Raw genomic sequence first — 43,012 nt, 5'->3', positions numbered from 1 at the left:
GCAGCATCTCAAGGTAGACTACGATACGTTTATCCATTCGGCCTATCTGCGGCAGGGGCGGGCGGATGAGTTTATGCTGAAACGTCCTGGCGAGCGCAAGCAGATTTTGGCAGATCTGCTAAAGCTTAGTCAATATGATCGTTTGGTGGAGAAGGCTCGGGAGCGGGGACGGGACTATCAGGCTGAGATGAAGGTGCTGACAGCTTCCCTGCTCCAGGCAGAGGAGCAGCTGGCGGAGCGGAGTGCGATCGCAACCCACTATCAAACGCTCCAGCAGCAGACTACCCACGATCAGCAGCAGCAACAAACACTCCAACAGCAGCGAGATCAGCTACAGCAACAACAGCAGCAGCGGCAGCAACAGCAACAGTCACTCCAAACAGCCAGACAACGCCTTGAGCATTTGCACCAGAGTCAGCAGCAGCGCCACTCAGAGCTACAGCATCTCAAGCAACAGTGCCAAACGCTGCAAGCGGAGTTAGCGGCGGCCTCTGAAATCGAAACCGGCTATGCCCAGCTGCAACAGCTGCAGCGCTCAGAGGAAGACTGTGCCCAAAAATTTCGGCAGTATCAGCAAATTAAAACTCAATATGTTGCCCTACAAGCCCAGGAACAGCAAAGGCGAACTACGTTGCAAACTAGTATTGGTCGGTTGGAGCTAAAGCTATCCTCAATCGAGGAAACCATAGCAGAACTTCACCATGTTCTGAGTCAGCAGGCAACGGTGACAGCTAGCATCAACCAGCTGCAGACTGCCCGCCGCCAGCTGCAGACCCTAGACCAGCGGCAGATGGAAGTCACCCCGCTCCAGCAGCGGCATCAGCAAATACACACGCGGTTAAAACAAGCATCAGCCCGTTTGGAAGCCCGCTTAGAAGCCATTAGTCAAACCCAAGCCACCCTTACTATCCAACAGCGACCGGAGTTATCCCAAAACCTGACAGAGGTACAGCATCAGCTCTCCTATCTAGAGCAGCGCCGGGCTTATCAGGTCCAGGTTCGTCAAAAAGGACAGGAACGGCGAGACTTTATGGCCCAACTCCAGACTGAACAGCGGCAGACTGAACAACAGCTAATCCAGCTGGATCAGCGGCTGGCGCTCCTAGCTCAGCCGGAGGCCCCCTGTCCACTGTGTGAGCGTCCGTTGGCAGACCATGGGCCTCAGGTTGTGGCCCAGCTGCAACAGGAGCGAGAGATACTACAGCAGCGTCTGTGGGTGATTCGTGAACAGTTGACCACTTCTCAGCGTGAAATTCAGGTGCTGCGGCGGGAGTATCGACAGCTGGAGACAGAACTAGAGCACTATGGAGTCATACTACAGGAACAAGGGGCTCTACAGGCACACCTCTCCTCATCCGCAGAGGCCCAGACTCAGCTGGAAGCCTTAGAACAAGAACGACAACATTTAGAACAGTGTTTAGATTCGGGCAACTATGCAACCGAGCTACAGCAGGAATATCAGCAGCTAGAACAGCAGCTAACGACGCTGGGATATGACGAGAGGGACCATGCCCTGGTGCGTAACCAGGTGGAAAAGTTACGCTGGGCAGAATTTAAACAGGCTGAACTCAGTCAGGCAAAGCAGCGGTTAGAGAGACTATCTGCAGAAAAGCCTGAGGTTGAAAAGACCCTAGGGGAATTGCGATCGCAGCTAAACCGGCCCTCCTCACCTGACCTGTTGCACCTGGAGAAAACCCTAGCAGATTTAGATTACTGTCCTGATCAACACCAGCAGCTCCGCAGCCAGCTGCACACAATGCAGCCCTGGCAGCTACGATATCAGGCACTACAGCAGGCCCGGACCACACTGCCTGACCTGGAGCAGCGCCAGCATGAGCTAACCACCGCCCAAACTGAACAACAGCAGCAATACGACCGCCTCCAGCAGCAGATTGCCGAAACAGAAGCCACCGTACTCCCCGATGTTACCGACGAGATCCAACAGCTGGAGGTCACTATCGGTCAACATCAGACCCAGCGAGAACAGCAGCTCTCTCAGCTAGGTCGTTTAGAACAGCAGCTCCAGCAGTTAGACGACCTGCAGCAGCAGACGGACCAACAGCGGCAGCAGCTCCACAGCTATCAGCATCAGCTGCGGGTCCATCAGGAACTGCAGCAGGCCTTTGGCAAAAACGGTATTCAGGCCCTGATGATTGAAAATCTGCTACCCCAGCTAGAGGCAGAAACAAACCAACTTCTCGGTCGTCTGAGTGCCCACCAGCTCCATGTCCAGTTTGTCACCCAGCGTTCGGGGCGCAAAAAGCTGATCGACACCCTGGATATTTTGATTGCGGATACCCAGGGAACGCGCCCCTATGAAACCTACTCCGGAGGGGAAGCATTTCGAGTAAATTTTGCGATTCGGCTGGCCCTGGCTCGACTGTTGGCGCAGTGGTCGGGTCTAGCACTGCAGATGTTGATTATTGATGAGGGGTTTGGTACCCAGGATCAGGCAGGCTGCGATCGGTTGATTGCGGCGATCAATGCGATCGCACCAGATTTTGCCTGCATCCTAACGGTCACCCATATGCCCCATTTTCGCGAAGCGTTTCAGACTCGCATTGATGTCATCAAAACGGAAAACGGCTCCGAGATCCGACTATCTGGCTAGGTAGGGAGCATTGTTGACTGAGTCAAACGGATCCCCACTTCATCTAGAATAATCATCCCTACAGAGACGCGGTCAAATCGAAAGCGGATCGCCTTAATCTGGCTAGGGTTAAATTGTCCATTAACCTCTAGGAAATCAAACATTGGGATTTCAATAGTCTGCAGGACAGACTCACTGGAGAAGCCATATCTCTTTTCCCAGGGTCTATATCGTGTAAACTTCGCTTTGAGTGGGGGTAGTAAACTTGCAATTTTACTGAGAGGAAGAGCTGCGGTTTGCTCGTTTAGATCTTCCACTTCAATGGTGAAATCGATAGGTATTTTGGTTCTTTTTTCTATCTCTTCCGGTCGATTCTCAGATTCGTCTGTCTCTATACCTTTTGTCTCTATACTTTTATAAGTCTGCTTATCTTTTTTTGAGTCAAGTATTGTAGCTGACTCCACATCTGCAGCATCTGAACCGTAGAACAGAGCAGATTTTTTATTCACATCAGCAAGGGAGAACGTCAGCGATGAACTTGAGTTTATCGGCCATTGAGTCCTGAAATTGCTAGGAAGAGTAATGGTATAGCTGGCTGGCTGAATATCTCTCATGGCGCCAATGCTAGGACTTGAACTATCTGTTCTAATCCAATCTCTATCTGCCTCATTATATTCCCAGCCAAGATAAACAGCCTGGTTTTGGCGTTTGGTATTACTTATGCGGAACCCAAGATCTTTTTCCGTCCAAACTCTAAGATTTTCACCCACTTGGCTACCGCCGTTTATACTTGTAGTTGTAAGATCGATATCTTCATCAAAATCGCTAACAATGTGTGTACGTGAGTCTTCAAAGCGACTAATGTAATGTGTTTTTGGCAACCAGTCGGCGGCTAGCCTATAGTCGTGAAAGATTGGCAGATAAACCTCTTCATCTTTAAGGGTAGTATCAAGAAATGCACTGATGTAGACTTTTGCGATTTGTCGTTGTTCTTCTCCCGTGAGCAGAGGTTTGGTATTCAAGGAGTAACCATAGGGCAGTATCCGATCTCGATTACCCCAGACAGTGTTAAATTGCCCATGATTTGCCCGATAAATATAGATCGAGGACTTGAACCTATAGTTTTTTTTAGTAAACTTGACCCGTTTGTACTGTCGGTCTCCTAAAAAGCGAAAAACATCGGCATCATGGGTTCCTTGTAGCACAAGATAGTTGATATCTTCTAGTGGGGCAGATTGGTAGAAGGATTGGAAGTCAACCGGGGCAATAGCTACGATAGATCTGATATTAAAACCGTAGTCAAACTTTACGTTTGCATCGTTGGGATAGTATTGAAGATGATTAAACGCTACTGCAAAATTAATAGCTTCACCCCCCCGTGAATGCCCCATTAAGGAGATTCTATCCAAGTCTACCTTTTGATAAAAAGGATTGCCAATTTCTGTATTCCATGATCGCCATACGTTGAGGTGTTCGAGCATTAGCCATCCGCGGGCTTCATTCTCTTTTTTATAGTCGTTTGACCAATCACTATTTAGAAAATTCTCATCTATTGAAATAAAAATGTATCCACGACTAGCTAACAGTTCTCCTAGGTAAGCATAACCAGGATCTGAGTACTCACGCATAAGATGGTTTCCGTGGACAACCAAGACTAAAGGAAATTTCCCTTCGCCTTCTGGATACCAAACTCGACCGTTGAGGGGAAGATTGCTGCGATCGAATCCCCAATAGCGTTGCCGAACCAATTGGAACCATCCATCAAACAGATGTAAACCGGTTAGATTTCCAATCCACCCTTGAGGTGAATTCAAAAAAGCGCTGCCATCAACTGGTTGCGTTCTGAGTTGCGCACCATGACCAAACTCTGTACGCCAGTCCTCACCACTACCATAGGTGAGTGTCTTCACCTTGTAGGAACCTAATTTGGCTGGATTGGGAGCCTCAAGTGCCTGCAGTACTGGGTGATACCCCATGTCCATTGGCAACAGTTCTTGGGCGGTACCCGGAGCTATAAGCCAGATAAAGCAGCCTAATGAGGTCGCAGCTGTAGTAGATAAGACAACACCTAGTAATATCTTTTGAGAAAGGCGAATTGTTATAAAATTTGGAGATGTAACCATCGCGATAGCGCCGCCCAACAAGGCCAGGGCTAATACTATCGCTGTGGCTAGAGGAAGATTAGCCACAGGTGAATCATTGAGAAGCAATAGCAGGGCCAGCCATGCACTAGCCAAATAACTGCTGAAAAGACGAGGTAGCTTCGTAAGGAAAACAATTATAAGTGCAATAGTGCCACTGAGAAGAGCAACTGCAATAGCGCTAATAAGGACGCTGATCACGGCATCAAAAAAGATTCCCCACCGTGTCCTCAAAAGTAGAGTACCGCAGTATCCCATGAGCATGAGTACAGGTACAAAAACGCCAACAACAGCACCTATTCTTGCCCTGTGTCCAGGGCTAATAGTAAGATTCATGATCTATACTTACTGTAATCATAGGTTTGTTTGCCAAATACTTGCCTTAAAGAGCTGCGTCAGTACAATCTTGATTTCCACTGGAAGCTTGCTACTTTGTTACGTCTAAATCGGAGAGTGCGAGGCAAGGTTGACTGTAGATTTCAGTTTCTTGCTCAATATTTACCAAGGGTACATGTTGATAAGCAATTATGGTGATTAGCATAGTCATTACGCCTAGCATAATGTACATTAAGCCAATGCCTCGACCTGGTCCAGTACCAATAATTTGGCCAATTCCGTTGGCCCAGGGTCCTTCAAAAATCATCATTGGTTCTAGAAGCTGATCCACCACGGAGCTAAAGACAATTGCAGCAATAGTTGCGATCGCAACAAACGCATTACTCAGGGCAAAAATACGTCCCTGCAGTTCAGGGGATACCTGCCTCTGAAAAATAACCTGAATAGACCCTGTAATTAGAGGAAAATTCAAGAGGAAGAAAAATGCTGCAGCTATAATGAGCCCCAAAGATGGGCGTAATCCACTTGCGATCGCCGCCAAACTGGTAAAAAACATACAGCCAAATACTAATGGCATGAGTTGTTCTTGACGATTAGCCCAAGTCCCCATCAAAACTCCTCCAACTACGCCCCCCAGACCCACAACAAACATAGAACTCCCCAAAGCCACAGGCGTGGTCAACTTTAGCAGCATAGGAACAAATAACAGAATTCCAGCTGTAGAGACAAATGTATAAACTGCTCGTAGCGTCATTAAGCTAAACAGTCCTGATTGACTAGTTAAATACGTCCACCCCTGATTGAGCTGCGCTCCTAGAGAAATATGTTCTTTATCACCCTCGAGCAACGCTATATCTACTTCTGGTAATCGGAACAAAAGCAAGGGGATTAGACCCATAAAAAAACTAGCGCAATCAATTAGTAAAATACCCTGTATCTGAATAATGACTATTAAAGCTCCAGCTAAAACAGGAGCTAGCAGTCGAGCAATAGCCGAACCCAAGAGAGTAAACCCACTTGCACGAGGTAACTCTTCTGACGGCACAATCAAACTAACAGCAGACTGAAACGCCAGCGTATCCACTTCTATAAAAGCAGCATTGAGCCCTGTCAAAACGAATAAATGCCAGAGCTTTAAGGAGTCCATAATAAACAAAAGGGCAAGGGCCAAAATACATAGGCCAGACCCAATCTCAGAAATGATCATTACCCACCGCCGTGGCCAGCGATCGACTAAGCTACCGAAAAAAGGAGCTAAAAAAAGAGCCGGTAATGTTGTAATCAAAACTCCCAGTGTGTAGAAATTGATCGAGTCCGTCGTTTGGAGAATCCAAATATTCAAAGCAAAGCTAGTTAAGCGCTTACCCATTAACGAGACAAATGACCCCAGCCAAATGGATATAAATACACCCATGCCCTTGGCAATTGGCTTTTCTGTGGCTGTTAATAGTTTCTCTGTCATCGTTGATAATAGTCAGACATATTCTTTTACTGTAAATCAGCTACGTTGTTGATTTGCTGATCTTTATTAGGGTTAAAAACCAGAATCATTGTCGCAATCAAATCGCCGTCCATTTTGAGCAGCTTGTTTCAGGTCTCATCGGTTTAATCTAAATATTTCTTGAAGTATTGCCCCAGCACTTTGACATGGGGTTCTCGCATCATAGATAAATGATTTCCAGGAACCCAGTGAAGCGTTGTCTTCTGAGCTAAAGCCTGCCAGCCAAGCGTAGGATCATCAGCCCGTGCGGCAACTCCCCCCTCAGCTTGTAGTAGGACTACCTCACCCGGATAAGGCTTAGGCACATAGCTCTGTGCAGCCTGAATGTGCCCCCGCCTAATTTGCACAATACTGTCCAATTGCGCCATCCCAAACCCTGGACTGAGCGGAAAATTTCGATGTTCTGCCTCTGAGATAACATAGGCAAGCTGATCCTCCCAATTCATAGACTGCAAATGTTTAGTCAGCACCTCTAGATCAACTGCAGATAAGTCTAAAGCTTGACCAACCATACCCGCCAGTAAATCGGTCGGCTCAGGAATTTGATCACCCGCCATTGACGAATTAACATCAATAAAGATGAGACGAGAAACGTGTTGCCCCTGGATCATCAGTTGCTGTGCAACCTCCCAGGCAATCATTCCTCCCAAACACCAGCCAGCCAAGTGATAAGGCCCGGTAGGCTGTAACACTTGGATAGATTGAATGTAGTCTGTGGCCATCGCTTCAATACTCGTGCGTGGGGACTGCCCTGGAATGAACCCCCTTGTTTCTAGCCCATAAAGTGCTCTTTGCTGACCTAAATATGGCATCAGTCTCTGGTAACACAGCACACTTCCACCGCCAGGATGAATCAAGAATAAGGGAGGGTGACTACCCTGGGGTTGTAGAGGTGTCAAAGGAGTCCATGCCTGCGGATCAACGTTTTGCTCCAAAAGCATAGCTTGCTGTTCAATGGTTGCTTCTTGAAACAGAGTATTGAACGGTAGTGTGTAGCCTAACATTTCCTTAATGCGTGCCATCAGAGCCAGCGCTATCAGAGAATGACCTCCCAATTCAAAGAAATCATCCTCCATCCCGATCTGATCTACCTTGAGCACGTCTGACCAAATGCGGGCCAGTTTTAATTCCATCTGATTGCGAGGCGGAGTCGATACACGGGATGGTCCCGACAGGCTTTCCGGTGAGGGCAAGGCATTTCGATCGACTTTACCATTAGGAGTCAGGGGTAAAGCGTCCAGTTGCATAAAAGTATTAGGCAACATGTAATCAGGCAGCTGAGCCTTGAGAAAGTCACGTAGCTCTATTGAGGAGAGCTGTATATGTTGGTTCACCACATAGGCGACTAGCCGCTTGTCCTCTGGGTGATCTTCTCGAACAATTACGCTGACTTGTTGGATATGAGGATGGGCAGACAGAACCGCTTCAATCTCTCCTAATTCAATCCGAAAACCCCGAAGCTTCACGCTATTGTCAATACGTCCGAGGAATTCAACATTTCCATCAGGCAAATAGCGAGCTAGATCTCCCGTCCTGTAAAGACGACCTAACCCAAAGGGGTTAGCCATAAACTTCTCAGCACTTAGTTCTGGCAACCCCCGATACCCTCGGGCTACCCCGTCTCCACCTATGTATAATTCTCCCACAGCCCCAATAGGTAAAGGGTGTAGCCGAGAATCTAAAATATAGAGTTGAGTATTGGCAATAGGACGACCGATAGGAATCAGATCTGCTAAAGCTTTATGGGCATTAGCCTCGTAAATACAGCATCCAACCACAGTTTCAGTTGGCCCATATTCATTGATCAGTCTTGTATTTGGAGCATGGGTCAACCAGGGAGAAATCATGTCTTTCATCAAGGCTTCTCCGCCAATCACAAAAACGTGTGCCTGTTGAGCTAGTTTTTCCGCTGGAATAAGAGAACTAAGAAGCTTTAGATGAGCGGGTGTCAACTTAACTAAACTAAAATTATTTCCCTGCTGTAAAGCGCCTGCCAAGGCGCTGATCCCCTGATCCTCTGGGAGTAAAAATACTGTTCGACCCACCAAAAGAGGAGAAAAGAGTCCCGTAATAGTTGCATCGAATCCAAGCGGAGTATGAACTAGTGCCCCAGATCCCCTGGCAATATCATAGTGTTGAACACACCAGCATAGATAGTTAGTCAAACCTTGATGGATAACCTCAACTCCTTTCGGTTTTCCTGTGGAGCCGGAGGTATAAATAACATAGGCCAAGTTGTTGGAGTTAATAGTACTCTCAACATTGCCACTCCCATGGTCAGCAATTTTAGGCCAGTCTAAATCGAGGCAGATTGTATGAACACCTGACTGAGAGAAACTCTCTTGTATTTTTTGTTGAGTCAACAAAACTGATGCTGCAGAATCTTGCAACATGTAGATCAGACGTTTCTTAGGATAGCTAGGATCCATGGGAACATAGCCCCCCCCTGCCTTGAGAATTCCTAACAAGCCCACTATCATATCAAGGGATCTTTCAACACAAATCCCTACTAAGATCTCCGGCCCAACTCCCACAGTTTGCAGATAACGTGCCAGTTGATTAGCCCGCTGATTCAATACCTCGTAAGTCAGCTGCTGAGTATTAAATTCAACAGCAACTGCCTTTGGAGTTTTCTCTACCTGGGCTTCAAAAAGCTGGTGGATACAACGCTCTTTGGGATAATCAACAGCCGTATCGTTCCACTCTTTTAATAACTTCTGAGACTCTGGTTTTGGCAACAGTGGTAGCTGATCCAGCAGTTCTTGAGGATTATCAACAATGCCTTCTAGGAGCGTATGAAAGTGAACGATCATACGACGAATAGTCTCTGCTTCAAATAGATCGGTACTGTATTCCCATTGCCCCTGCAGCCCCGCAGCTGTTTCTTGCACTGACAGGGTAAGATCAAATCTGGCTCTTGTTTCTTCAAACTCAAGGGAAGATAGCGTTAGCCCTGGCAATTCTAACTGCTCACTAGAAGCATTCTGCAGTAGAAACATAACCTGAACTAGAGGACTATGGCTCAGCGATCGCTCCAAATCAAGTGCTTCAACCACATGGGCAAAGGGTAAATCCTGATGTTCATAAGCACCCAAACTTACTTGACGCACCTGATCTAAGAGATCTTGAAATGTTGAAATCTCTTGAAACTGGAGTCTTAAAGCTAACGTATTCACAAAAAAGCCGATTAATGGCTCAAATTCTGGCCGGGTACGATTGGCAATCGACGTACCAATCACCATATCTTGCTGCTCACTATAACGAAACAACAGGGTGCCAAATGCAGCCAACAGTAACATAAACAAAGTCACCTGCTGCCGTTGAGCTAATGTTTTGAGCTGCAGAGCTAAAGTTGGATCAACAACAAACTTTTCGGTACGACCTTGAGCCGTTCGGATTGCCGGGTACGTGCGATCGCTAGGCAATTCTAGTAATGTAGGTACGCCAGCTAATTGACTAGTCCAATAGGTGAGCAGTTTCTGAAGAACGGGGCCTGACAACCAATCACGCTGCCAATCTGAAAAATCTCCATATTGAATCGGCAGTTCAGGTAGCGCAGGTGGCTTGCCCTGGAAATATGCTGAATACAATGTAGAAGTCTCTTGAATAATTATACCAATAGACCAGCCATCTGCAATAATATGGTGTAGCGTTAGCAACAGTACATGATCAGTGTCCGCCAATCGTAACAGCTGAACTCGGATTAGGACCTCTTGAGCTAGATTAAAGCAGGTTGTTTCTTGATCAATGGCTAACCGCTTTACCTCGCCCATAGCATCAGTTGAGGAAAGGGTGCTCAGATCGATAAAAGGAAGAGACATAGCAACAGCTGGAGAAATGACCTGCATGGCAAAGCCATCGACCATTTCAATACTGGTGCGCAGGGTTTCATGACGTGTGTAGATAGTTTGAATAGCACACTCTAATGCTGACACATTCAGATTGCCTTGCAGGCGGAGCGCGTAAGTCATATTGTAGGCTACGCTCTCTGGGTTTGCCTGTTGCAAAAACCAGAGATGCTCTTGAGCAAAAGATAACGGATAAATGTAAACGTCTTCCGAAACTGCTGAAAGTGTCATAACGCTAAACTAAAAGTACTTAGACTAAAGGAATGGCTAAACAACAAGTACTGAACTAGAGAATAAACTAATCACGGGATAAATTCAGGTTTTTAAGGCGCATTGTCTTGAGCAGTAGTACAATGATCATATTGAAACGTTTTCCCCATCGTCACTAAGAGCTTTCTTTCTCCAACAAACGGATTACGAGCGTGGGCCATAAGGATATTATCTAGCATCAAGATATCTTCTTTCTGCCAGGAGAAACTGATCTCCAGCTTCTGATATACCTTTTCGACAGCTTCCATAACAGCATCTGGAATAGGCGATCCATCACCATAGCAACAGTTACGTGGTAGCTCATCTTCAGAAAAAGACGACGAAAAAACCTCACGGGTAATTGGATCTAGAAAGTATAAATGCCAATGTTGTGCCTGATTAAACCACGACTTTTCACCTGTCCTTGGATGTTTCACCACCGATGGACGAATGCAGGTTGTCTGCAGACGATCCCCTTCTTTCCATTCAAACGACATTAGATTATCTTTGCATTTTTCTTCAACTTCTTTTTTATCAGTTGTTTGAAAAATCTTTTGCCAAGAAAGTCCTAGTTGCGGATTGTAATTGCGGATATACTTTATTTGTTTTTGCTCAAATTCTGATCTAATTTCAGGATCGATTAGGTTATAGACTTCACGGCTATCAACAATAGGAGTCTCTCCTCCTTGCTCTGATGGTTGTAGACAGCAAAACCAAATTCTCATGGGCGAACGCCGATTAAACGAGTTCTCGTTGTGCCAGAAAATCTTCTTGTCGTTGGGATAAAAAACAGGAGTATAAACTTTACTACCTAAGGCTTCACGGGGATGCTCGCCATTGTCGTCAAATAGATCTGAACAATTTGTCAGTGCGAATTGTTCTAACATAGTGGTTGGAGAAGGTAGCTTAAAGCCTCGAAATAGAAGAGCACCATAGGTGTCAAGCTGGCTTTCTATAAGCCCCTGGTTATCATTGGCCCAGGATACTAAATCCAGATCGTCACTAGTCGGCTCTATGACTAAAGGGGGCTGTTGATCTACTTGTAGATATCCCAACTTAACTTTTTCAACATTGATGGAGGCTATAGATGGCTTAGATTTTTTCATTTGTTAGAGGTCACGACGCAAGGCTTTGAGCAATATGCACTAAAGGATCGAAAAAGGTAATCTGAATATCTTGTTTTGCTTGAAACTCACCCCCATTTATAGAAAACTTACTTAATAAATGTAGTTCTGTACAGCCAGCAATGACCGAATCAGCATTGTATTTCATGGCTAAACACTCTGCATGCTGATACGCGACCGGTATTGATATACCGTTAGTTTTAATTTGGTATATCATGTTATGTACAGTCTGTTGATCCGAATCATCTGGCAGTATAATGTACTCCTTAGCCTGGCCCCATAGGGGATGCTGTGAAAATATCTTGAGCCGACGGGTACCTGTTGTACAGAGTAAAAGATGCTTTTTTTTTTGCTCAATAATATTACTGAGAATAATGTCTACCAGACAAATAATGCGTTCTTGCAAGTCAGCAGGAAGTTTGGCAAGTAGATAGTGAGACGTAACGCAACAGATGATTATTCTTCTTGCTTTGAGTTCACTCAGCTGATGTAATGCTTCGATAAGCTTACTCAGTAATGGTTCACTTTCGCCACTCAAAAGTATTTGAGTTCTATCAGGTAATGTGGGATCAGAATATACTACAACCCTGGGTGATTCCTGCTCAGACTCCCCCGTCAGACTGTATTCATAAATAGTCTTGAGAAATTCAGCAGAGGCTAACGGACCCATACCCCCCAGAATGCCTAGGAAATCCAGTCTTGATAGGGAGTGGAAATAACTCAAACTAGCCCTCCTTACCTATAGCTTTAAAATTGATGCTGTAATCCAGTGGCATACTCAATTATCCTGTAGCTCTTGCTTGAGCTGAGCCGGTATAATCAGCGTTCCTTCGGCTGAGCGTTTTACTCGTCGTCGTGACCGTTTAGGAATTGGCGTAGTTGATGCCGCATTTGTGTTTCCTTTTTCTTGATAGATGTCTATCATTTTGGCAAGCGCTGCAACTGTCGGCTCTTCAAAAAGTGAGCGCAGGGGTAGCTTTATTCCAAAGGTTTGCTGGATATAGGCAATCACCTGACTCGCTTGCAAAGAATGTCCCCCTAGAGCAAAGAAGTTATCGTAAATACCTACAGTGTCAAGCCTGAGAATGTTAGCAACAATTTCAACCAAACTAATCTCTGTTGGCGTACGTGGGGGAATCTGAGTAGAGAGAGTACTGATACTGAGGTCCGGAATCGGGAGAGCGCTACGATCAACCTTTCCACTGGGTGTTAGAGGAAGTGTGTCCAAAATTACATAGGTAGTAGGAATTAAATAGACAGGCAAGCGTTGAAATAGAGAGTTGTGCAGCTGGTGCCGATCGATGTCAGTCTGATGGCGAGGAACCAGATAAGCTATCAGGACATTCTCTCCTTTAGCATCAGGACGGGCAACGACTACACTTTGATCAATGTCTGAATCTTGATTCAGAATTGCCTCAATTTCTCCAGGTTGAATGCGCACACCTCGGATTTTGAGTTGACTATCTAAACGACCTAATACCTCCAGGCTGCCATCTGGTAAAAATCGTCCTCGATCGCCTGTGTCGTAGACTAAGTCATCAGGATCGTAGCGGAAAGGATTTGGTCTAAAGCAAGGTGGTTGACCAGAATCTGCATTGATATATCCCAAGGTACGAAACGGTGTGCGTACGACAATTTGGCCAACTTCTCCAATGCCACAGGGTTGATCGTTATCACGTAATACCCAAGTTTGGGTTTGGGGCAGAGGCCAACCTGCTGGCTGGCTGCCTGGACGTAGATGCTGAGGCACTAGATAGTAGGTTTTAACCATGGTGGTCTCTGTAGCACCATAAAGATTAATAAGATTATGGGCTGGGGTAAACGTTTGCCGCCATTGGCTAATGAAATTTGCGGTTAGGGGCTCGCCGGAGAAAAAGGCGAGTCGCAGAGCGGGTAACTTGATGATATTCGGAGCATTGGCTATCCAGAACTGGGCGACTGTAGGTACTGTGTGAAGAATAGAAATATTCTCTTGTTCTAGCCAATGTAAGATGCGATCGCGACTCAACTCATCCTCAGTCGGCAGACATAAAGTCGCACCGCTTGTCAACGGTAAGAAAATATCTCGCAGTAGTGCATCAAAAGATAAACGGATCAGCTGAGCAACCCGATCCTCACTGCCAACCTCAAAGGTATCTCGCTGCCAATTGACGAAGTGAGAAATACCCTTATGTAGACCTAGCACTCCTTTGGGAATACCCGTACTACCCGAGGTGAAGAATATATAGGCTGGATCATCGCCCTTAACCTGAGGTAAAGAAGACATCTGCACAGAAACCATAGCCGCAGACTTGACAGCGGTCTGCTGAGATTTTACTGTGGGCTTCTCCATTAACAGGTGAACCGGATCGGGAACCCATTGTCTGGGCAGATCATTATCTAGTATCACCAAATAGCGAACCTTAGCCTGCTCTACCATCAGTCGCAGCCGTTGTTCTGGTAAATTGGAATCTAGAGTAAGCAGTACAGTTCCACTCAGGAATATGCCAAGGATACTGGAAATGAATTCAAAGTTTCGCTCTCCATATACAGCCACCACATCGCCTGACTGTGCGCCAGTGTCGATCAGTCGATCGGCAACGCGAGTCGCCTCAGCCATTAGATCTTGGTACGTCCAGCACTGTCCAGCCTGAGTAATGGCAGTCTTGTCAGGGTGCTTTCGCACTTGAGCCATGACTAAAGCTGAAACGGGCTCAAACGGGGATTCGACCAAGGGAACACTCGGATCTGGCAGTTTCCACGGAGGGTTAGCAACCAGAAGTGAATACCGATGTACGGCCTGATTAGGCATCGATACAATCTGCTCTAACAGTGTTTCAAACTGAGCTAGAAAAATTTCCATCCGCTCTGCTGAAAACAGTGATTGGCGATATGCTAGTTCTAACTGAAGACAATTTTCTTGTTCTCTTACATGTAACGTCAGCCAAAATTTAGAAGCCATATCCGGCATTTCTAAAGGAGTTAGCTCCAAACCACTCACCTTGGGAGGGGCCATGGAAGTCTGGAGAAAATTTAGCATGACATCAAAAACAGGATGACGATTTAGAGCACGTTCTGGTTGTAAAACCTCCACCAGCTTTTCAAAGGGGACATCCTGATTGCTGTAAGCTGCCAACGTTACGTCACGCACATGAGCCAGTAACTCTCGAAATGTAATGATCTCTGATAAATCAATACGTAGGGGTAATAGATTGACAAAGAAACCAATCAAGTTTTCAGTGCCTGGATGTTGGCGTCCAGCAATTGGCGCTCCTATGATGATGTCTGTCTGATCGGTATGGCGAGCTAGCAACAGGTTTAGTGCGGCTAGTAGGGCCATAAATAGCGTGACGTCTTCTTCTCGACATAAGGTTTTCAGTGCCGTGCTTAATGAGACTGATAGCTGTCGAGAACATCGGGCTCCTTGATATTCGGGTTGGGCTGACTGAGGATAGTCTGTGGGGAAATTTAAAGCTGGCAAAGTGCCCGACAGATGCTGTTGCCAGTACTTGAGTTGAGGCTCTAAGACAACGTTCAGATGCTGGCGTTGCCAGTAGGCATAGTCACCATACTGATGAGTCAGGGGGGGAAAGGGAGAAACCTTCGCTGGCTGTGACTGATAGACTTGATAAAATGTCGTTAATTCTCGAACAAACACCTCACCTGACCAGGCATCAAAGATGCTGTGGTGAAAAACTAATAGTAAAACGTAGGATTTTTCGAATAGATGCAACAGGCTTATACGCAACAGAGGCCCCTCGGTCAGATTAAAGGGAGTTGTTGCTGCTTGATGAATGCGTTGGTGCACCCTATCCTGTTGCTGTTCCATTGGAACTGTTGTGAAGTCTTCCAATGGAATTGAGCATGCAGCAGTTGGAGAAACGATCTGTATCGGCTGCCCATCTGGATTGTGAAAGGTAGTGCGCAGAATCTCGTGACGTTCAGCTACGCTCTGCATTGCCCATGCCAACGCATCTAGATTAAGAGAGCCCTCAACTTTCAGCACTATGGGAATGTTGTAAGCCCTGCTGGCTCCTTCTAACTGATTTAGAAACCACAGTCTTTCTTGAGACCAGCTAAGTGGAAATGGAAAGCTCTTCTCTCGGGAAATAGCTGTAATGGGAACAAGCTTATGTTGCGATTGCTCACAGGTCAGGGCTTGATGAATACGCTGATCCAACTCAGCCACTGTCGGTGCTTCAAACAAATCTCTCAAGGGTAGTTCCACCTGAAATGCCCCGCGCAACTTTGATATTGCTTGCGTTGCTAAGAGAGAATGACCGCCAAATTCAAAGAAATTGCTGTGAATACCGATAGTCTCTAGTCCCAATACAGCTGCAAAAATATCGGCGGTAATTTCTTCTGTTGGTGTGCGAGGAGCAACAAAATTAGCAGCCTCTCTCAAGTCAGTGTCTGGCATTGGCAGTGCCCGTCGATCAAGTTTGCCGTTAGGGGTTAGAGGCAAAGCCTCTAGTTCGACAAAAGCACTGGGAATCATATGACTTGGCAGCTGCGCTTTCAGAAATTCGGACCAATTTGTGGAGCAAGCAGGCAAGGGAGCTTCACACACCATATAGGCAACCAGTCGTTTGTCACCAAGATTGTCTTCGCGATCAATAACAACAGCTTGCTGCACATGGGAATGACTTAATAAAGCGGCTTCGATTTCGCCCAGTTCAATACGAAATCCTCGCACCTTGACCTGGTGATCGATACGCCCGAGAAATTCAATGGTGCCGTTAGGCAGATAGCGGGCTCGATCGCCCGTCTTGTAAAGACGACTATGGTTTAAATCATTTATAGTCGAAAATGGATTGGGGATAAATCGTTCATCTGTTAGCCCTGAACGATTGAGATAACCTCGACCCACACCTACACCCGCCACATATAGTTCGCCTTCGATACCCACAGGAACAAGATTGAGATAGGTATCAAGGATGTAGATCTGGGTGTTGATAACCGGTCGTCCAACAGGAACAGTTCTAAATTTCATGGAATTGGCTTGGCAATTATTTATGATGAACAGAAAGCATTTGTGAGTTAGCGGTTAGGTAGGAAAAAATCATGTAGGAGAGGACTAGTATAGGGGCAGCCAAGTGCCAATACCAGCTGCGATCGCCTTTTGGTAGATGGCTTGGGCGCAGGCGATATCTTCAATGGCTATGCCCATAGGATTCAGGACAATAATTTCGTCACTGGATTCTCGTCCTGGCCGTCGCTGGGTCAAAATTTCGCCTAATTCTGCATGGAGCTGCTCGCGAGAGAAGCTTCCTTCAAGTACTAACTGATTGATAATCTTCTTTTGGCGGTTAGACTGTTCCCAATCGTCTACAACTACCTTATCTGCCTTAAGAAAGACTTCCTTGTGCAAGTCCATGATGGAAACATTACTGACAAACGTACCGGGTTGCAACCAGCTATAGGGAACGTAGGGTTTATCAGTGACGGTGCAGAAAATGACCACCTCACCTTTACCTACAGCCGCTTCGGCATTCGCTGCGATTTTGAACTCGGTTTTTGGGAACTGCTGTTGGAGACGCTCTGCTAAGCGTTTAGCCGCTAAGCTATTTAAGTCAAATAAGTGGATAGTTGTAATTGACGGAAACTGTTCTAGCAATGTGGATAACTGCATCCGGCCAATGACTCCACAGCCAACACAGGCAACGTGGCTAAAATCGCTCTTGGCTAGATGGCGGGTTGCGATCGCACTCACCGCCGCTGTCCGCATACCACTCACCAGACTACCTTCCATCACAGCAATGGGATAATGGGATTCAGGGTCGTTCAGCGTGATCAGGGCACTGGCCCGCTCCAGTCCTCGACTAGTTGGATTATCGTGTTTACTACCGATCCACTTCAGTCCTGCCACCGGATCACGGCCACCGATATAAGCTGGCATAGCAATGATCCGATCAGCAATGTGTCCAGCGTCCCCGCGCCAGCGCAAATATGGCTTTAAAGGTTGAACAACATCTTGCTGGGCATGTAAAATTAAGGCCTGACTAACGGCCTCAACATAAAGAGGAGAAAATGCACCGCCTAATTGCTTAATATCAGATTGGCTAAGGTAGAGAATCCGTTCCATAGAAAAACCTAATATAGTTAGACTTGAGATAACAACGTAAGGCTATATAACTAAGCTAATAAACTCCCTTTATCATTATTTCTGTTTCGTGTTATCTATATTGTCCTCAACCCAGCGTTTGTTATAAAAGGTATCTAAATATCGTTCGCCTCGATCTGGCAAAATAACTAGGACATTACTTTTTAATGGAATTCTAGGCAACAGTTTTTTCAAAGAAGCAATCACGGCTCCGCCAGACCCACCTGCCATAACTCCTTCACACTTCAACAGCTGGTTACAGGCTTCAATACCTTCAGAGGCCTTCACGCGAATAATCTGATCGACGCTTTGTTGCCGGTGAGTTTCTTCTGCCAACTCTGGAATCGGATAGCCCGCGCCCATACCATTTAAAAATCTGGGACCTGATTGACCGCCAAATAATGCAGATCCCTCTTCGTCAATACCAATCACCTGGAGCTGTGGATAAACTTCCTTGAGACGGCGACTAATCCCTGATATAGTGCCTGTCGTACTCACTGAAGCTAAAAAATAATCTAAAGGATGGCCATTCAGCTGGCTGATGATTTCCTGACCAGTATCATAATAATGAGCGTTAGGGTTATCCGGTGAACGATACTGACAGGGCCAAAAGCTATCAGGTATTTCTTTGCGAAGTTCTTGTATACGCTGAATGCGTCGTGATAAATAGTTACCTGTTTCATCAGGCTCACGCACCATATCAATTTCAGCCCCCCGTAGCTCCAACAATCTCAAATTTATTCTAGAAATTTTAGGATCAACAACAGCAATAAACCTTAACCCATAGAACTGACAGGCTGCTGCCATGCCAAGCCCAAAGTTACCTGATGTACTTTCGATAATAACGGTGTCAGAACTAATAAAACCTCGTTCTGTAGCACGTTTAAGCATATAAAAAGCAACCCGGTCTTTGATAGAGCTAATTGGATTATATCCCTCTAATTTTGCTAATATGTTGTATCCACAAAACATTTGACCTAACCGAACGATAGGAGTATTGCCAATCAACTCGGTAATATTATTGTAAATTCTGGGTTCGCAACGGCGATGTTGAATAGTAATCTTGTCTGGTGCGAGCCGTGATGTAATGCTGTCAGGCATATTTTTCATTTTTGCAAGGCTCCAAATATAAAAACTGAGTTACAACGTAAATTTTCTAGAAAACAGAAATATTTGATTTTGTTTAGAAGCGTTATTGTCGCGCCTCTATAGTTGATAGAAACTTGGCTGTGGCTAATGCTTTTTCAAGTTATGAGTAGGGCCTCAAAAAAATGAGCACGTTAATGATGGTAAATCAATTGATGAGTGACATCATCAGAGCATTCAGCAGGACCGTAGGCATTGACAAGAGGAATATCGGGATAATAAGTAAACCACCAATCACGTAATTCTGTTGGAAAAGCTTCGCCAGTCACCACTAGCCAACGAAGATTTTTTAGCTGTGGTGGACCGGAGCGATCGCAAATTTCCAGCATCATTCTCAACAGAGAGGGTACAACTTGGAGAATTGATATTTCTCGCACCTGCACTTCTGCAAAAAGCCGTTCTGGATCTCTAACCGTATCGGTTTGAATAATTTCAACCTTGCCACCAATTAGTAACATTGTCAGAGTTTGCCAAACAGAGATATCAAAACCAATGGGAGCGGTCTGGGCAATAATATCCGTATGAGTCAAAGAGAGATCGTGCCATTTGGCATAGCAGTGATTGATACATCCGAGATGTTCAACCATGGCTCCTTTGGGTTTACCCGTTGACCCTGACGTGTAGATAACATAGGCCAAGTTTCTGGGCTGTGCTAAACAATCTAAATACGATGAAATATCAGATGATGGTGTTAATAGTGCGGTATCATCATCCAGGTAAATAATCTTGGCTTGGCTTGTAGGTAAGCGCTCGGTTAAAGAACGCTGAGTGAGCAAAATGTCCACAGACGTGTCGTTAAGCATGTAGCTCAGACGCTCACTGGGATAGGTTGAATCCAGTGGCACATAGACACCTCCCGCTTTGAGAATGCCTAACATACCCACAACTAGATGGATAGAACGTTCGACACAAAGTCCAACTAATACCTCAGGCTCTACTCCAAGTTCTCGTAAGCGATGGGCTAGCTGATTGGCTCGAGCCTCTAGCTGGCCATAGCTAAGCTGTTCATCCTCAAATGCCACAGCAATGGCGCTGGGGGTTTTCCTTGCTTGAGCCTCAAATAGTTGGTGGATGCACTTGTCTTGGGGAATGTCAAACGTTGTATCGTTCCACTGCACTAAGAGCTGATGACGCTCCGCCGCCGTGAGCAGTGGAATCTCGCCGAGAGACTGATGAGGATTGGCTGCGATCGCAGCCAACATCACCTGCCAATGCCCCAGCAACCGTTCCATCGCCTCCTTACTAAATCGGCTCGTATCATAGCTTACCGTTAGCTGCAGGCGCTCTCCCGGAATGGCCGTTAACGTCAACGGATAACTTGTCTGCTCATAATTTCTTAACCCTGTGAACGATAGTCCTAACGCAGCTGCCTGTTCCTGTACAGCTGCTTCTACCGGGTAATTCTCAAAGACAAATATGCTCTCAAATAACGGCATCTCCGCTTCAATATCACTCAACTTTTGCACATCCGCCAAAGCACTATAGGCATAGTTCTGTAGCTCTAGCTGACGCCGATGTAATCGTTGTAACCAAGGCAACAGTTTCTCATCATGGGACATTGACACCCTTAACGGCAGGGTATTGATAAATAAACCCACCATCGTTTCTACCCCGGTTAGCTCTCCAGAACGGCCTGAAACCGTCACCCCGAATACCACATCCAAGTCACCACTATAGCGACCGAGCAACAGCCCCCAGACTGCCTGAATAAAGCTAGCCAAGGTCATTTCCTGAGCTTGGACCAACGTTTGCAGTGCCTGGGTTAACGCTGGAGAAAACTCTATCTGCTGCTCATCAAAACCCGCAGTAGACTGATGGTGCAGCCCTAACTGCTCAAACGGCAACGGTGTAGGAGCCTCCACTCCCTGCAACATTTCTCTCCAGAAAGTATCCGCTGCCGCCATATCTTGACGCTGCAACCACTGAATATAGTCCTGATAAGGCCGAGGGAGCTTTAAAGAGCAGACGTGTCCACCGCGATAGGCTTGATAAAACGTCAGCATCTCCTGGAACAAAACCGGCAAACACCAGCCATCCATCAAAATATGGTGATGGCTCCAAACTAAGTGATACCGCTGATCGGCCACCTGGATTAGATGTAATGCAATCGCCGGAGCCTGAGTAAGATCCACGCCCTGTTCTCGCTGTTGCTCCAGCAAACTATTTAACTGCTGTTCCTGCAATTTCGCGGTTAAATTGCGCCAATCTAACTCAGTCCAAGGCAATTCAAACGTTGGACAAACAATCTGCAGAGGTTGATCTAAAGTCTCCCATGCAAAGACAGTGCGTAAGCAGCCATGGCGGTTCATTAACGCCTGCCATGTTTGCCTTAGTGCTATCACATCCACGGCTCCCTCAATGGTCACCACCGTTTGAGTTAGGTAAACGCCAGAGTTAGGGGTATAAAGAGCATGGAATAATAATCCTTGTTGGGTGCCAGACAGGGGATAAATACTCTCTACAGTAGGTTGCCCTACTGTAGCTAACAGTTTATCCAACTTCTCTTGACTCAACTCGGTGCCGGGAAAGTCCGAAGGTGTATACCCTCCTGTAGCTGGAGATAGACAATGGTAAATCAGCCCCTGTAAAGCCTCTTGATAACGGTGGGCCAATCTCTCCACCGTAGCCTGCTCATAGATCTCGCGGCTGTAGATCCAGCTCACCTGTAACCGCTCCTTGACCACCAAAGCACTGACATCTAGCAAATGAGAGCGAGGAGCTTGAGGACTGCGTACTCCACCACTCGCCTCCAAAGCTGGCTGTCCCAACGCTGGAATAGCAACGTCTCCATGGGCTATGCTTGCTTGACTACCTCCGTCAAATTGCTCATCAAACTGGCCCAGGTAGTTAAAACTGATTTGTCCTTCAGGTAACGCCGTCAATTGTTCACGAAGGGCCGAATCTTCACTCAAATAGCGCGCGATACCATACCCAATACCCGCATTGGGTATTTGTCGCAGCTGCTCCTTAATCGATTTGATAGCAGTAGCCACATCTGCTTGAGGTTGCAATTGCAGAACAACTGGGAACAAGCTAGTGAACCAACCAACCGTACGAGAAATTTCGAGGTTTTCAAATAATTCAACCTGACGACCATGCCCCTCCAGATTAATCAGCACCACAGAATTGTCCATCCAACTCTGAAGACACTGAACCAGAGCAGTCAACAAAATATCATTAATCTGAGTATTGTAAGCCGCTGGAACATCACGCAGCAGCTGACGAGTTTCCGTCTGACTTAACGTAAAATCGACTGTTACTTGACTAGCCACCTGGTTCAGATGCAAATTTTGGTCATAATCGACTGGCATTGACTGCACCCGAGCCCAAGGCTGGTTTAACCAGTGTTCCATCTGACGACGCAACTCATCGGACTGGGCGTAGGACTGCAGGTGTTGTGACCATATTTGGAATGAGCTGGTCTTAGCCGGTAGCTGCACAGACTGTCCCTGCTCAATTTGGTGATAGGCCAACGCCAGATCACTCAGCAAAATACGCCAAGATACGCCATCTACTACTAAATGGTGGACAATCAATAGCAGACGTGCTTCAGGAGTCCCTTGCGTGTCTCCTAGCTGGAATAACATCCCCTGCATCAAACAGCTATCATTTAAATTAAGGCTAGCTTGATACTTGTCTGCTAAGCTTGCCAGTACTTTCAACTGATATTCTCGATTACGATGGTGGCTTAGATCAACAACTTCTAACGGTAATGGACTTGGCGCATCACCATAGATTTGCTGCCATTCTTGCTCCTCAAATATATACCTCAGACGCAGAGCATCGTGGTGCTCAAATAGAGTAGCTAAAGCCGCCTCTAAGTATTGCAGATTAAGATGACGGGATACAGACAACAGAACAGCCTGATTAAAATGATGGGGCTCTGACCAATTCTGAGCGAAAAACCGAGTCTGAATCGGCGTGAGAGGAACATGGCCACTAGCACGTGTTTGTGGAATCTCTAGACCTTGCTTGAAGTCAACGACCCTAGCCAGTTCAGCAATCGTTTGATACTGAAAAATTTGCTTAGCCTTAAGATCAATCCCAGCCTGTCTAGAACGAGAGACTACTTGGATACTGAGAATAGAGTCTCCACCAATGGTAAAGAAATTATCATGTAAACCAACCTGATCAATCCTAAGAACCTGTTTCCAGATATCTGCGAGGCGACATTGGAGCACTGTTTGGGGAGGAGCAAAAGCGTTGCCTTTTGGTCTATTTAAATCAGGAGTAGGCAGAGCTTGTCGGTCAACTTTTCCATTCTTTGTCAGAGGCAATGTCTCCAACTGAATACAAGCAGCAGGAACCATATGATCCGGAAGTTTTGCCTGTAACCAGCTACGCAAATTGCCAGGTGTTAAAGTCGGATCCTGACTCACCCAGTAGGCGATCAGACGTTTGTTACCAGGAACCTCTTCCCAAATATCCACAACCGCCTGTTGCACAGCAGCATGGCCTAGTAAAATCGATTCCACTTCGCCCAGTTCAATTCGAAAACCCCGAACCTTTACCTGATGATCGATACGACCCAGAAATTCAATCGTGCCATCTGGCAGGTAACGAGCCAGGTCACCTGTTTTATAAAGACGAGCTAACCCAGAATCGATCAAGGGATTAGCAATAAACTTTTGGGCCGTTAGTTCTGGGCGATTAAGATAGCCCTGGGCCAAGCCTGCTCCACCGATGCATAGCTCCCCAGCTACACCGATAGGAACAGACTGTAAATGAGTGTCCAAAATGTAAATCTGTGTATTCGCCAGAGGTCGGCCAATGGGTAGGCTGGCTTGATCAGTAGTAGCCGTTTCTGTCTGAAAGCGATGGGTCAGCACTCCCACCGTCGTTTCTGTCGGGCCATAGTGATTAACAATCCAACAACCAGGTGCTAACCGTTGCAGCTGTTGCACCCAGGCAACTCGCGTAATGTCTCCTCCCAAAATCAAACGCTTGCGGGGTAGGACTCTATGCTGAACGTTGGTGGCTGCCTGCAAAGCGGCCAAGTGAGTAGGTACAATTTTGACCACATCTATGGCATGGTCGGTTAGATAATTGGCAAATAGGGCTCCATCAACCGCTTTCTCCTCAGCTAGCAAATGCAAGCACTTGCCTCCACATAACGCTGGCCACAATACCGTATTCCCCAGATCTGCAGCTAGGGTGGACGACAGTAGAAAATTCTGGCAATCTTCTAGGGCTAGCTCAGCCGTAATACTCGTCGTGTAATTATAGACCGAGGCATGGGAAATCATAATTCCCTTCGGCGTGCCAGTAGACCCAGAGGTGTAGATCACATAAGCTAAATCATCCGTTTGTACTGGGCCCTCAATAGAATGCACACTATGTTTAGCAATTTTGGGCCAGTCTGCATCTAAACAAATCACTGAAGCCGCTTGAGCCGGCACTACGCTCCTCAGACTCTCTTGAGTCAGTAACACAGAGACTGCGGCGTCCTGTAGCATATAAGTCAGCCGCTCTTGAGGATAGCCCGGATCAAGCGGCACATAAGCTCCACCCGCTTTAAGAATCCCCAACAACCCCACCACCATGTCTAGGGAGCGTTCCAAGCAAATACCCACAAGTGTGCCTGGTTCTACTCCCCGTGCCCGAAGATAGTGAGCGACCTGATTAGATCGTTGATCTAATTCTTGGTAGGTTAACTGCTGCCCTTCATAAATTACTGCGATCGCAGTTGGCACCCTAGCAACCTGAGTCGTAAAGAGCTGATGAATACACTGCGGCTGAAAAGGCTCAACCGCCGTATCATTCCATTGCTGTAACAGCTGATACTGTTCCGTATCCTGCAATAGTGGCAAGCGAGACAGTGATTGGTCTGGCATGGTTACCGCCGACTCTAGCAATCGCTGTAGATGAACTGACATCCGCTCTATTGTTTCTGACTTAAACAAATCAGTGGAGTATTGCCAGCTGCATTCTAGACCAGCGTCTGTTACAGTCATCGCCAGGGTCAAGTCAACCTTTGTGGTTGGCGTATCAGATGCTAACGAGGTTAAGATTAGCCCGGGCATTTCAGGCTCCGTATGGGGAGCAGTACGCAACAAAAACATGACCTGGAATAAAGGCGCGTGACTTAATGAACGCTTCGGTTGTAATGCCTCTACCAGCTGCTCAAATGGCACATCTTGATGGACATAGCTGTCCAGAGTCATTTCCCGTACCCGTTGTAGAAACTGAGTAAAACTGAGGTCATCTTCAGGCTGTAAACGCAGTACTAGGGTATTGGAGAAATAGCCAATTAAAGGTTCAATTCCAGCTTGGTTTCGATTAGCGATGGGAGAACCGATAGATAGATCAGATTGACCACTGTAGCGAGAAAGCAATACGCCAAATCCTGCTAACAGAGTCATAAATAACGTTACCCCCGACCTCTGACTAAACTGTTCTAGTTGCCGGGTCAAGTCTAGACTCAGGTGAAAACTGTGATGAGCCCCTCGATAGCTCTGTACCGCAGGTCGAGGATAGTCCGTTGGTAGCTGTAAGAGAGTGGGCATATCAGCCAGCTGTTCTAGCCAATAGTCCAACTGTTTTTCCAAAACTGTTCCCTGCAACCAGCGTCGCTGCCACAGGGCATAGTCTCCATACTGAATAGCCATCGGAGCAAGAGACGGCTCCCGGCCCTTGATATAAGCACGATAGAGTTCAGCCATCTCTTGAACAAAAATACCGACGGACCAGCGATCAGCAATAATATGATGCATTGTAATCAGTAACACAGACTCTGTGTCAGAATATTGCTGAAGACCAGTTCGCAACAAGGGTCCTGTCGCCAAGTCAAACGGGGTTCGTGCCTCTTTTTGAATAGTTTTCTCTATTCGAGCTTGCCAGTCGTCTAGGCTCAAGTCATTCCCCTGACGCTGTATCATCAGAGTTATAGCCATGTCTGGAACAACTTCTTGAACCGGTGAACCATCTACTATGGGATAGCGGGTTCTTAAAATTTCATGGCGCTGGACAATGTAATTAAATGCCTGCTCTAGAGCAGTTATGTTTAGATGACCAGATAGATGCACCGCAGCGGGTACGTTATAAGTAGCTGAGGGTCCCTCCAATTGATCTAAAAAACATAAACGTTCCTGTCCCCAGGATAGTGGTAATTGTTGGCCATCTCTTGGAACTACTGGCGTAATGGGAGGCAGTGTTAACCTCAAGTCTTCTTGGCGTATCTGCTGTATCTGCTGCTCCAGCTCAAATACTGTCGGAAATTCAAACAAGTTTCGTAGAGGAATCTCTAAGTCAAAGGCAGCACGTAGTCTAACAATGAGCTGGGTTGCTAACAGAGAATCACCACCCAGTTCAAAGAAGTTATCGCGGAGGCCAATGGGACCAACTCTCAGTACTGATTCAATCAAATTTGCAATAATTTCCTGGGTAGGCGTTTTTAAGGAACTATACTCTAGCTGAGCACCGGTTTCTAAAACAGGAACAGGGAGGGCTTGGCGATTAACTTTCCCATTAGCGGTTAAAGGGATTGCCTCGATAGACATAAAGATGGCAGGGACCATATAAGCGGGTAATCGTTCTTGTAAGAACTGGCGCAGCTGTTCTGCCGCCGTCACTACCGTCGGTTTAGTTGAAAAAGCTAGCCACTGCTGCCGATCTGTTACCTCAATACCACCGCCCAAAAAACTATGAACAACGTGCTGATGACGCTCTAGTTGAAGTGAATGGACAATCTCTTTTTCAGGCAGATAGCCAATAGGACACAGCCCCAGTTGATGGTGGGGGGCTGCAAGCATCAATGTTTGTCCCCACATACCTGCTTTTAGCAGTTCTTTTGTCCGAGAAGAACTGCCCAGGGACTCTGGAATGTGTGTATTTGCAGACGGGGCTACCAAAAAGAGACTAAAGCTAGCTTGATCGAAAATAGGCTGATTACCACCGTAGATAGTCCCGCTCAGCTGTGCGTCGCTAGATAACGCCGTCAGGGCTTGTGAGTCAGGATCATACCGATACATTCCGCCTTTTAGGTCATCCCAGTGATCTGGCTTCAAGTAGAGGTATAGCTGTAATGGGTCCGACTCCTCAAACCATGATTTAAGAGCTAATCCAGAGGACATGACCGCTGAACTGTCTTGAGACGATAGGACACACTGCAGCAAGGGTAAATGCTGCTGAGGATCGAGCCCTAGTGCCTGGATTAGCTCTGGAGTAGAGCGGGAGGGGATCGTAAAACTGAGGTTTTGCTCTGTAGCAGTGTGTCGGAGTACCTCCAGCATATATCCTGCTTCTAGAGCACAAAAAGTATCTGCTAGCCGACCGTATAGAGGTTTAATCGCAGGGAGTTGTCCGATCAGAAATAGCTCAACGCCAGGGTTAGTCAACTTTTTCGGCAGAGATACAGCTGAATCAATACGTCCTTCCTTTTGCTTGATTAGAGTATGGTTGAGAGGATGATAATAATAGACTCCAGCAGCAACATCGGCAATGGCGCCATCAGTAACACGTAAATACAGCTGAACGGGATAAAGGTTTCCGGCTGAGGGATAGAGATATTTGGGTAGAGGAGCACCCTCAATCAAAAATCCCATCAGGCTGCTAAGGGTTTTGGATAAGCTTTCTAGAGACAGGGGAAGAGACGTTGTTGTTGTGTCAGATAGTGTAGATGGTTTGGAAACAGAGGCAGAACGAGTCAGCGCCACTAGCATCTGCTCAAGTGAAGCTCGAGAGCGCGAATCTGAGGCAAATTGGCGATAACTCTGACGGACTAAATAGCGCTGTTCTAAGTCTCCATCGAAGACAGGTTTTAATAATTGAATGACCTGACTGCTGGGCACAGAATTCTTTAATCCAGGCTGACTCAGCTTGAACTCAATCCGCTCCACAGGATCGAGAATCACATCAGCTAATTGACTTGGATCGTGAGCTTCAGCCAGATTAACTGCAGCTGACTCTGATTCAGCCACAACGTAGGCTACTAATTGCCGGTTCAGAGACTCTCCAACAGTATTAGCCACCGTTTGCTTAACAGCAGGATGTTGATTGAGTGTGGCTTCAATCTCTCCCAGTTCGACACGAAAGCCTCTGATTTTAACTTGAAAGTCTTTGCGTCCCAAAAACTCAATGTTGCCATCAGGAAAATAACGGCCTAGATCTCCAGTTTTGTAGAGCCGCTCGCCTGTGACCGGATGGTTAATGAAACTAGCTGCTGTACGGGCTTGGTCCTGCCAGTAACCAATCGCTAGACCAATGCCACCAATGTATAAGTCGCCAGGAACCCAGACTGGACAGGGATCGAATTGATCATTTAAAACCGCAAATGTCTGATTTGCCAGAGGTTTTCCATAGGGAATACTCTTCCAATCGGGATTTACAACATCAATTGGATAGGTAATAGACCAGATAGAGGCCTCTGTGGCTCCTCCCAAACTGTTGATCTGGATATCTGTCCACAGCTGCTGTAGCTTACCCGGCAAATCCAACGGCAACCAGTCTCCACTTAACAACGCTAAGCGTAAACTGCTCGGCAGGGGAGCCTTTTCATGACTGAGATAATCTGCCAGCATTTGAGCTAGAGCCGGTACTGTATTCCAAAGCGTAATTCGATGTTGGCGGATCAGAGTCAGCCAGTGAGCAGGTTCTTTCACATGCTGCGGTTCAGGCATCACGATTGTGCCACCGGCTGCTAGTATCCCAAAGATGTCATATACGGATAGGTCAAAGTTGAGAGCTGATAGAGCTAAAACTCGGTCTTGAGAAGTCACTGAAAAGCGACGATTGATGTCGAGCAGAGTATTAACTGCTCCACGATGATCGATCGCAACTCCTTTGGGTTTACCGGTGGACCCGGAGGTGAAAATCACATAGGCTAGATCGTCAGGTTTTTGAACCCAGTCCCAGGCGGACAGAGGTTCTGCTTGACCTAGGGTGACTAGCTGATCTAAAGCCCATATTTGATGGCTGGCTTCCACACCAATCTGGTCTATCAAGCTGCTATGGGTGATAATCAGTTCTGCCTGACTTTGTTCTAAAATCTGCTGTTGGCGTTGACGCGGTTGCTGCGGGTCAATTGGCACATAGGCGGCACCTGATATTAAACTACCTAGCACAGCAACCACCTGAAGCCAGCTCTTCTCTAGAACAATAGCTACTAGGGTATTGCTCTGAACACCCTGTTGCTGAAGCTTTTGGCCTAAGCATTGGGCCATTTGGGCCAGCTGTCCATAGGTTATAGAACAGTCTGGCGCGATGACCGCTGGTTGTTCAAATCGCTGGGGTAGCTGATCTGTAAACAGCTCTTGGAGTAGAGTCGGTCTTATGGGAATTGTAGTGTTATTGCTCTCAGCTCGCTGCTTCTGTTGCGCTTTTGGCAATAGCTGATGCCGTCTTGTTTGGTGCCAAGCCGTCTCGTCCGTAGCCAGTTGCTCTAGCCATCTGCAATAGGTGGCAAACATTGCATCTATCATGCCTGCTGGAAATAAGGCTTCAAGCGTATCCCAGCTAAAGACAAGAGCGCCTTGGTCTTCAGATACCTGATGGTCTAGCCATACTTGAGGTGTTTGAGAAACACTATAGGCGACCTCTCCGAGATCAGTAATATCATGACGATTGCTGGTTTCACTGGCTGAGCGAAGTCCAAGAATACTAGTGAAGACCACTGGCATAGCCACTTGTTTCTGAGTGCTATGGTGACGTGTCAGTTCTCTTAAAACACGGATACCGTTACATTGCAAATGATCTAAGTCTTCAAATAGTTGCTTTTGTAATCTCCGAGCTCGTTCTTCAAAGGTTAACTGTTGACGAAAATCGACTTCTAAGAGTGTCAATGAGGTGAAATCACCTACGATATCGTTGACTTCGGGATGCAGAGGTAAACGCTTAAATGTAGTTAGATTTAGCGTAAAGTGAGCTTGACGGCTCCATAGACTTAGGACTTCAGAAAAAGCTGCCAATAAGATTCCGGAAGGTGTCAGATCGGCTTGCTTTCCACGAACTTGCAAGATTTGCCAGTGCTCTGGATTCAGCCGATAGCTACGCCGCTGAAAACGAGGATTCTCAATCTGATTGGGCTGAACTGCTAAGGGTAGTTCAGGGGCTGGTGGCAGACTATCGAGGCGAGAAAACCAATAGTGCTCGTCTTGTTGATATTTTTCACTGGTTTGTAGCTGCTGTTCAGCTAGCACATAATCTCGAAACGATAGCTTTAAGGTAGAAAACTCCATTTCGGGAGTATTATATAGCTGTATCCATTGGTGCCCTAAAAGCTGCAGACTGGCTGCATCAGCAAGGAGAGCATCAAAATTAAGATGAAGCCGAGTCTTCTTTGCTCCTAAGCGGGTAGCTTTGATGCCAAATAGTGGCCACTGATTGGCTGGGAGCATGCGATGGGAGAGGTTTTGTCGAATTGTGGCAAGCTGACGAGTCTGGCGCTCAGTACCTAGATCGGATAGATCGGTGATGGCAATTTTATAGGTTGGAACCTCTGGCAAAATCTGCTGACTACCGGCTGGTAAAATCACCGCCCTTAGCATCGCATGGTGCTGAATTAGGCGTTGTAGCGACTTGTCTAAGCGATCTAGGTCAAGATCCTGACAGTCAAGTTCAATGTAAATCTGTGTGGCAACATTCCCAAGATCAAAACTTGCATCGCGCCCTAGCCAATAGGCTTGCTGAATATCATTGAGGGGAAAGGGACGGTTGATGTGTTCAGGTTCAGGCTGGATCTGAGGTAGATTTTTAGAATGGGATGTTAGCTGGCTTTGAGCTGCGATCGCACTCGCCAAGCCTTCTACCGTAGACGCTTCAAATAAAAGCTTCAGGGAAATATCTACATCAAAAGCCTCTCGCAACCGCACAATCAGCTGAGTTGCCAGTAAAGAATGCCCCCCCAGTTCAAAAAACGACTGATGAAGTCCCACAGGACTAACCTTGAGAACATCACTGAAAATAGTTGCAATCAGTTTTTGCTCAGATGTTTGGGGAGCAGCAAAAGTATCGTCAACATCTGTCAATAGTCTCTCCGGTGCAGGAAGAGCTTTGCGATCAACTTTTCCATTAGCGGTCAGGGGCAAATCTGGCAGTTGCACAAACACATCTGGCACCATATATTCTGGCAACTGTGCCTTCAAAAAATCTCGTAGCTCCTCCGGAATAAGAGAAGATGTGCTGACCACATAAGCTACCAGCTGTTTATCTCCAGTGTGATCTTCTCGAGCAATGACCACTGCCTGCTGAAGCTGAGCATGATCGTTGAGGATAGCCTCAATTTCGCCCAATTCAATCCGAAATCCCCGAATCTTTACCTGATGATCAATTCGACCCAGATATTCAACATTGCCATCCGGGCGATAGCGGGCTAGATCCCCCGTCTTATAGAGACGCCCTGAGCCAAAAGGATTGCTAATAAATTTCTCAGCACTCAACTCTGGTCGGTTTCTATAGCCGCGAGCTACACCCTCTCCACCGATGCATAATTCTCCTGGAACACCTGTTGGCAGTGGCTGTAGTTGAGAATCTAAGATATAGAGTTTGGTATTGGCAATGGGGCGACCAATGGGAATAGGCTCTGTGAGACTCTCATAGGAGTCAACTTCATAAATGCAGCAGCCCACCACTGTTTCCGTCGGTCCATATTCATTAATTAATCGGGTATTTGGAGCATGGATCAACCAGGGAGCAATCACATCCTTTACTAAGGCTTCTCCCCCAATCACTAAGGCCCTCGTCTGTTGAGTTAGGCGTTTTACCGGAATGAGAGAGCCAAGCGCCTTAAGGTGGGCTGGTGTTAATTTCACCAAACTAAAATTGTTGTCTGTCTGTAACGCTGCGGCCAGCCCCTCAATCCCCTCATCCTCTGGCAGTAAAAAGACCGTTTTTCCAACCAGCAACGGTGAAAATAGGCCGGTAATGGTCGCATCAAACCCGATAGAGGAATGAACTAATGCACCCGCCCCCTCGGAAACACGATAGGTTTGAGTACACCAGCACAGGTAGTTCATTAACCCTTGATGCAGGATCTCAACCCCCTTAGGCTGGCCTGTAGAACCCGAAGTGTAGATGACATAGGCCAAATTAGCGGGCTGTGCATCACCTTTAACATTTTTATCACTGCCGTCAGCAATTTTGGCCCAGTCCGTGTCAAGACAAATAACTTGAGCACTAACATCGGGTAAATCTGCCACCAATGTTTGCTGAGTCAGCACCACAGAGGCTGCAGAGTCCTGAAGCATGTATGTTATTCGCTCTTTTGGGTAGCCGGGATCGAGAGGAACATAGGCTCCCCCAGTCTTAAGAATCCCCAACAATCCCACCATCATATTGGGGGAGCGCTCTACGTAAATACCCACCAGAACTTCTGGACCTACTCCCAATGTCTGTAAATAATGAGCTAGCTGATTAGCCCGCTGGTTTAATGTTTGGTAGGTAAGCTGCTGCGTATTGAAATTTACAGCTACTGCAGTTGGGGTTCTCTCCACCTGAGCTTCAAACAACTGGTGGATACATTGCGCTGTTGGATAGGATGTAACCGTATTATTCCATTCAATCAGCTGCTGCTGATATTCTGACTTTGGCAGCAAGGAAAGCTGCCTTAGCCTCTGTTCAGGGTTGGCAACAATTGAAGCTAATAATGTTTGGAAATGAGTCACCATCCGTTCAATTGACTCTCGGTTGAAGAGATCGGTGCTATATTCAATCCCTCCAACCAAAGAGACATCTACCTCCGACATTTCTAAGTGCAAGTCAAACTGACTCCTGTTTCGAGGCAGCTCAAAGGGCTCAAATCCCAGCTCACCCCAATCAATTTCCCCCTTAGCATCCTGCAGTGGCACCAAATAGGTAAAACAGGCTTGAAAAATAGGTGAGTAACTTGGATCTCGACGGGGCTGCAGCTGTTCTACCTGCAGAGCAAACGGATAATCTTGATGGGCTAAACCATCTAAAACTGTCTGACGCACCTGAGTTAAAAATGAGCTAAACGTGGGGTTGCCCGACAGATCCGCCCTGAGAACCATGGGATCGACAAAGTAGCCCACAATTTCAGAAAATTTCAGCTGACTGCGTCCAAGGGAGGGCGATCCTATTAGAATATCTTCTTGACCAGAATACCGGTGTAGCAGTATCTGGAAAGCAGCCATCAGAAGCACATAAAGAGTCACTCCCGAGGTTTTTGCTAATTCTTTCAGGTGTTGAGTGAGAGACTCCGCTAGCTGAAAGGACTGCATCGCCCCCCGATAGGTTTTTACAGGAGGGCGCGGGTGGTCAGTAGGTAGATTTAAGATCGGTAAATCACCCGCTAGCTGCTGTTGCCAGTACTGCCATAGCTGCTCTCCTTTATCACTCTCTAGGAGATATTTTTGCCACTCTACATAGTCTTGATAGGTATGCTCGAGCGGAGCAAGCGCTGTAGCAATATTGTTATTAATTCTATGACCATTGGTGCTAAAGCCATTGGTGCCATGACCATTACTAGAATAGTGCGCGCTAGTATGATGGTCATTGTTATTCCCCGTCAGGGAAGCTCTATAGAGAGTTGCAAGTTCTTTGAAAAGAATAGACTGCGACCAACCATCAAAGACAATATGGTGGGCCACAATTAGCAACACATGCTCTTGGGCCGAGCGAGTAATCCATTTTACTCGCATAGCAGATTCTGTTTCCAGGTCAAACGGAGCTTCGCTGATGGCAATCAGATTTTGATTGAGTTGTCCATTGCTCCACGTTGATGCATCAATAGTAGCGAAATCTACGGCCTGCTTTAGATGAATGTGCTGAAAAGGCTCGCCATCACGATTGGGGAATGTAGATCGCAGAATCGAATGGCGCTCAACTAATATTTGAAAAAGAGAGCGCCACGTATCCGCATCTATTGCGGTATGGATACGTGCTGTAAACGAAAAATTATACGCAGAACTTTCTGGGGCTAGCTGCCACAAAAACCAAAGCGCCCGTTGACCATGGGACAATGGATGAACGTTGAGGACATTTGGATGCTCGTGGAGCAGCTGCAAGATAGCGCTTTTGTGTTGCTTGAGCTGTTCAACCACATTAGAGGTCAACACTGTCTGAGAACCAGCCGTGCGAAGACGATCACCATCTGCCCATAACTTGACACCCTGGAGTGATAGATCTTGCAAAAAATCAGCTAATTTCATAGTTCTACTTCAATCCAGTTACTAGCCTTCTCATTCATTGATTGTTGAGCGTTTATCTCTTGGTCTTGAGGATAGCCTGCATCTATTAGCTGTCGCAGTTGTTGATTCACCTCAATCAGAAGATCGCTCAGACTGCCGCCTTGCATAAATTTGACAATAGGGATGTGGATACCTAGCTCTCTTTGGCACCAATTTTGCAGTTCAACCACCATCAAAGAATCCATGCCTAATTTGATCAGATCTTTATCAGGATCGGGATATTGAGAGGAGCGTAAACCGAGCACCGTTGCAACTTTTGACTGCAAGTGACGCATTAAAATATCCGATCTTTCGGGCTCTTCTACTGTCTGAAGCCTGGCTAAAATCTGCTCGCCCTGTTGATTGTTTTTTGGGATAACCGTTTGCTGATTTGCTACTGACGAGGCTAATCCTAAATTCTCTAGAGCCTCTAAAAGCGATCGCTGTTTGCCAAAGTCGTATAGCGGTTTAAATAAACTCCAATCAACATCAGTAACAGTTATCTGAGTCCTGTCAGAGGCAAGTATCTGGTCTAGAGCCGCCAAATTCTGTACCGGTTGTAACGGTTTAACCCCTCGTTTTTGTAACTCGACAGATACTACCTTATCGGACATGCCACCATCGGACCAGGGTCCCCAGTTGACACTAAAACTCTTTAATCCTAACGCCTGACGATAATGGGCTAACCCATCTAAAAAATGATTGGCAGCACTGTAGTGAGCCTGGCCATAGGAACCCCATACTGCTGCAATAGACGAGAAACTAATAAAAAAGTCTAGCTCCTGCTCCTGAGTCAGCTGGTGTAGCAACCATGCTCCCAAAACTTTGGGGCGCATTATCGCTTTCAGTTGGTCAAGTTCCATCTGTTGTAATGGTTTAATCTCTACTGTTCCAGCAGCATGAATAATTCCTGCTAGAGACGGAAGAGTCGCCTTAATGTGTTGCAATACTTTGTTCAAATCAGCCTGAACAGACACGTCCGCTGCCATAGCAAGCACTTGAGTTCCCTGCTGCTGCAGGTGAGCAATAGCGGCCTGGGCGGATTCATTTGGAGGACGACGACTGACTAATACTAGATATTTTGCTCCCTTATCTATTAACCACTGAGCCGTGTGAAGACCCAGGGCTCCTAGTCCTCCTGTAATTAGATATGTGCCATCGGCGCGCAAACATACGGATGAAGATACTGGCAAGGGACTTGGCACTAATCGGGCACCATAGACAGCCCCGGCACGTATCGCTAAGTGCTCTTCTGGCAGATGAGATTCAATTTGCTCAAGCATTAACCTGACTTCATCTTGAGTCTCCTGAGGGTCCAAATCTATCAGCCCCCCCCATAGCTGAGGATGTTCTAGCGAGACGACGCGACCCAATCCCCACAGTGGAGTTTGGGCAATGGTAAGTGCTTTGGTTGGGGATGGTGCGGTCGGGGACGACAGAACAGACTGGCTCCCACGAGTTACAAGCCATAGTTGAACGGGCGTTATGTCAGCATTGTTAGTTAAAGCCTGCACCAGGTGTAGAACGCTGCCACAGCCTGGAACTTGGGACTTTTCTAAAGTCTCGATGGTCAGGTCTGCGCTGGATGGAGCATCTAAACTCCAGAGATGAATGATATGGCTTAAGGGGAGTTGGCTGGTTGCGATCGCAGCCCGACAGAGACTCTCAAACGATTGGGAATTGGCTGGATTAAGCTGATAAGTCCCAGGGGCCAGCTGCTGATAATCCTCTGCCTGGTAGACTAGGGTGCACTGATGGCCCCGTTGTCGTAGCTGAGTAGCCAAGACGGGTGCCACCCCCGTTGAGTCTGCAAACACTAACCAATGGCTGGGCTCAGCAGTAGACTGTAGCCGGGCTGGAGATAACAATTGCCATTGCACTTGATACAGCCAATCGTGAACATTGGCTGCGGTTAATTGATGTTGATGCTGTTGAGCTACCAGGTCTAGAAGTTTGGGCATTAAAGCCATTTCGGCTTGGGATAGAGCGCCAGTATGCTGCAACTGTTGAGCCAGCTGCTGAGTTTTCCCCTGAGTTAGCTGGTGCACAATGGACGTACTTTGACTGGGTGAGGCCATGGGGTTTGTTATAGACCCCCTATCAGACGTTTGAATCCAGTATCGTTGCCTCTGGAAAGGATACGTGGGCAACATCACCTTATGACGAGTGTAATGCTGGTTAAACCCGACCCAATCAACGTTTGCACCTCTCACGTATAACTCACCCAGACTAGTGAGCAGTTGCTGCCAATCATCTTTTCTTGATCTCAGGCTAGGCAGCCAGACTCCCATATCCTCCGATAAACACTGCCGCCCCATGCCTAACAACATTGGCTGAGGTCCACATTCTACAAAGCACTCCACACCTTGCTGCTGCAGAGTGCTCATACCAGCGATAAAGTTTACCGGGGCAAGAATATGACGACACCAATAGTCAGGGGTTGCAACCTCAGCAGTGGCCAGTTCTCCAGTGACGTTGGAAACCAGGGGTAGTTGAGGAGGGGCATAGGTAATTTGCTGAGCAATCTGAGCAAACTCCGCGATCATAGGTTCCATCAAGGGAGAGTGAAACCCGTGAGAAACCTGAAGAAAGCGACTTTTGATTCCCTGGCTGTTAAAGTAATCGGCCAAGGACTGTACGGCGGTAGCATTACCAGAAACAACCGTACTTTTGGGACCATTAATGGCAGCAATAGCCACCGCTGCTGTCGAAGACGTGGATGAGATAGCTGCTCTAGCCTGCTCTGGCGATGCCATTAGGGAAACCATCTTTCCAACAGCTGGTAGCTGCTGCATTAACCTACTTCGGGCTACAATCAGCTTTAACCCGGCTTCTAGACTAAAGACCCCTGCTACACAAGCAGCTACATATTCACCGACGCTGTGCCCCATCACAACATCGGCTTCAATCCCCCACGAACGCCACAGTTGATATAGGGCATACTCTAAGGCAAACAGAGCAGGCTGTGCGTAGGCGGTCTGATGAATCAGATCCGCCGCCGCTGACGGGCCGCTATGGGATTGCTGAGGGTACAAAACGTTCAACAAGGGGATATCCAGCCAGGGATCTAAAATCTCGGCACACTGATCTAGAACTTGGCGAAAAACAGGCTGGGTGGTGTAAAGCTGTTGTCCCATACCCACATACTGAGACCCTTGACCGGTAAATAGAAAGCCAATTTTGAACAGATTTTTAAGGTTTTTTTGAGCTTTTCTCTCACCAATACTGTTTAGACAGCCAGGGGTCTCTTCTCCACAAACAAATGCTTCTAGCTGCTGCCCTAAGTGCTCAGATGAGTCATGCACAATCGCCAGACGATGAACCAGGTGAGATCGTCCCGTCTGGGCACTAAAACAGATATCAGCTACTGATACCTCAGGATGATGACGAAACACATACTCACGATATCGTTGAGCTAAAGCACGTAGTGCACTATTGTCTTTAGCAGATAGTGTCAGCAGATAGTGGGATGGTTCTGGCGGGGAACTCTCTTGATTACCGTTCTCTTGATTGCCAGGCACCATCAAGTTAGGGAAATCTGACAATATAATATGGGCATTGGTGCCGCCAAAGCCAAAGGAACTGACCCCGGCAATGCGCCCAGTCTCGCTCGGCCAGTCTGTCAAGACTGTGGGGATGGTGAGAGGAGTCTCCTCTAAACTGATGTAGGGATTTAGCTGCTTGAGGTGCAAATGGGGTGGAATCTTCTCATGGTGTAGGGAAAGCACCCCTTTAATCAAGCCTGCGATACCTGCAGCGGCTTCTAAATGTCCGATGTTGGTCTTAAGTGATGCAATCCAACAAGGAGCGTTTAGATCTCGTCCCTGCATCAGCACTGCTTTGAGGGCACCCATCTCAATGGGATCTCCCAGAGCAGTACCGGTGCCATGCGCCTCTACATAACTCACCTGAGCTGGTTGCACTCCAGCGTTTGCCATCGCTTGAGCGATCACAGCTTGTTGGGCTAACCCATTGGGAGCTGTCAGGCCATTACTGCAGCCATCCTGATTAATGGCGGAGCCTAAAATCACGGACAGTATAGTGTCTTGGTCTGCGATCGCATCCTCCAACCGCTTCAGCACAACCACCCCACATCCTTCACCCCGCCCGTAGCCATCAGCGTCGGCATCAAATGTCTTACAACGACCATCTGCTGCCATCATCTGAGCCCGCGAAAACGCTGTTGTCAAATCGGGGGTCAGCATTAAATTCACACCCCCCACCAGGGCGAGAGAGCATTCTTGCTGTCGAAGACTTTGGCAGGCTTGATGAACCGCTACCAGAGAGGAGGAACAGGCGGTATCAACCGCCAGACTGGGGCCCCGCAAATCTAAACTATAAGAGAGCCGATTAGCGGCCATACTCAGCGCACTTCCGGTCCCCACATAGGCATCTAATTGGTCCGTGTCATGGCGCTGTAAATGACCATAATCTGAAGTGCTGATCCCCACAAATACGCCTGTCTGAGTGCCTGCTAGCGCCTCTGCAGCCAGGCCAGCGTTTTCCAATGCCTCCCAACTCACCTCCAGTAAAAACCGCTGTTGAGGGTCCAAACGGGTGGCCTCACGGGGCGAAATAGAAAAGAATTCAGCGTCAAACTGATCTACCCCATTTAAGAAACCTCCCCAATAGTTAGCTGCACCTCCATCTCCCATCGTCCAACGATGATGGGGGACCGGAGCAATAGCATCCTGACCAGTGCGCAATAATTCCCAGAACGCATCTGGACTAGGCGCACCTGGAAAACGACAGCCTACACCAATGACGGCAACGGCATTTGACTGAGCGGACATAGATTGCGCATCAGATCTGGAGTGAGCCTGAGCTAGCCGTGGTGGCACTGCCACTGCATCACTGACTAAATACTGAACCAAACTGGCAATGGTGGGATAATCGTACAACAGTGCTGGAGAAACCGTCCGACCCAGCCAATCCTGTAGCTGCCCCGATAGACCAACAGCGATCGCTGAACTTAAGCCATAGTGTGCCAGGGGTTCATGAATATCAATCTCGTCGGCAGCGACATGCAGCTGGCTAGCCACCTGTTCAATCAACCAATCGCGAATAGTTGCAGCATTGAGAATACCAGGAGTAACCACCGTCTGCACCTCACGCTTTCGACTTGGGGCCTGAGGAACTGAACCTAAGCACCAGGTAGCAACAGAGTTTAACCCATCCCGTCCAAACTCAGCTTTACAAGTACGCCGCTTCACCTTGCCACTCGATGTTTTTGGCAAACTGCCGGGCCTGAGTAGTTGAACCGCATACAGCGGTAAATCATGATGCTCAGAAACGCCTTGTCGTATCGTCTGAAAAATTTCATCCGATGGCAGCTGGCGTAAATAGCGACGCTCAACCTCATGAACTACGACTAACTGTTCTTGACCATTAACTTCAATGCCAAAGGCTGCTCCCCCAGAGACACGCAAGGCTGGATGACTTCGTTCTACGGTTAGCTCAATATCCTGGGGGTAGTGATTGCGGCCTTGAATGATCACTAGATCCTTGATCCGTCCCGTGACAAACAGTTCACCATTTTGAAAAAAGCCCAAATCTCCTGTCCGCAGAAAGGGGCCTTCCCCAGTGTCAGACGTGTAGGCATAAAACGTGTCTGCGGTTTCTTGGGGACATTGCCAATAGCCCTGGGCAACATGAGGACCCGCAACCCAAATCTCACCTACTTGATCGCGCGGGCAGCGGGTTAACTGCTCAGGATCGACAATAATAATCTGCTGCTCTAACCAAGTTTGGCCACACCCCACAATCGTTTGGCAATTAGACCTTTGATGATTAGGTGAACTCTCATTAGCTATGACTACCTGGTTTTGAGCTAACGCTTCTCCTTCTGCAGGAAACACTACTGGAGGCTGGGTTTTTACGCCCCCCGACACCAACAAACCAGTTTCTGCCATGCCATAGCACGGATACAATGATGGCCAACGGAACCCGCAAGCTGCAAACCCCTCAGCAAACCGTCGTAGGGTACCATAGCGCACTGGCTCCGCCCCACTGTAGGCGACATCCCAGCTGCTTAAATCTAAGTTTGCTCGCTGCTCAGCTGAAATGCGACTTAGGCAAAGTTCATAGGCAAAATTAGGAGCGCCACTGGTCGTTGCCCGATAGCGAGAAATTGCCTGTAACCACCGCACTGGCCTTTGCAAGAAGGCCACAGGTGGCATCAGAGTACAGGGGATACCTAAGTATAGGGGCTGTAGCACATTGCCAATCAGGCCCATATCATGATGCAGCGGCAACCAACTAACCATAACAGTCTGATCGGTATGGCCAAAGGCTACCTCAATCATGCGCTCGTTATATATTAGATTCCCATGACTCAGCATCACTCCTTTGGGGGCACCGGTCGATCCAGAAGTGTATTGCAAAAAGGCTAGCGTCGTTGCCGTAGTATCAGGAGCCTGCCAAACAGGGGGAGGCTTTGCAGGACTGCCATCGGTCGCCAGCCAATGAAGCGATAAAACTGATGCGTAGTCCTCTTCAAGGCGTGACTGGAGCTGGGGTTGAAGTTTTGTTGTCGTCAAAACGACACTCGCGCCTGCATCACCTAACATTGCCTGCAGACGATTCGCATTTTGGTTTGCCCGAGGCGGATAGGCAGGCACCGCCACTAAACCGGCATACAGACAGCCAAAGAAGGCGGCAATAAACTCAAGGCTAGAAGGATATACCAAGAGAGCACAAGCACCAGGAGCACAGATCGCCTGAAGCTGAGCAGCAATATGACGTGCCTGGCAGTCCAAGGCCGAATAGGTCAAGCGACCCGATTCACTCTCACCATCTTGGAGAAAAATATATGCCGTTTTCTCAGGCTGCCGAGCAGCTTGAGACCGCAACAACTCTACCAAAGTTTGGCAACGAGCCCGCTCTCTAACGCTCTCACTCAGACCGTTCTTGCTGGAGTTCAGCCCCATTGATATTTTCATCAATCTACTAATAAAAATCGTTTACGTAAAATTCGCATAAACGCAATAAATGTCTGTGAGCGAAACAGTCAGCTTTCCCTAAGCGCGTCCATAAATAACCCTATCCTCTATGTTGAGATCCAAAACTAGAACTAAATAAACGAATGTCCAAAAGTGAAGACACCAAAACAATATAAGTTAAAGCTTAAATGAACTCACCCGGGAAATTACGTAGAAACTACATTTAGGAAGTTACAATGTCAGCCAGCCTCTGAACATCAACAAAAAACGCCTACCAGGTATAGCTAAAGAATTTAAATCCACGCTAAAAAATGACCAAGCGTTACTTAGCAGCTTTCAAATAGACTGCAAATAATACATATTGAACCCAGGTAAAAACGTTAGAAGAATCAGTTCATGCCAGAAGTTGTCAAAACCTTTCAATTGCAAGGCTTCATCTCAAAGATCACTTAGTAATAGATGTTTGCAGACTCACATACTACATACTAGTTTTCCTATATACAAAGTCTCCTAGGCAGGTATTCGGCATCTTAAGACTTGGTGCTACTGGAAGGCAGCCATGACGGTATCTACACAGCAACGGCGCATTCGATTTTGATATGACATATTCGCTGTGACTTAGACGTTAATCAACGAATAAGTCTTTGGGTAATGAATAACGATGTAATAGTGCCTGGAATTTACGAGTCAGAACTATTAAAGCAGCAAAAAGGACAAAGTGGTGAATTTTTTACCACTTTGTCTTTCTTTAAAGTGAGAAAGTATAAAACCTACAGAGATGCCCATTTATGGAGCTGTTGGTACAGTTTCACGTTCATAGAGTTTAGGGACTGGCTCGAAAATGAAATACCCGTAGATCGAGTGTCCTTTTTTGCTGCAGGCCTCTTATTCATTAGCTATGGTCGAGAGTTGTGGTTAGGCAATGTAGTTCTTATGGCAATTCATGACAATTTGTGGCAATCTTCAGAGATGTGATATTGTAATTTCGGGTTTTGAATATTAAGCGGGCAAAGCGTAGTTTTCAGGTGAGAGCGCATCGCTAGCGAAAATTGTGCCAACAATATTGTTGATTCAGAAGACTCATAAAAGGCCGCTGGGCTGAAATGCATGATTGTTGCTCTATTTCAGATCAACTTTCTTGAAAGTGAATATTATGTGAATTCACGGTTATGTAATTTCTGGAATATTCTCACAGGGTATTAGCAAGTTTCATCTGTGGAACGGCGAGGTCAACTTGACAATAATTATGTTGCGGAGTTCCAAATTGCTGCTTCGTGCCTTTGTATATAATTGAGCCCTATGCGTTACTTTGAAGAGTATTGCGAGATTCATCTCGAGTCAGCTGTTGCACCCTTTCAATGGGTATTTAGCAGTGACGAGTTGATTCAGATAAAATTTGGTGTCTCGCTAGCTCGTTATCCGATTCATGGTTATATTCTCCTGGAGATTCAGAATGCTCAGGGAGAGCAATCGAGTCAATGTGTCGCGGCTCAGGAGGTCGGGATCACAGAAAGCTGTTTTAAGCTGTTCACGGTCACCCTTTCAGCTGGCTCTAATGGAACGGGCTATTGTTATCGACTGGGCTATGACGATCGCCATGGAGCCAGGCATACGAGTCAGCTCACCCGTCGCTTAATGGTGTGTGATGAGGCACTCCAGTCTATGTCACAAGTTGAGTCTGTTTTCTTAGATGTGGTGGATGGGCACGCACTGTATGGCCCCAAGCCAACTGTTGCCATCTCCTCAGGGCCTCAAGACTGGGCTAATCGGTTATTTTATTCATTAATCATTGACCGTTTTGCCCAAGATACGGTTGAAAACCGACACCGTTTGGGGTTTGTTCCTTATGATCTCAATTCCCCACATACAAGCCATGGCGGCACACTACAGGGCATTCGTGAAAAGTTGCCTTACCTCAAGGCTCTGGGAATT

Annotated in this window: 12 protein-coding genes; 2 read left to right on the top strand and 10 right to left on the bottom strand. The window is 47.0% G+C overall.

The features are described from left to right. The coding region (locus IQ260_RS02750) for a sbcc family protein (protein WP_193990638.1) at positions 1 to 2,611 on the top strand (2,611 nt) is incomplete at its 5' end. On the opposite strand, the gene IQ260_RS02745 is transcribed toward IQ260_RS02750, so the two are convergent. The 10 genes from IQ260_RS02745 to IQ260_RS02700 form a co-directional block, all read right to left on the bottom strand. Further along, on the bottom strand, positions 2,608 to 5,067 hold the full coding sequence (locus IQ260_RS02745; protein ID WP_193990636.1) for an alpha/beta hydrolase family protein: 2,460 nt from the start codon (positions 5,065 to 5,067) through the stop codon (positions 2,608 to 2,610). The two genes, IQ260_RS02750 and IQ260_RS02745, sit on opposite strands and share 4 nt — an antisense overlap. Positions 5,068 to 5,158: 91 nt before the next feature. Further along, on the bottom strand, positions 5,159 to 6,529 hold the full coding sequence (locus IQ260_RS02740) for an MFS transporter (protein ID WP_193990634.1): 1,371 nt from the start codon (positions 6,527 to 6,529) through the stop codon (positions 5,159 to 5,161). A gap of 143 nt (positions 6,530 to 6,672) precedes the next feature. Then, positions 6,673 to 10,647 (bottom strand): non-ribosomal peptide synthetase, encoded by a 3,975-nt coding sequence (locus tag IQ260_RS02735; protein ID WP_193990632.1) that lies wholly within the window; start codon positions 10,645 to 10,647, stop codon positions 6,673 to 6,675. A gap of 92 nt (positions 10,648 to 10,739) precedes the next feature. Beyond that, positions 10,740 to 11,771, bottom strand: coding sequence for a TauD/TfdA family dioxygenase (locus tag IQ260_RS02730; RefSeq protein WP_193990630.1), 1,032 nt, complete (start codon positions 11,769 to 11,771; stop codon positions 10,740 to 10,742). 10 nt (positions 11,772 to 11,781) lie between these two features. Next, the gene (locus IQ260_RS02725; protein WP_228015435.1) at positions 11,782 to 12,513 is read right to left on the bottom strand and encodes an aspartate/glutamate racemase family protein; all 732 of its coding nucleotides are present in this window, start codon (positions 12,511 to 12,513) and stop codon (positions 11,782 to 11,784) included. 54 nt (positions 12,514 to 12,567) lie between these two features. Next, complete coding sequence (locus tag IQ260_RS02720; protein WP_193990626.1) at positions 12,568 to 16,761, bottom strand: non-ribosomal peptide synthetase; 4,194 nt, start codon at positions 16,759 to 16,761, stop codon at positions 12,568 to 12,570. A gap of 84 nt (positions 16,762 to 16,845) precedes the next feature. After that, the gene (sbnB, locus tag IQ260_RS02715) at positions 16,846 to 17,853 is read right to left on the bottom strand and encodes a 2,3-diaminopropionate biosynthesis protein SbnB (protein WP_193990624.1); all 1,008 of its coding nucleotides are present in this window, start codon (positions 17,851 to 17,853) and stop codon (positions 16,846 to 16,848) included. Between the two features lie 75 nt (positions 17,854 to 17,928). Then, a complete protein-coding gene (gene sbnA, locus IQ260_RS02710; RefSeq protein ID WP_193990622.1) occupies positions 17,929 to 18,981 on the bottom strand; it encodes a 2,3-diaminopropionate biosynthesis protein SbnA in 1,053 nt (350 codons plus the stop codon). 170 nt (positions 18,982 to 19,151) lie between these two features. Continuing rightward, complete coding sequence (locus IQ260_RS02705; protein ID WP_193990621.1) at positions 19,152 to 34,121, bottom strand: non-ribosomal peptide synthetase; 14,970 nt, start codon at positions 34,119 to 34,121, stop codon at positions 19,152 to 19,154. Next, a complete protein-coding gene (locus IQ260_RS02700) occupies positions 34,118 to 41,080 on the bottom strand; it encodes a type I polyketide synthase (protein WP_193990619.1) in 6,963 nt (2,320 codons plus the stop codon). The genes IQ260_RS02705 and IQ260_RS02700 overlap by 4 nt, the downstream gene beginning before the upstream one ends. 1,299 nt (positions 41,081 to 42,379) lie before the next feature. Here IQ260_RS02700 and IQ260_RS02695 point away from each other — a divergent pair. Then, positions 42,380 to 43,012, top strand: a 633-nt coding sequence (locus tag IQ260_RS02695) for a hypothetical protein (RefSeq protein WP_228015433.1), incomplete at its 3' end; no start/stop codon positions are given.

Source organism: Leptolyngbya cf. ectocarpi LEGE 11479 (genome assembly GCF_015207065.1).
Classification (GTDB): domain Bacteria; phylum Cyanobacteriota; class Cyanobacteriia; order Phormidesmidales; family Phormidesmidaceae; genus Leptothoe; species Leptothoe ectocarpi.
This window is presented reverse-complemented; position numbering and strand designations above follow the sequence as displayed.

Coding starts and splice junctions, on each gene's coding strand:
- IQ260_RS02745 (WP_193990636.1), bottom strand. CDS start 5,067: ATGAATCTTACTATTAGCCCTGGACACAGGGCAAGAATAGGTGCTGTT.
- IQ260_RS02740 (WP_193990634.1), bottom strand. CDS start 6,529: ATGACAGAGAAACTATTAACAGCCACAGAAAAGCCAATTGCCAAGGGC.
- IQ260_RS02735 (WP_193990632.1), bottom strand. CDS start 10,647: ATGACACTTTCAGCAGTTTCGGAAGACGTTTACATTTATCCGTTATCT.
- IQ260_RS02730 (WP_193990630.1), bottom strand. CDS start 11,771: ATGAAAAAATCTAAGCCATCTATAGCCTCCATCAATGTTGAAAAAGTT.
- IQ260_RS02720 (WP_193990626.1), bottom strand. CDS start 16,761: ATGAAATTTAGAACTGTTCCTGTTGGACGACCGGTTATCAACACCCAG.
- sbnB (WP_193990624.1), bottom strand. CDS start 17,853: ATGGAACGGATTCTCTACCTTAGCCAATCTGATATTAAGCAATTAGGC.
- sbnA (WP_193990622.1), bottom strand. CDS start 18,981: ATGAAAAATATGCCTGACAGCATTACATCACGGCTCGCACCAGACAAG.
- IQ260_RS02705 (WP_193990621.1), bottom strand. CDS start 34,121: ATGAAATTAGCTGATTTTTTGCAAGATCTATCACTCCAGGGTGTCAAG.
- IQ260_RS02700 (WP_193990619.1), bottom strand. CDS start 41,080: ATGAAAATATCAATGGGGCTGAACTCCAGCAAGAACGGTCTGAGTGAG.